This is a genomic window from Kitasatospora sp. CB02891, assembly GCF_002803145.1.
Classification (GTDB): Bacteria; Actinomycetota; Actinomycetes; order Streptomycetales; family Streptomycetaceae; genus Kitasatospora; species Kitasatospora griseola.
The window spans coordinates 1-57,671 of record NZ_NNBO01000009.1 but is presented as its reverse complement, the minus strand read 5'-3'; the positions used below and the strand labels follow the sequence as shown (position 1 = coordinate 57,671).

Sequence of the window (57,671 nt, the reverse complement as noted above, 5' to 3'; positions counted from 1 at the left end):
CAGCACCCCGTCCTCGCGGGCCATTCGCCCGAAGTCGAGGGGGACGGACGTCCCGTCCTCCTCCGCCAGCGCGGAGCGGATGTCGGTCGGGGTGAGCGGCCAGGAGAGGCCGCGCGGCAGCAGGCGATTGCGGGCGGGCATCCGGCGATCCTGACACGACGTCGGTCGGCCCCGCCCGGGGTTTTCGCCGCCCCTGGTCCGGGCCGTTCCGGTCCGCGTGTCGAAGGGCTCGGGTAGGTTGCCCGGCATGAGTGATCACGGATCCATCGTCTGGCCGCCCGCTCCGATCACGACCGCGCGGCTGGTGCTGCGCCCGTCCGAGGCCCGCGACCGGGACGCCTTCGTCGACCTGTTCGCCTCGCCGGAGGTCGGTGCCCACATCGGGGGCGCCCGGCCGCGGGAGGACCTGGAGCGCGCGGTGCCGGAGGTGCCCGGGCAGCGGCCCGGCGTGTTCGTGGCCGAGCTCGACGGAGCGATGATTGGCCTGGTCACCCTCGATCCGCGTGCCGCCGACCGCCCCGGCCACGTCCGCCCGGAGGGCGGCGAACGCGAACTCGGCTACCTGTTCCTCCCCCACGCCTGGGGCCGGGGGTACGCCACCGAGGCCTGCACGGCCGCCCTCGACTGGTTCGGCACCGCGCTCCCCGGCGAGCCCGTAGTGCTGTGCACCCAACTCGCCAACGGCGCCGCCCTGCGCCTCGCCGCCAAGCTGGGCTTCACCGAGGTCGAGCGCTTCGAGGAGTTCGGGGCCGCGCAGTGGTTCGGCGTCCGCCTCCCGGCCTGAACCCGCCCGGTCGGCCAGGCCTGCGCTCCCCTGACGGGCCGTGAGACCCGTCCGCCGTGCGGTAGGTTCCAGGGCATGACCGATCTCGGAACCGTCGCCTGGCCGCCCGCCCCGATCCGCACCGAGCGGCTCGTCCTCCGCGAGCCCGAGGCGCGCGACCGGGCGGCGGTCATCGAGCTGTTCACCTCGCCGGAGGTCTGCGCCTACCTCGGTGGGCCGCGTTCGCGCGAGGAGTTCGAGCAGGTGGTGCCCGAGACGCCGAGTCGGCGGCCGGGCTTCTTCGTGGTCGACCTGGACGGCGCGATGATCGGCAGTGTCACCCTCGACCGACGCGACCCGAACCGTCCCGGCCACGTCCGCCCGAAGGGCCTGGAGCCCGAGCTCAGCTACCTGCTGCTGCCGCACGCCTGGGGCCGGGGGTACGCCACCGAGGCCTGCACGGCCGCCCTCGACTGGTCCGCCGCCGCGCTGCCGGGCGAGCCGGTGGTGCTCTGCACCCAGTCCGCCAACACCGCTTCGCACCGCCTCGCGACGCGGCTGGGCTTCACCGAGGTCGAGCGCTTCGAGGAGTTCGGGGCCGAGCAGTGGTTCGGCGTCCGCCTCCCGGCCTGAACCCGGCCTCCCCGCAAGGCCGTTCCGTGCCCTTGCCCGCCATGACCCCGCACCGACGGCACACCTCCCGCGTCCTCCTGCTCGACGACCGCGACCGCCTGCTGCTGCTCTGCGGCCGCGACCCGCGCCGCGACGGCACCCGCTGGTGGTTCACCGTCGGCGGCGGCATCGAGGACGGCGAGGACGCACTGGCCGCCGCCGTACGGGAGTTGCGCGAGGAGACCACGCTGACGTTGACCGCCGACCGGCTCGGTCCGCTCGCCTGGACCCGGCGGACCCGGTTCGGCGTCGACGGCCGGCGCTTCGAGCAGTCCGAGGAGTACCGCCTCTGCCGGCTCACGGCCGCCGAGGCCGCCGCCGTCCGGATCGACACCGAGGAGGCCCGCTACGGCCACCACTGGTGGAGCATCGAGGAGTTAACCACCACCGGGCAGACCGTCCGACCTCGCCGGCTGGCCCAGCACCTGGCCGCACTGCTCCGCTCCGGCCCGGGCCGAGTCCCGCTCCACCTGGGCGACTTCGACGAGGACGCCGACCTGGCCGCCGGCTGACCGGGCGGGGCCCGCAGCGCCGGGCGGACCTCGGCGAGCATTGGGTCGAGGAACCGGTCGGGGTGCCGGAAGCTCGCTAAGTGGCGTGCGCCGGACATGAGTTCGGAGGACTTCGCCGGTGCGGTCGCGTCGTCGAAGAAGCGCCCGGCGGCGTCCGGCGGGCTGAGCACGTCGTTGCCGCCCTGGCACCCGAAGAGCGGGATCCGGAACCCGGTGACCGCTCCGCCACCCCGCCCGAGGGCCCGTCAGGCGGCGGACGTCCGGCGCGAGGTCGCCGTCCACCGGTCGACGAAGGCGCACACCAGCGCCGCGACCGCCAGGAAGGCGACCGTCGCGCGGAGCAGGCCGCTCTCCGGGTAGGTGTCGGCGACCGCGTGCAGGGCGAGGTACGCGGCGCCCAGACCGGCCGTCGCACCGAGCGCCGGCGGCAGCAGCGCCCGCCGGACCTGCTCCTGCCACAGGGCGGCGCCGACGATGAACAGCCCGCCCGCAGCGGCGACCTGCAGATGGGCGAACCCCGTCCCGTACCGCACCGCCAGGGCCGGCACCAGGAACAGCACCAGGCCTCGACGCAGCACCGCGGCGAGCGCCGCCGTGGCCGGGCCGACCGCCGCCCGCCCGGCCGGGCCCCGGCGCCCGCTGGCCGCCAGGACCGTCAGCCACAGCACCAGCTCGGGCCAACGCGTGCGCAGGTGAGCCGAGTTGTAGAGCAGCGCGGTGTCGTACACCACCATCACCAGTCCGCCCAGCGCCCCCAGTGAGACGGTGAAGTGCAGCAACCCGCCCAGGCCGGGCCGGAGTTCCGGCCCGCGGTCGCGGCGCGCGAGGGCGAGCACCAGCGGGGCGGTGACGGCCGCGGAAGCCGCGCGGATCAGCAGGTCCTGGACGGTCCACGGGTTGCGCAGCGCCCACTCCACCACGCCGAACACCACCGTGTACGAGAGCGCAGCAGCCCCCACCAGCGGCCCGGACCCGAGCGCCGCCCGGTACAGCGCGGGGCTGAGCCGCCGCAGCGCCGTCCCGTACGCGAACAGCACGAACGGCAACTCCAGGAACGCCTGCACCCGCAGCACGCTCGGCCCGAACACCCACGGCGCGGGCATCCACCCCGCCACCGCCCGCACCACCGGATCCCCCACCGGCTGCGCGAACCACCCGGGCGGCAGATACCGCGTCACGAACGACGCGTCCCCGCCGTGCACCCTCACCACATAGGCCGCGCAGACCAGTTGATTGACGTAAACGGCACCCACCGCCACCGCCAGCCCCACCTCGGGCCGCACCGCCCACCCGCCTCGCCCCACCGCCGCCCCGGCCGGCACCCGCCGTCCGAACCCCAGGCCGGCGGCCACCGAGAGGACCACGGCGAGATCGATCAGCAGCACGGTGACGGTCATCCGCGAGATCCTACTGAGGCCGTTCGCCCGCCATGCCGGACGCCTCGGTCGCCCCGGTTCGTCCGCCGGGGGCGCCGGGAATCCTCGCGGCGACAGCGCGGATCGACGCGGCCCCGACGGTTCAGCCGAGGTGCGGGTGGGCGTCGGCCAGGCAGTCGCCGATCTGCCGGCGCGTGCGCGGGTGGATGCCGTGGCGGCCGCGCCTCCGGGCGCCGACCAACTGGGCAAGCTCCGTACGGCTCGGCACTCCACGGCCTCAGCGGCCGCAGGCGTCCCCGCCGCTGTCGTCCACGAGCAGCAGCCTCACCGCGGTGGACGCCTCCACGAGGAACAGGGGCGCCAGCACGGAGGCGAGGACGACCGCGGCCACCGTGAGCCCCGGCCGCCGCTCGGCCTTCACCGCGAGCCGCACCGCCCCCACCGCGGCCGCGACGCTCGCCACCGGCGCGCCGAACGCCGCCGCCCAGACCCTGGCGGGCCGGGTGCCGAGCCGCCGGCAGAGCTGCCACGCCAGTTCGTCGTGCGTCCGGACGGCGTAGACCGTGAGCAGCGGCGCCAGCACGGCAAGCAGCGCGGCCCCGGCCAGCACCCGCCAACCGGCGCTCCCCCTGCTCGGCATCACCCTCACGTGCCCCCTTCCGGCCCCACGGACTGCCGGCAGCCCGTCCCCCCATGGACGCGACCGAAGGAGACGCCGGTTGCGGTGGCCGCCCGGCCGCTCAACCGCCTGCCGCCCCGTCCGGCCAGGAAGAAGAAACGGCCACTTCCCGATTCCGGAAGCAGACCCGGCTTTCATGCCCTCGCACCACGAAACGCGCGAGGTGTTCGTACTTCGTCCGGCCCGGCAAACGGACGACCGGGCACTCTCCACCGCCAATCCGGACAACGCCGCATGCGGCGCCCGGCCGCCCATGGCACGGCGTCGCCCGCCTCGCCGAACCGGGCGGCTCGATCCGCCCCGCCGCCGTCCTGCACCCGCGCCGACCTCTCTCACGGAAGGACGAGCCGTCGAACCTTCGTGCGGTCACGCTCCGTTGTCGTTCGGCGGTCAACCCCGGCACGGCAACCGTCGCACGCACGGGACGAATTGGCCGCGGCCGAAGCGGCGACAGGTAATCGCTTTCCATTCCCGGACAGATCCGGCCGCCCCTCCGAGGACCGGTGTTCGTTCGGAGACAAAGCGGGCTTGTTCGGTAACGAGAACCACTGATGTGGATGCATTCCCGGACAGCTTGCCGCACCGCCGCCGGACCCTCGGCACTCCCCCGAACTGTGGACTGGACCAGCACTCGCGGGCGCCCGACAGGGGGTCGCAGGGCGGTCGACCCCAGTTGGGGAGCGTGATCACGGAACGTGATCAAGGTTCGGGCGCGGGGAGTTCACAGTTCACTCACATGCCGCTTGGGAAATCGCCTCAACAACCATTGTGGGGTCGGATGCCGAGAGGTAGAGTCCCGGTTCGCCGAAGCACGGACGGGCACCTCTGGGCATTTATCTTGGAGCGGGCATGTCAAAGAACGGTGGCATCGACAGATCGGGTTCCGATCTGTTGGATGCGTTCGCGGATACCGTTCTCCGGTGGCCCGAGCGCGCCGCAATCGAGTCTCCCGAGCACACTCTCAGCTACCAGCAACTCGCGTTCTCTGCACAGCGGTTGGCCGCCCGACTGGGCGACCGGCCGGGCCCGGTCGCAGTGGCGGCCGGGCACCACCCGGACACCGTGGTGGCGCTGTTGGGCATCCTCGCGGCGGGCGGCGTGTACGTCCCGATCGACCCGGCCTTCCCGGTGGAGCGGCAGCGCCAGCTGGCCGAGACGGCCGGCTGCCGACTGCTGGTCGGTCCCGGGACAGCCGAACACGCCGAACAACTCGGCTTATCCTTCTTGGAGTTGCACGACTCGACCGAGCAGGCACCCGCCTGGAGGACGACCGCCGTCGCACCCGGGGACCCCGCCTATCTGCTGTTCACCTCGGGGTCCACGGGCCGACCGAAGCCGGTGTTGACACCGCGCGAGGCGATCACGGCCACGGTCGGGTCGCTGCGGGAACTGTTCGAAGTCGGGCCGGACGACCGGGTGTTGCAGTTCGCCTCGCTGAACTGGGACACCTGCTTCGAGGAGATCCTGCCCACGCTGACGGCCGGCGGCCGGCTGGTGTTCGATCCGGAGGCGCATTCGGCGTCGTTCCCCCGGCTGTTGCGGATGGTCGAGCGGCGCGGCATCACCGTGCTCGACCTGCCCACGGCGTTCTGGCACGAGCTGGTCCTGCACCTCACCGAGGACGGCGGACCGGCCGAACTGCCGGAGTGCGTCAGGCTAATGGTGATCGGCGGCGAGGCCGCCAATCCGGCCCGGCTGGCCGACTGGAGCCGGCTGACGGGCAGTTCGCGGATCCGCCTGCTGAACACCTACGGCTGCACCGAGACCACCCTGATCACGCACGCCGTGGACCTGCTCGGCCCGCGCACCCCGGAGCCGGGCCGCCACTGGGAGCCCACCGAACGCGCACCGATCGGACGCGCCCTTCCCCACGTCGCCGAACTCCTGACTTCCGACGGCGAGTTGCTGATCGGCGGACCTGCCATCGCGACCGGCTACCCCGGGCTGCCGGAGGCCACCGCCGAACGCTTCGTGCTCCGCGACGGGCACCGCTGGTTCCGGACGGGCGACCGGGCGGCCCGGGACGGGGACGGGGTGCTGACCCCGCTGGGCCGGCTGGACCACGAGGTGAAGATCCGCGGCATCCGGGTCGATCCGGCGGAGGTGGAGGCCGGAATCGGCGCCCACCCGGGCGTGGGCGCGACGGCCGTCACCGCCACCACGCTGGCCGGTCGGGCCGCCCTGGTCGCCTACGTCGTCCCGCGCACCGGCGGGCCCGACCCCGCGCTCGCCGCCGAACTCCTGCTCTACCTGCGGGAACGCCTGCCCGGCCACCTCGTCCCGAGCCGGATCACCGTGGTGCCGGACCTGGTCCGCACCGCCAGCGGCAAGGTCGACCGCGCCGCCTCGCACCGCCTGCACAGCACCGCCCCCCGCTGAGTCCCGCCCGCCACCGCCGCGGCACCCGTCCGGGCATCGAACCGGCCCCACATTTGACGCACCGTCAGTTCACGTACCGCCGAGGGCGCAGAACCCCGCGCGCCCGCACGCCGCACCGCAAAGCACCGTGCACCGAGCACTGCCGACCTGGCATCCGCCAGACCACGCGCACCCCGCACCGGTCGAAGGAGACCCCGATGAGCCTCGACATGCCCGTCACCGCACCCGCCGCAGCCGGCCCCGGTCGCACGCCCGACCCGGTGGAGGCGCTCGCGGCGGTGTTCCGCCGGATCCTGGAGCTGGACCACGTCCCGGCCGACGGCAACTTCTTCCTGCTGGGCGGCGATTCGCTGATCGCCACCCGGGTGCTCAGCGCCGTCGCCCGCGACCACGGCGTGGAGCTGACCTTCGAGGACTTCCTCGCCGACCCCACCCCGGCCGGCCTGGCCACCCGCATCGCCACCGGGAGCGTCACGGCGGACGCGCACAGAATCGTGGCCGGCCGATGACCGCCGCGACTCCCCCCGGCACCGCCTCGGCGCCGCGGTCGGTGATCGTGGTCGGCGCGGGCCTGGCCGGGTTGACCGCGGCCGTCGAACTCGCCGACCGCGGCGTGTGCGTGACGGTGCTCGAAGCCAGGAACCGGGTCGGCGGACGCACGCTCGGCATCGAGGTGGCGCCGGGACGGTGGATCGACGCGGGCGCGGCCTACCTCGGCGACCTGCACACCGAACTCCACGCCCTGCTCGCCGCCTGCGACTTGAAGACCGCGCCCACCACCATGGCGGGCGCCAGCCGGTTCGCCCTCACCGAGGACCGCTCGGACGGCGCGGCGACCCGCGACGGCCGGTTCCCGCCGCTGAGCGCCGTCGCGCTGGGCGACCTGTTCGAGCAGCTGGAGGAGTTGACGGCCGCGGTCCGTCCGGACGCGCCATGGCTCTCACCGGATGCGGAGCGGCTGGACGCCCTGACGGTGGCGGACTGGGCGGAGCAGCGACTCACCCACCCGGACGCCAAGTTGTTCTTCCCGCTGTTCCTGGGCGAGATGATGGCGGCCGATCCGGCCAGGATCTCGGTCCTGCACATGGCGTTCTACCTGCGGTCCGGCGGCGGCCTGCGCTATCTCAACGCCTTCGAGGGCGGCGCCCAGCAGGACCGGGTGGCGGGCGGCTCGCACCGGCTGTGCGAGCGGCTGACCCGACGGCTGTTGGACCGGGGCGGAGTGCTGCACACCGACGAGCCGGTGCTGTCGGTGGAGCAGACCGAGCGGGAGGCCGTCGTCCGTACGCCCGAGGGGAGTTACCGGGCGGACGCGGTGGTCGTGGCGGTGCCGCCGCTGCTCGCGGACGCGATCGGGTTCCGTCCGCCGCTGCCCACCCCGCGGGCGGCGTCGCGGACCGAGCGCGGCTGCGCAGTGAAGCTGAACCTGGTGTTCCCGGAGCCGGTGTGGCGGGCGCACGGCCTGTCGGGATGGTCGGTGAACGCGACCGGCCCGTTGCTGTCCACGGTGGACGACACTCCGCCGGAGGGCTCCCCGGGTGTGCTGACCGGGTTCGTCACCGGCGCGGAGGCCCATCGTTTCGCCGCGCTGCCGCCCGAGGAACAGCGCGCGACGGCGGTCGCGCAGGCGGCCCGGCTGTTCCCGATGCTGCCCGAGCCGATCGCCTTCCATGTCACCGACTGGGTCAACGAGCCCTGGAGCAAGGGCTGTTACGCGGCACTCTTCGGGCCCGGCGACTGGTCGGCGCTCGGCCCGACGCTGACCGAGCCGCACGGCCGGGTGCACTTCGCGGGTACCGAGACCAGCACCGAGTTCTTCGGCCTGCTGGAGGGCGCGATCCGTTCGGGTCGCCGCGTCACCGCCGACCTCCTCGGCGAGTAACAGCACCTGGCATCACGTCAGTTGCCAGTTCGAACCCTTTTTCCCCGACCCGGCAGCGCGCTTCGCACGCGGGCGCGCCCGGGCGTCGAGTCCTGCTTCGGAAGACCGGAGAGACCGGAGACCGCCATGAGCGATCAGACATCCATCGCGCCGCTTGCCGTCAGAGAGCGGTTCATGTCCGACCCGACCCTGGGTGCGGGCAACTTCCTCGACCGGGCGGTCGAGGCGAATCCGCACCGTGCGGTGCCGTTCGCGTTCAGCCACCGGCTGGACCACCGCGGGCAGGTGGCGCTGCGCGGGCACAGCCTGCTGGACCTGGTGGCGCTGCGCGACCGGTACGCGGCCTGGTACCACGCGAACGGTGTGCGGCCGGGCGAGCCGGTGGGCGTGGTGATCGCCGAGGGCCTGGAGCCGCTGCTGCACTTCTTCGCGCTGACCGCGCTGGGTGCGGTTCCGGCATTGGTGAACGACGCGATGCGGCACGACGTGATGGTGCGGTACCTGAGCCACGTCGGCGTGGTGGGGGTGGTCGCGGACGACACCACCCGGCTGGCGTCGGCGTACCGGAAGGACCCGCAACTGCGGCCCCGCTTCCTGTCGTTGACGGCCGAGGTACAGGCCTTCGACGCGGCGTCGGCGGCGCTGCCGGAGGGGTACCCGTACCAGCACGCGGCCGAGGACGTGGTGGCGCTGATCCACTCCTCGGGGACGACCGGCACGCCGAAGTCGACGATGTTGGCGCACCGGCAGTTCTGGGAGGGCAAGCAGCCGCGGATGGTGCGCTTCCCGGCGGAGTCGTACGACCGGCTGATGTCGCTGATGCCGCACACCCATGCGGGCGGTCTGAGCTACTTCATGACGGCGACGCTGCTGGGCCTGCCGACGGTGGTGATGTCGGACTGGCGGCGGGCCGTGGTGGAGCCGGTGATGGAGGCGTTCCGGCCGACCATGGTGGCGTCGTTCCCGCGCACCTTCGTGGAGTTGGCGACCGGTGACCTCCCGACCGCGGGCGCGGCCAAGGTGCACTCGTGGTTCAACACGGGCGACAGCGCGCACTACGGGCACATCCGCCGGCTGGTCCAACTGGGCGAGCGCCCGGCGGGGTTGATCCGTCCGTGGCTGCTGCCGCAGGAGCGGGCCGAGCAGGCCGCGCTGCCGGGTTCGCAGTTCGTCGACGGGCTGGGGTCGTCCGAGATGGGCATGGCGCTGTTCGGGCAGGTGACCTCGCCGGAGACGGAGCGGGACGACCGCTGCGTGGGCACGCCCTCGGAGGTGGTGGAGCGGGCGGCGGTGCTGGACGAGGACGGTGTCGAGGTCCCGGACGGCACGGTCGGTCTGCTGGCGGTGGCCGCGCCGTCGATCACGCCCGGGTACTGGAACAACGAGCGGCTGACGCAGTCGTTCCGGCAGGACGGGTACTGGCTGACCGGCGATGTGGCGTACCGGGACGGCGAGGGGCGGTTCTACCACCTGGACCGCACGGTCGACGTGATCGACACCTTGGACGGACCGGTGTACAGCCTGCCGCTGGAGGAGGTGCTGCTCGCCGACTGCGCCGCGCAGGTGCAGGACTGCTCGGTGGTGGGCGTGCCGCACCCGGACGGCGGGCAGCGGCCGATCGCGGTGGTCCGGTTGCAGGACGGGGCCAGCGCGGACGGGCTGCTGGAGGCGGCCAACGCCGAGCTGGCGAAGGCCGGTCTCGCGGAGCTGGCGGCGCTCCGAGTCGCGGACCGCGCCGAGGAGTTCCCGCTGGGCCCGACCGGCAAGGTGCTGAAGCGGGAGCTGCGCACCCGGCACGCCGGTCTGCTCTCCGCCACTGGTCCGGCGCGTCCCTGATGACTCGTCAGGTGCCTCAGCCGTACTCCTACGCGCGGCGGGAGTTGACGGAGCCGGACTGGCGGCGGCTGCCGGGCTGGCGGGAGGTGTCGGCCGCGCAGTGGCGGGACGCGCAGTGGCAGCGGGCGCACTGCGTGCAGAACGAGCGGCAGTTGCGGGAGCTGTTCGGCCCGCTGCTGACGGATCACTTCTATCGTGAACTGGCTGCCGATCAGGCCGAGTTCGCGACGATGTCGATCCTGCTTCCGCCGCACATGCTGAACACCATGGCGGCGGACGCCGCGCTGGAGCCGGCGGCGTTCACCGCGGCGTTCCTGGCGGATCCGGTGCGGCGGTACATGCTGCCGGTGCGTTCCGACCGGCATCCGCAGTGGCCCAGCCATCCGCTGGCGACGCGGGACTCGCTGCACGAGAGCGAGATGTGGGCGGTGGAGGGGCTGACGCACCGCTACCCGACCAAGGTGCTGGCCGAGTTGCTGTCCACCTGCCCCCAGTACTGCGGGCACTGCACCCGGATGGACCTGGTCGGCCGCTCCACGCCGCAGGTGACCAAGGCCCGGCTGGTGCTGCGCCCGGCCGACCGCGAGGAGCAGATGCTCGACTACCTGAAGCGCACCCCGTCGGTGCGGGACGTGGTGGTGTCGGGCGGCGACCTGGCGAACGTGCCGTGGCCGCGTCTGGAATCCTTCCTGATGCGGCTGTTGGAGCTCGGTTCGGTGCGCGACATCCGGCTGGCCAGCAAGTCGGTGGTCGGCCTGCCGCAGCACTGGCTGCAGCCGAAGGTGCTGGCCGGCGTCGAGCGGGTGGCCCGGCTGGCCGCCCGCCGCTCGGTCAACCTGGCGGTGCACACCCACGCCAACCACGCCGCCTCGGTGACGCCCCTGGTCGCCGAGGCGGCCCGGGGCCTGCTGGACGCGGGCGTGCGGGACGTGCGCAACCAGGGCGTGCTGATGCGCGGGGTGAACGCCACCCCGGCGGCGCTGCTCGACCTGTGCTTCGCCCTCCAGGGCGAGGCGAACATCCTGCCGTACTACTTCTACCTGTGCGACGTGATCCCGAACGCCGAGCACTGGCGGCTGCCGCTCTCCGAGGCGCAGCGCCTGCAGGAGGCGATCCTCGGCTACCTGCCGGGCTACGCGACGCCGCGGCTGGTCGCGGACGTGCCGCACGTCGGCAAGCGCTGGGTGCACCAGGCGGTCGACTACGACCGGGAACGCGGCATCTCGTACTGGACCAAGAACTACCGCACCACCGTTGAGCTCCCGTCGGCCGAAGAGCCGTGCGAGGACGCGCCGTTGAACCGCCGGTACCCGTACGTGGATCCGGTGGACACGCTGCCGGAAGCGGGCCGCGCCTGGTGGGCGGAGCAGCTCGAACGCGGTGGTGTCGCAGAACTTCCCGAACTATTGGGCCTGTTGGAGGGCAAGTGAGCGAGGCTTCGGCGCCGCTGCGCCGAATGTGCTGGATCTTCCCGGACCGGGAGTCGACCCGGTCGGGGGCGATGTGGAAGCACTACTTCTGGGACATGTTCGCCGAGGTGGCCGCCGGGATGGGGATGGAGTGGTCCCGGCACGCCCCGGAGGCGGTGACGGTGGACGGCACCGATCCGGCCCGGCCGCGGGTGTACGTGGACGACGAACCGGTCACGCCCGAGGACACCTTGTTCATCACCGCGCTGTACTCGCTGCCGTACCAGTCGATGGACGTGTTCAACCAGCTGGCGCTGTGCACGGTGCTGGAGCAGGCCGGGTTCTACCTGCCGTTCCCGGCGCAGGTGTCGCTGCTGGGCAACGACAAGTTGGCGACCATGCTGTTCCTGGCGGACTCGCCGGTGCCGCCGATCCCGTCGGTGCGGATCGGCTCGGGCCGGGACGTCTCCAAGCACCAGTACGAGGTGGCGCTGGGCGAGTTGACGTTCCCGGCGATCGTGAAGCCGGCCGGCTGGTGCGGCGGCGGCGGGATCTGCCTGGCCCGCTCCCCCGAGGACGTGCGCGGGCTGGCCAGCCTCGCTCAGGGCGGTGACACCACGCTGGTGGCGCAGCCGTACCTGGGCGACGGCACGGCCGACTACCGGGTGTACGTGATCGACGGGAAGCCGTACGCGGTGCTGCGGCGCACCCCGGAGGCGGGGTCGCCGGTGGCGAACGCGAGCCGCGGCGGGTCGATGGAGTTCTGCGAGATCCCGGCCGAACTCGTCGACGCCACTGCCTATTTCGCGAAGAAGCTGCCGATCCCGTTCTTCTGCGTGGACTTCCTGCACGACGGGGAGCGGTTCTGGTTCTCCGAGTTGGAGCCGGACGGGGTGATCGCCCCGGACTTCGACGACCCGGACCGCTCGGTCCAACGGGACGTCACCCGGGCCCGGTTCGCGGCCTACCGCGACGCGCACGCGGCCTTCCTCACGAACGGGGGCGCTGCCCGATGAGCTTCTCACTGACCGAGGCGCAGGCTGCCGACGGCCTGGCGGTGGCCCGGCACACCCTGGAACTGCTGCGCACCGTCCCGGAGTTCGGCGACCGGTACGCGGACGTCGCCGCGCCCGGCACGCTCGCGGAGCTGGCGGCGCTGCCGCCGCTGGCCAAGGACGACCTGAACACGGCCCTCGCCCACCTGGAGCCGTCCGCCGCGCAGGGCGCCACCTGGCTGTTCCAGAGCGGCGGTTCGACGGGCGCGCCGAAGGTCGGGTACGCGCCGACCGGGTTCTACATGGCGAAGGTGTTCGAGCACTGGCAGCCGCTGGACCGCGACGACGTCTTCGTCAACGCCTGGGGTGCGGGCCGGATGTGGGGCGCGCACTTCCTCGCGGCGGGCCTGGCCGACCTGTGCGGCTGCCGGGTGATCGCGCTGGGTTCGGTGACCCGCGAGGAGTACCCGGAGTGGCTGGCGTTCCTCGCCGACCGGAAGGTCACCGCGATCGGCGGCACCCCGAGCGTGCTGCGGCTGTGGTTCGCGCACGCCCGCGCGGCCGGGATCGAACTCCCGTCGCTGCGCAAGGTGTTGTGGCTGGGCGAGGCCTGGCAGCCGCAGCTGGAGGAGGACTTGGCGGTGGTCGCGCCGAAGGCCCGCCGGCACGGCATGTTCGGCTCCACCGAGACCTGGGTGGTCGGCTCCAACACCCCCGACTGCCCGGCCGACACCTTCCACCCGTTCCCGCACCAGTTGGTGCACGTCGGCGACGACGGCCTGCTCGACTTCACCTCCCTCGACCCGGCGATGCTCAACCCGGTGCTGCGCTACCGCACCGGCGACGCGGGCGAGTTGACGTCCTGCCCGTGCGGAAGGTCCGGACCGGCGATGCGGGTGCTGGGCCGCCGCGACAACGTGGTGCAGGTCCGCGGCCTCGGCCTGCACGTGGACGAGCTGCTCGCCCGGGTGGAACGCGAACCCGGCGTCACCCGCGCCCAGGTGGTGATCACCGAACAGGGCGGCCGGGCCCAGCAAGTGGACGTCCTGGTGCTCGGCGCCCTCCCCGACCCGGCGGCGCTGCGCCGTGAACTGCTCTCCGCCACCTTCACGTTGAGCACCGCCTTCGTGCACGACCCGGAGCACGTCCGGGTCCGGGTGGTGGACGCCCTGATCGGCAACGACCGCACCGGGAAGACCGCCGGCTTCGTCGTCCGGGAGGCGTCGTGAGACTCCGCGCACCCGAGCGCCTCGGCCGGGCCTTCAACCTGTTCTGGTTCGGCAAGTCGATCTCGAACGTCGGCGACCGGGTGACGGTGTTCGTCGTCCCCACCCTGATGATCTTCGTGCTGCACGCCTCCGCGTTCCAGGTCGGCATCGTCGCCATGGCCCAGTACCTGGGCATTCCGCTGCTCGGGCCGATCGCCGGCGTGCTGGTGGACCGCTGGGACAAGCGGCTCACCCTACTGGTCTGCGACCTGGTCCGGCTGCTGGCCGTCGGCATCATCCCGTTCGCGTACTGGCTGGACTTCCTCTCCACGCCGCTGCTGTTCTGCTGCGTCGCGGCGGTCTCCGGCGCGACGATCTTCTTCAACGTCGGCTACCTGGTGGCGGTGCCGGCCGTCGTCGAGCAGCAGCACCTGGTGCGCGCCTACTCGCGGCTGGAGGGCAGCGGCTCGGTCGCCGAAGTGGCGGGACCGTCCATCGCCGCCGGCCTGTACAGCGCGCTCGGCGCCGCCTCGCTGCTGGTCGACGCTGCCAGCTACCTGGTCTCCGCCGCCTGCTTCCGCTGGATGCGGCCCTGGGGCGAACGCACCGTCGCCCAGGGCTCGGTGTGGCAGCGCCTCACCCTCGGCTTCCGCCTGAACTGGCAGGACCCGGTGCTGCGCCGGGTGGTGCTGGCCGCCGTCACCCTCAACTCGGGCGGCCCGGTGTTCGTCACCGTGCTGCCGGTGTTCGCCTACCGCGGCCTCCACGTCACCGTCGGCGTGTTCGGCGCCGCGATGTCCGCGGGCGCGGTCGGCGCGCTGCTCGGCGCACTGGTCGCCCCGAAGATCAGCGGCCGCCTGGGCATCGGCCGGACCATGGCCTGGTCGCTGCTGCTGCACTGCCTGGTCGGCCTGGGCGTGCTGGCCGCGCCCGCACTGCCCGCCGGGCCGGTCATCGCCGTCACCATGGGCTGCTACGGCTTCTTCATGTCCTGCATCAACGTGTGCTCCGCACCCGCCCGGCAGTCCCGGATGTCCGCCCAGCACCAGGGCGTCATGCACGCCGCGTTCCGCACCGCCACCTGGGGCGTCATCCCGCTCGCCGCCCTGGCCGGCGGCCTCTCCGTCTCCCTGCTCACCGGCCCGCTCGGCGTCCTGGACGCGGCCCGCTGGACGATGGTCGGCGGCACCCTGCTGGCCGCCTGTTCCTTCCTGCCCGCCCTCGCCGTCCAGTCCCGGATGGACGCCGGCCTGCCGAAGGCCGCCGACAGCGTCACCGAACTCGCGGAGACCGCCTCATGACGGATCGCCAGGTCCTCCTCGTCACCGGCTGCTCGTCCGGCATCGGCCTGGCCACCGCCGCCGCCGCGAGCCGGGCCGGCTGGACGGTGATCGCCACCGTCCGTTCGCCCGACCGCGCCGACGCTCTGCGGGCCGCCGCGCCCGACGCCGTCGTCCGTCGACTGGACGTCACCGACGAGGAGTCCATCACCGCCTGCTTCGCCGACCTCCCCCGGCTCGACGCGGTGGTCAACAACGCCGGGATCTCCAACTTCGACCCGACGCTGGAGATGTCCACCTCGACGGCGCTGCGCGCCAACCTGGAGGTCAACTTCTTCGGCACGGTGGCCGTTTCGCGTGCCGCGATGCCGCTGCTGCGCGCCTCCGGGGGCCGGCTGCTGACCATCGGCAGCGTGCACGGCGTGATCGGCCAGCCCTTCAACGAGGCGTACTGCGCGGCCAAGTTCGCCGTCGAGGGCTTCATGGAGGCACTCGCCCCGGTGGCCGCCGCGCACGGCGTCCAGGTCTCGATGGTGGTGCCCGGCTACGTGCCCGACACTCGCTTCGGCCACTTCCCGGACGTCAACCGCCGTACCGTGCAAGCCGCTTCGGGCCCGTACGCGGACACCTTCGCCGCGTACGTCGACCGGCTCGGACAGAGCTGGGCGAACGCCGGGCAACCCGCCGCGGAGGTCGCCGACGCGGTGGTGCGGGCACTGGCCGAGGACCGGCCGCCGTTCCGCATCCCCACCAACGCGTGGGCCGCGGCCTACCTCGACGCCAAACTCGCCGACCGCGACGGCCGCACCGTCCAGCGCCTCGCCCACGACTGGATCGGCCTCACCCCCACTCCGTGACCTTGGAGCAACCGCCATGCCCGCCAAGCCACTTCAGTCCCTCGTCGACCACGCCCGGCGCAACTCCCCGTTCTACGCCGATCTCTACCGCGACGTGCCCGCCACCGTCACCTCGCTCACCGACCTGCCCGTCATCGACCAGATCGCGTTCTGGGCCGCCAACTCCTGGCCCGACAACCGGCTTCTGACCGGCCCGCTCACCGACGCCTGCGTCTACAAGTCCGGCGGCACCACCGGCAAGCCCAAGTTCTCCCCCTGGACCCGCGAGGAACACGTCGACTCCGTCACCGCGTTCGGCGCCGGCCTGGTCAACGCCGGCCTCAGGCCCGGCCAGAAGGTCGCCAACCTGTTCCGCGCCGGCGAGTTCTACAGCGGCTTCCTCTTCATCGAGTACGCCCTGCAGCACGCCCCGATCGACAACGTCCGCCTGCCGATCGCCACCGCACCCGACGAGTACGTCGCCGACGTCATCCACGGCTTCGGCGCGGACGTCCTGGCCGGCGAGCCCATGAAGCTCTCCGCCGTGGCCGAGACCCTGCTCAAGCAGGACCGGCCCGCCCCGCAGGTCGAACTGATCCTCTTCGGCGGCGACATCCTGTTCAACGACCTTCGCCCGCTGCTCCGTTCGGCCTTCCCGAACGCCGCCCTCTCCTCCATCGGCTACGCCTCCGTCGACGCCGGCCTGGTCGCCGGCCCCGTCCCCGCCGACGACGACCTCCGGGTCCACGAGGCCTTCCCGAACCGCACCGTCGTCGAGATCGTCGACGACGCGACCGGCGAACCCATCACCGAGCCCGGCGTCCCCGGCCGCGTCGTCGTCACCAACCTCTTCCGCACCCTGGTCCCGATCCTCCGCTACCCCGCCGGCGACCGCGCCGAATGGGTCGACCCCGAATGCCGCCGCTTCCGCCTCCTCGGCCGCTCCACCGAGGGCGCCCGGGTCGGCATCGTCTCCATGCCCACCGAACAGGTCCGCGACGTCCTCCTCGCCCACGACCCCGACCACCACATCACCGGCATGCAACTCGTCCAACGCCGCTGGGCGGGCCGCGACGGCCTCGTCATCCGCCTCGGCCACACCACCCCGCCCCCGCCCGCCCTCACCGAAACCCTCCTCCGCGCCGTCCTCGACGCCCGCCCCACCTACGAGGACGAAGCCGCCATCGGCGCCATCCACCCCCTGCAGATCGAGTGGGTCCCCCGCTCCGAACTCACCACCAACCCCCGCACCGGCAAGCTCCAACAGGTCATCGACGAACGCCCCGCACACTGACCCGCGGCGAACGCCGAAGAGGCCGGGCCCCACCCCCGTCGTTCGAGGGTGGGGCCCGGCCTTTGTCGGTGCCTACGTACCGTCAGGCGAAGGTGTTGGTCGCCCAGAGGGCGCCGCCGATGCCCTCGCCGCCGTCGACCTTGTAGATGACGAGGTTCCCGTCGTCCTGGAGCTTCAGGTAGGCGCCGCCGTTGCCGTTGCTTCCCGCCGCCCAGGCAGCGCTGCCGTCGGTGCGGTGGACCACCACGTTGCCGTCGTCCTGGACCTTCAGCGTGGCACCCGAGTTGCCGTCGGTGCCGCTGGCCCAGATGGCCACGTTGTCGCTGTTGCGGTGCAGCACGAGGTTGCCGTCGTACTGCATGATCAGGTAAGTCGTCCTCGCCTGGATCACCCGGCCCGAGGGGAGCCCCGTTCCGGTGCGCAGCGTGGTGGTGGTCCACACCGTGCTGGCGATGTCCTCGCTGTTGGTGTTCTTGTAGACCACCAGGCCGCCGTCGTTCCGGAGCTTCAGGTACGCACTGGCGAACTGCCAGGTTCCGGTGTTCCAGATCGCTCCGCCGCCGGCCTTGTTCAGCACGACGTTGCCGTCGGACTGGACGGTGACGGATGCGCCCCGGTTGCCCCAGGTCGCGGTGTTCCACGTCGGAACGCCGTCACTGCGGCGGTAGAGGACGAAGTTGCCGTCCTCCTGCATCTCCAGCACGTGGGTGTCGACCTGGGTCCAGCGGCCGGGTGCGAGCTGGGCCCCGGTGCCGAACTTGCGATCGGTCTTCATGGTGCCGGTGGCCCACAGCGCCCCGCCGACGTCCTCTCCGCCGTCGGCCTTGTAGAGGACGACGTTCCCGTCGTCCTGCACCTTCAGGTAGGCGTTGCCGTTGCCCCATGTACCGGTCGACCAGAGGACTCCGACCCCGTCGCTGCGGTAGACGACGAAGTTGCCGTCGGGCTGGACGTAGGCCCAGGCGCCCGGGTTGCCGACGGTGCCGGTGGACCACAGGATCCCGTTGTCGACCTGACGGTGCGTCACCACCAGGTTGCCGTCACTGCGCATGGTCAGCCGGAGGTCGGTTCCGGTGACGCTCTGCCCGGCGGTGAGCTTCGTGCCGGAGGCGGCGATGGTGCCGGACGTCAGGCTGACGGTCGTGTTCGGTCCCGTGACGGTGAAGCCGGGGTTGGAGGTGGTGCCGGTGCGCGTGCCGGTCCAGGTCTGGAGGACACCCTGTGAGGTGATGCCCCACAGCGAGGGCGCGCCGTTGCCGGTGAGGTCGCCGTCGGAGCCGATCCGCGGCCAGGCGGCGGCGGTGATGCCGGTGGCGGCCGTCTTGCCCGCCGAGATGCCGGTGGCGACGGGGTAGGTGATGGTGATGCCGTCGCTGTCGGTGCTGCTGATGGTGGTCACGGTGAAGGTGTGGGCGGTGACCTCACCCGTCGTGCGGTTGCGGGCCCACAGGCCCGGGCGGCTCTGGCCGGCCCAGTCTCCGGGGCTGATCAGGTCGCGGTCCTTCCAGCCCGTCGCGGCGAGCCGCACCGGGTCGCCGAAGCTGTTGTCGATCACCGAGGGGTAGTACCAGAGCGCGGCGTTGCCGGACGGGTCCGTCTCCGTGGTGACCAGGCCGGTGCGGTTCTTGTTGTGGTTCGCCGGGCTCCGGTCGGTCGACGCCGGGTCGCCGACGGCGGCGATCTGCAGGGCACCCGCCCAAGTGGCGGCGTAGCCGGTGCAGTCGGGGTTGGCGGCGGTCACGACGCAGGCCGGCTTGGCCAGTTCGACCTTCGTGTCGAACACGCCGGCGACACCGGTGTTGCCGGGGTTCTTGTAGACCCAGAGCTTCGGATCGCCGTCCTTGTGCACGATCAGGTCGTCGACGTCCGGACCGTTGCGGAGGCTGCCCCGGTGCGTGGTGCGGTAGTTGGCCCACGAGTCGCCACCGGGAGACTGCCCCGTCGTCGCCGCGACAACGAACTGCGGCCCGGCAGCCGGAGCAGCGTAGACACGCAGGTCGCCGGAGGGGCCGGCCGTGACCACGTCGGGCGTGCGGTTGACATCCGCATTGACGTCACCGAACACCGGGGCCGGTCCGGCGGCGTTCCAGGGCACGTAAAAGGTGTACTGGCCGACCGGCGAGACGTTCCCGGCGTTGTCCTGCGCCTGGACGTAGAGGACGTTGGTGCCCCAGCGCCCGGGCGTGACGGCGATCTTGCCCGCGGGCAGCGCGCTGCCGCACTTCCAGTCGTCACCGGCGCCGAACTGCGGGTCGAAGCTCCACCGCAGGCAGGTGACACCGGAGGTGTTCAAACCGCTGGGGTTGGGGTCGGTCGCGGTGAACGGGACGTACCCGCTCTGGCCGGCCCGCAGCGTGGTGACCTGGCCGTTGCCGGACGGCGGGAACTGAGTGGTCGGGTCCGCGACCGTGGCCGGGAAGGTCAGGGTGGGCGGGGTCAGGTCCACCTTGAAGTTGCACGTGGGCGTGGGACCGCCCCACGGAACGCCGTCGAGACCGTCGTTGGAGAACGCGCTCCAGCCGTAGGCGTGACCGTCCTTCAGCAGACCCCCGGGCAGCCACCACGAGGCAGTGCTGCCATTGCCGACGAAATCGGAAGACCCGTTGGCGACATCGGGCGAGCCGGACTGGCTGTAGTCCCAGATGTGGTTCCAGGTCTTCACCTGCGCCTGCGTCGGACTCGAGACGGTGGCCGTCAGCGCGACGGCCTGCGCCTGGGCGCTGCCCGCGCCGAGCCAGGCCCAGGTGGCCGGGTCACCGTTGCCGCAGGCCTGGTTGCTCTGCGCCGGGTTCACCGTCCGGGGGGCGGGATACGTACCCGGACTGGCCGGCGCATTGGGCGTCCGGTCGTACGTGATGCTCAGCACCGGCTGGCTGGTGACGCGCTTGAACCCGTAGGCGTCGTTCTCGTTGCCGTACAGGCCGAACGTGAGGTTGTCTGCGGTGGTTCCGGCTTGCTTGACCACGCCGCTGACGTTGTAGCTGAAGCCGACGTTGTTGTAGCAGCCGGTGTGGCCGGCCCCACCGACCCAGCGGCTCCCGTCGAGGCTGCCACCGATCTTGCCGGGCTGGTTGCTCCAGTTGGTCCCGTTGGAGATGCCGCCGGTCTGGAACAGGTCCAGCGGATAGGTCTTCGCGCAGTCGAAGTTGGCGGAGACGTACTCCTGCAGGTCGATCTGCGCGCTGTTGACGACCGCGCCACGCAGGGAAGTGGTGTCGAACTGGAAGAAGGATCGATAGGTGTCCGCGGGGATGCAGCTGTTGCCCTGCGGGTAGGTGCCGCACAGGCCCACACCGGGATAAGCAGTGTCGCCGCTACCGGAGCGCTTGTAGTTGCCCGACTCGGTGGGGTGGGCGGACTGCACCCAGGTCCAGGCCGACGCGTTGGTGTTCCACGGAATCCAGGCCGGGTCGATGTAGTAGGGCGCAGTGCCGTGCGCGAGCAGGTCCTGACTCGGCGTCAGGGTCAACCCGCTCGCATCGGCGACGACCGGCATGGTGGCGACGGCCGCACTCGCGCCCGGGCCGTCCGCGGTGCTCGCCGCCGTACCCTGGCCGGCGTTCGCAGCCGCCGCCCCTGCCTGCATCTTCGGCGCGGCAGCACCTGCCGCGCGACTGTCCCACATCCGCGGGGCGGGTGCCGTCCACCGGGGCTTCCCGTCGGCCGCCTTCGCACTCAGCGTGCCGTCCTTGTCGGCCGTCACCGTGACGCCGTCGGCCTCGGTCGAGAACCTCAAGCTCTTCAACGCCTGCCCGACGGCAGCCTGCTGGGTCTTGACGACCAGCACGGTCGACATCCCGCCGTACTTGCCGGCGGTGACCTTCAGGTCGACATCGGGAATGACATTCGGATACACAAGTCCGTCGCCGGCCGCGTCCACCTGAGGCGCGGGCAGGTCGAACGGCGCGCTCAGCGCGAGCTTCTTCCCGTCCGCACTGGTCATCGTCGCCAGCGGACCCTTGCCACCGGGAGACAGCACAACACCCCCGGCAGCGGACTTCGGCGCCCAACTGCCGTCCGCAGTACGCACCAACGACGCATCGAGCGCCGCCCAGCCGCCGTCCCGCTTCACCCGCTGCTGGTCCGGATGCGCGGTGAACGCGAAATGCCCGTCGGGCGTCGCCGACGTCTCACTGAACTCCGTGGTCAGCGAATCGACCACCACCCGCTGCCCGGTGGCCTTCGCCCTCACCAACGCCCGGTCCGCGTCGGTCTGCGGGCGCTGCTGCTCCCGCTCCTTCGCAATGGCCGCAATATCGTCGGACGACGGCAGCCCGACCCCCTCCGCCGCGAACGCGGCAGGAACAACCGGCCCCACCGTCAGGGCTACCGCCCCGGCGAGAGCCACGAAACGCGACGGGACAACGCCCCGGCGGCGTCTGGACACAGTGCCCTCCTCAAACTGAAAGAGCCTCACAACGCCTGCGCGTAGAGGTCGGCAGCACCGTCCTGCATCCGCCCGCTCGGACGCAAGCAATCCGAACGCCCACAGTCCGTTTTGATCCGGAGACAGACAGTATGCGAAGCATGTGAAATGCGTCACGCGGAGGTGGCCCTGGTGAACGTATTGACGGCACGCGGTGAGGAGTTGGTAGAGTCCCGCACCATTTCGGCGATCGTTCAGCGGGCCTGTTGGTCTCCGGACGGCGAAGCCGGGCCCCACCCTCGTCGTTCGAGAGGATGGGGCCCGGCCGTTGAGAGGCTGCTGTCAGCGTCGGTGACGGCTTCGCCTACGCCTTGATGGGCGCAAGCTGGAACTTCTCGTTGTTGTCACCCTTGCAGTCCCACAGAATGATTGACGTCCCGTTGTCCCAGACAGGTCCGGCTCCGCTGACATTGAGGCAACGGTTGCTGGCGGGGTTTCGGAGCTGTCCGTCAGCGGTCCATTCGAACTTCTCGTTGCCGGCATCGGCGATGCAGTCCCACAGGATGACCGGTGTGCCGTTGTCCCAGACAGGTCCGGCTCCACTGATGTTCACGCACCGGTTGCTGGTCTGGTTGTAGAGCCATCCCTCAGCGGTGAGCTGGAACCGCTCGTTCGGGTCACCCTTGCAGTCCCAGAGGATGATCGGCGTGAAGTTCGGCCAAGTCGGCCCGGCGCCCGAGACGTTGAGACAGCGGCCGCTGGCAGGGTTGCGAAGCTGACCGACAGGACGCGGGATCTGGTCGTCAGCCACCACCTGGAACTGCTGGGTGGCGGCTCCCGCGACACAGTCCCAGAGCGCGATCGGTGTGCCGTTGGCCCAGGTCGGACCTGCACCGGTGAGGTTCAGGCAACGCCCACTGGCGGGGTTGCGCAGCTGGCCGTCGCCAGTCCACTCGAACTTCTCGTTGCCTGCTCCGGCAACGCAGTCCCACAGCACGATGGCGGTTCCGTTGGCCCACGTGGGGCCCGTTCCGGAGACCTGGAGGCATCGGTTGCTGGCGGGGTTGCGCAGCTGGCCGTCGGAGGTGAGGCGGAACTTCTCGTTGTCCGCGCCGACGATGCAGTCCCAGGCGATGACCGCCGTGCCGTTGGCCCAGGTCGGACCTGCACCGGTGAGGTTGAGGCAACGCCCGCTGGCGGGGTTGAGGATCTCGTACGCCCGGCCGCTCTGTGAGGCGATCCAGGAGCCGAGGTCGTCGACCCGTACCTGGTAGGCGCCGGTGCGGGTCTCGGTGCTGTTGGCACCGCGGCAACCACCCTGCCAGGAGCGGGAGATGACGCCGGTGAGCGCGGGCTTGCCGTTCTCGGTGCGCCAGGTCGGCCCGCCTGCGTCGCCCTTGCACACGAGGCTGGCGGGGTTCTTGGCCGCAAGATCGAACCCACTGCCGCCGACAGCGCCGACGGTGAACGCAGCGGTGTGCAGCGTGCCCGGTGCCCATTGGGTGGCGGTGCGGCCGAAGCCGGCAGCCTGCAGGCTCTCGCCGGCCGTCGGGGCGGTCGTGCTCACGGCGATCGGAGCGAGGGGGGCCGGTCGCGAAAGGCGTGCCAGCACCACGTCGCGGTCGGCGTGCGGAACGATCTCGACGACGCTCGCGGTGTGTCCGCCGACCGTACCGAGGTCGGTGCGACCGATGATGGCGGTGGTGGGCGACTTCGGTGCGCCTGCGGTGACGTCGACCGGGTTGGCGGGGTTGTCGGAGAAGCAGCTCTTGGCAGCGAGGACCCAGAGCGGGTCGACGAGTGCGCCGGAGCAGGTACGCCCCTGGTCACCGATGGCCAACTGGGCGTTGAACGCGAGCGCCGGATCGTTCTGGGCGGTGGACGGTGCACCGGCCGGGCCGGTGATCCGCAGCTCCTGCAGAGTGGACTTGGAGCCCGCCTTGGCGGCTGCGCCGACATTGACGGCACTGCCGGCGGCAACGTCGACGCTCTGCGCCGCGCCGTCGGTGGTGAGGCCTGCCTTGACCGACCGTCCGGTGGTCTCCAGTCGAGTGGTGTCGGGAATGTTCAGCGCGAGGTAGCCGGTGGATCCGGGCGCGACGAAGCAGATGCGGTTCTGAGGCAGCGTGATACTGGCGGCGGTGACGGTGATCTGGTGGGGGGCATCGCACGGGACGGTGGTGATCCGCCCGTCTCCGCGGATGAGCGAGGCACCGGTCGTCGCGAGGACGTTCTGCGCGCCGGGGTAGGTCCCGTCCTCGATCGCTGCGTGCGCGGCGGCATTGGCCGACGAATCGAACGCAACGGTGCCGAGATCGAAGGCCGTGTTGGGGCCGGTGGCGGTGAATCCCGGGTCGGTGGTGGTGCCGGTGCGCGTGCCGGTCCAGGTCTGGAGGACGCCTTGCGAGGTGATGCCCCACAGCGAAGGTGCGCCGTTGCCGGTGAGGTCGCCGTCGGAGCCGATCCGCGGCCAGGCGGCGGCGGTGATGCCGGTGGCGGCCGTCTTGCCGGCCGAGATGCCGGTGGCGACGGGGTAGGTGATGGTGATGCCGTTGGTGTCGGTGCTGCTGACGGTGGTGACGGTGAAGGTGTGGGCGGTGACGTCGCCGGTGATCCGGTTGCGGGCCCACAGGCCCGGGCGGCTCTGGCCGGCCCAGTCTCCGGGGCTGATCAGGTCGCGGTCCTTCCAGCCTGTCGCGGCCAGCCGCACCGGGTTGGCGAAGCTGTTGTCGACCGCCGAGGGGTAGTACCAGAGCGCGGCGTTGCCGGACGGGTCCGTCTCCGTGGTGACCAGGCCGGTGCGGTTCTGGGCGTGGTTGGCGATACTTCGGTCGGTCGAGGCGGGGTCGCCGATCGCGGCGATCTGCAGGGTCCCGGACCAGGTGGCGGCGTAGCCGGTGCAGTCGGGGTTGGCGGCGGTCACGACGCAGGCCGGCTTGGCCAGTTCGACCTTCGTGTCGAACACGCCGTTGACGCCGGTGTTGCCGGGGTTCTTGTAGACCCAGAGCTTCGGATCGCCGTCCTTGTGTGCGATCAGGTCGTCGACGTCCGGACCGTTGCGGAGGCTGCCGCGGTGCGTGGTGCGGTAGTTGGCCCAGGAGTCGCCGCCCGGAGACTGTCCCGTCGTCGCGGCGACGCTGTTCTGCGGGCCGGTGGCGGGAGTGGTGTAGGCCCGCAGGTCGCCTGAGGGACCAGCTGTGATCACGTCGGGCGTCCGGCTCGGGTCGGCATTGACGTCGCCGTACACCGGGGCCGGCCCATTGGGGTTCCAGGGCACGTAGAAGGTGTACTGGCCGACCGGCGAGATGTTCCCGGCGTTGTCCTGCGCCTGGACGTAGAGGACGTTGGTGCCCCAGCGCCCCGGGGTGACGGGAATCTTGCCCGCGGGCATGGCGCTGCCGCACTTCCAGTCACCGTTGGAGCTGAACTGCGGGTCGAAGCTCCACCGCAGGCAGGTGACACCGGAGGTGTTCAGGCCGCTGGGGTTGGGGTCGGTCGCCGTGAACGGAACGTACCCGCTCTGGCCGGCCCGCAGCGTGGTGACCTGGCCGTTGCCGGACGACGGGAACTGCGTGCTCGGGTCCGCGACCGTGGCCGGGAAGGTCAGGGTGGGCGGGGTCAGGTCGACCTTGAAGTAACAGGTGGGCGTGGGACCTCCCCAACCGACACCGTCGAGACCGTCGGTGGAGAACATGCTCCAGCCGTAGGCATGACCGTCCTTGAGCGTTCCGCCGGCCAGCCACCACGAGGCAGTGCTGCCGTTGCCGACGAAATCGGAGTATCCGCTGGCGATATCGGGCACGCCGGGCAGGTTGTAGTCCCAGATGTGGTTCCAGGTCTTCACCTGCGCCTGCGTGGGACTCGAAACGGTGGCGGTCAGCGCGACGGCCTGGGCCTGGGCGCTGCCCGCGCCGAGCCAGGCCCAGGTGGTCGAGTCACCGTTGCCACAGGCCTGGTTGCTCTGCGCCGGGCTCACCGTCCGGGGCGCCGGGTACACACCAGGGTTCGCCGGCGGGTTGGGGGCCCGGTCGTAGGTGATGCTCAGCATCGGGGAGCTGACGCGCTTGAACCCGTACGCGTCGCTCTCGTTGCCGTAGAGGCCGAACGTGAGGTAGTCGTAGGTGGGCCCGTACTGTTGGAGCGCGCCGCTGACGTTGTAGTTGAAGCCGACGTTGTTGTAGCAGCCGGTGTGGCCGGACCCACCGATCCACCGGCTCCCGTCGAGGCTGCCGCCGACCTTGCCCGGCTGGTTGTTCCAGTTGGTCCCGTTGGAGATGCTGCCGGTCAAGAACAGGTCCAGCGGATAGGTCTTCGAGCAGTCGAAGTTGGCGGAGACGTACTCCTGCAGGTCGACCTGCGCGCTGTTGATGACCGTTCCGCGGAGCGGCCTGGTGTCGAACTGGAAGAAGGACCGGTAGACGTCGGCGGGGATGCAGCTGTTGCCCTGCGGGTAGGTGCCGCACACGCCCACGCCGGGGTACGAATTGTCGCTACTGCCGGAGCGCATGTAGTTGCCCGAGTCGGTGGCGTGCGCGGACTGCACCCACGTCCAGGCCGAGGCACCGGTGTTCCACGGAAGCCAGGCCGGGTCGATGTAGTAGGGCGCAGTGCCATGGGCGAGCAGGTCCTGACTCGGCGTCAGAGTGAGCCCACTCGCATCGGCGGCGACCGGCATGGTGGCGACAGCCGCGCTGGTGCCGGGGCCGTCCACACTGCTCACCGCTCGTCCGTCACCCGTACTCGAGGCGGCCTGCATGGTGACGGACCGGCTCTGTGCTGCCTGCGTGGCGCTGTCCCACATCCGCGGGGCGGGCGCCGTCCACCGGGGCTTCCCGTCGGCCGCCTTCGCGCTCAGCGTGCCGTCCTTGTCGGCCGTCACCGTGACGCCGTCGGCCTCGGTCGAGAACTTCAGGCTCTTCAACGCCTGCCCGACGGCGGCTTCCTGGGTCTTGACGACCAGCACGGTCGACATCCCGCCGTACTTGCCGGCGGTGACCTTCAGGTCGACATCCGGGATGACATTCGGGTACAACAACCCGGTTCCACTGTCGTCCAGTTGAGGCGTCGGCAGGTCGAACGGCGCGCTCAGCGCGAGCTTCTTCCCGTCCGCACTGGTCATCGTCGCCAGCGGACCCTTGCCACCCGGGGACAGCACGACACCCCCGGCAGCGGACTTCGGCGCCCAACTGCCGTCCGCAGTACGCACCAACGACGCATCGAGCGCCGCCCAGCCGCCGTCCCGCTTCACCCGCTGCTGGTCCGGATGCGCGGTGAACGCGAAATGCCCGTCGGGCGTCGCCGACGTCTCACTGAACTCGGTGGTCAGCGAATCGACCACCACCCGCTGCCCGGTGGCCTTCGCCTTCACCAACGCCCGATCGGCGTCCGTCTGCGGGCGCTGCTGCTCCCGCTCCTTCGCAATGGCCGCAATATCGTCGGACGACGGCAGCCCGACCCCCTCCGCCGCGAACGCGGCAGGAGCGACCGGCCCGATCGTCAGGGCTACCGCCCCGACGAGGGCCACAAGGCGCGGCGGGGCGGTGCCCCGGCGGCGTCTGGACACAGTGCTCTCCTCAAGCTGAAAGAGCCTCATAACGCTTGCGCGTAGAGGTCGGCAGCACGGTCTTGCATCCGAAGGTCCGTGCGCAAGCAACTTGAGAAGCCGCGGTCCGTTTTGATCCGGAGACAGACAGTATGCGAAGCGCCTGATATGCATCACGCCGAAGTGACCACAGCGAGCGTATTGACCGCACACAGTGAGGAGTTGGTAAATTTTCGCACCATTTTGGTGATCATTTGACAGGCCCTTGGGCCTGTCACACACACTGGGGGTACACGTGTCATCGGCACGTCGTCTCACACGCCGACGAACAGACAGTCCGTCACTACTGCGCAGACTGGCCACCGTTACCGCGGTCAGCGTCGTCGGATCTCTTCTCGCACCGGTCTCACTGGCGGTCGCCGCCGGACCGGACTACTCGCGCAAGTGGTCTCCGCCGAACACCCCGCTGCCCGCCACCAAGTCCGTGGACGGCCACGACGTTTCCGCGATCGCGGTGACGAAGCCCGCCCACCCCGTCCCGCCCACCTGGCAGCCCCCGAAGACCACCCACCCGCTGCCGAAGGGCCGCGCGGAGGTCCGCCTCGGCACCTCACCCGCCGCCAAGCAGCAGGCCCACTCCGCGAACCAGCGGCCGGCGGCCGGCTCCGACACCGCGGCCGCCGGCCTCCCGGTCAGCCTCGCGCCCATCGAGGGCTCGGCACTCGGCGGCCAGAAGATCCAGGTCGAGGTGATCGACCCGGCCACCAGCAGCGCCGCCGGCATTCCCGGCCCGGTCCTGACGCTCCGTCATGGCGAGTCGGAGGCGTCCGGCGCGCTGCGGGTGAACCTCGACGCCACTGCTCTGACCGAGAGCTACGGCGCCGACTGGGTCTCCCGCATGCGGCTCGTGACGATGCCCGCCTGCTCCTTGACGACACCTCAGGTCGCGGGCTGTCTGGCCCAGACCCCGGTCGAGTCGCAGGTCGACCTCACCGCGAAGAAGGTCAGCGGTGACGTCGTCCTGCCGGGCGGCGACGCTGCCGCTGCCAAGAGCCAGTCGCAGGGCGTTGCCGCGGCGGCTGCCCCGCAGGGGGTGGTGCTCGCGGCGGTCACCGGATCGGACAGCGGCGCAGGCAAGTACTCCGCGACCCCGCTGAACATCTCCCAGGCGTGGTCCGCGGGTTCCTCGTCCGGGTCCTTCAGCTACTCCTACCCCATCCAGGCGCCGCCGACCCTGGGCGGTGCCGCTCCGGCGGTCGCCCTGTCCTACGACTCGGCTGCGGTGGACGGCAAGACGTCGTCCACCAACTCGCAGGCTTCCTGGATCGGTGACGGCTGGGACTACAGCGCGGGCTTCGTCGAGCGGAGCTACCAGTCGTGTTCGAAGGCCGGGATCACCAACTCCGGCGACCAGTGCTGGGCCGGGGCCAACCTGACCCTGTCGCTGGCGGGGCACTCGGGCGAGCTGGTCCCCCACGACGCCTCCTGCCAGGCCGGCGCACCCGCCACGACGGAGCAGTCCGCCTGCACCTGGCGCCTCAAGGGTGACGACGGCAGCAAGGTCGAGTTCCTGACCGGCGCCAGCAACGGCACCTGGAACGGCTCGTACATCAAGGTCACCGACACCAGCGGCACGGCCTACTACTTCGGCCTGGCCCACCTGCCCGACGCCTCGGGCAACCCGTCCACCAAGGGCCCCGACTCCGGCTCGGCCTGGACCGTTCCGGTCTACTCCCCGAACGCCGGCGACCCCTGCTACGACTCCGCCAAGGGCAAGGCCTCCTGGTGCCAGATGGCCTGGCGGTGGAACCTCGACTACATCGTCGATCCGCACGGCAACCTGATCAACTACACGTACGCCCCCGAGACCAACTACTACAGCCGGGGCGGCGCCCAGAACAACGGAACCGGCACCAGCACCGCGTACACCCGGACCGGTGTGCTGCAGTCCATCGCCTACGGCCAGCTCCTGAGCGACCAGATCACGGCCAACGGCGCCTACAAGTCGGCCGCGAAGATCCTCTTCGCCTCCGGTGAGCGCTGCGTCACCTCGACCTCGGCCTGCGACACGGCCAACCGTACGTCGGCGAACGCCGCCAACTGGCCGGACGCCCCGCTCGACCAGCAGTGCGCCCAGACCGGCGCCTGCACCAACTACGGGCCGACGTTCTGGTCCTCCAAGTGGCTCAACTCCATCACCACCCAGGTCCGTTACAACGGCGCCTACCAGGACGTCGACCTGTACACCCTGGACCACCGCTTCGTGGACGTGGTGAACACCACCGAGAACACCAAGGTCCCGTGGCTGGGCTCGGTCAAGCGCACCGGCAAGGACACCCAGGCCTCCACCACCGAGGTTCCCCTGAACCCGGTGTCCTTCATCGAGGTGCTGCTGCAGAACCGGGTCGACGGAACCAACCTGGTCCCGTCCCGCCCGGCCTACAACCGGCCCCGCATCCAGCTGATCACCACCGAGACCGGCAGCACCATCGGCGTCGACTACTACCCTGCCGACTGCTCCCGCATCAACAACGTCATGCCGGGCTCGGCCGACACCGACACGCGCTCCTGCTACAACGTCAAGTGGCACAAGCCCAACGACAAGCCGGACGCCGACCCCGTCGACGACTGGTTCCAGCGCTACCCGGTCAAGACCGTCACGGTCAACCCGGGCACGCCGGGCTCCGCCACCATGACCACCGCGTACAGCTACGGCGCGGCGGCCTGGCACCGCAACGACTCGCCCTTCACCGACGACAAGGACCGCACCTGGGACCAGTTCCGCGGCTACGCCACGGTCACCACCCAGGCAGGCAGTGGCGCTGACGGCCCGAAGTCGCAGAGCACCGTCACCTACCACCAGGGCATGGACGGCGACATTACCTCAGCCGGAACGCCCCGCAGCATCACCGTGACCGGCCCGATGGGGACTTCGGCCACGGACTCCGACTGGCTGTCGGGGCAGGCCCTGGAGAACGACAGCTACAACCAGGCCGGCGGAACGGTCACCTCGTACTCCGCCGCGACCAGCAGCGAGCCTACGGTCACCGCCACCCACAACCAGACCGGGGTGCCGGCCCTGACGGCCCGGTACAGCGCCAAGACCAACGTGGCGACGGTCAAGTCCCTCAAGTCCGACGGGACTTGGTTCACCGCGACCCGCACCACGGTGGCCGACCCCACGCACAACAACCGGACCGTCTCCGTCCTCGACACCGCGGACGGCGCGACAGACACGTGCACCCGCACCTCCTACGGCAGCGGCCCCGACCTCCAGGTGACCGCCCTGGTCTCCGAGGTCGTCACCGTCTCCGGTGCCAACGCCTGCTCGGCCACGCCGGACTCCCAGAACACCCTGACCTGGTCCAGGGTGCGACACGACGGCAAGCCGCTCGGAGAGGCAGGCGCAAAGGCCGAAGTCACGGCCACGGAGAACCTGGACCGCTACGACGGATCCACCGCCGTCTTCGTCACCGACGCGACCACCACGTACGACGCGTACGGGCGGCCCCTGAGCGCCACCAACCCGCGGGTCACGGACAGTGCCCACCCGGCCGGAGCCACGGTGACCACCGCGTACTCCGCCCCGCAGGCGGGCGAGCTGCCGACCGGTACCACAGTCACCAGCCCGGCGCCGGCCGGTGCTGCCGACCAGAGCACGGGTCGGACGACCGTCACCACCTTGGACTCGGCCCGAGGTCTGACCCGCACCGAGACCGACGCCAACGGGCGCACTGCGACCGTCGGTTACGACGCGCTCGGCCGCACCACCGCGGTGTGGCTCCCCGGCCGCGGCACGTCCCTCACCCCCAACACGGCCTACGCATACGCCATCCCCGGCGTGGTCGCCAACAAGGTCGTACCGCCGAGCACCACCACGACCGCTCTGGTGGGAACCAGCACCACTGACGTCTACAGCACCGCGAAGTCCGTGCAAATCATGGACGGTGTCGGGCGGGTGATCCAGACTCAGTCGACTCCGGCACTGTCCGGATACACCGGACGCATCCTCGCCGAAACCGCCTACGACTCGCACGGCCGCATGACCCGAGCGAACGGCGCCTGGTACAACAGCGTCGCCGGACCGGGCACCGCACTCTACGAGGCGCAGACCACCAAGGAGATCCCTTCCCAGACCCACACCGTCTACGACGGCCTGTCCCGCCCGGTCAGCAGCGAGTTCATCGCATACGGCACCCTGCAGACCACTTCTTCGACGGCGTACCCCGGCGCTGACCGCGTCGACGTCACTCCGCCGACCGGGTCCACCCCGACCACGGCTGTGACGAACGCCCAGGGCAAGCAGGTTCAGCTGTGGCAGTACCGGACCGCCACTGCCACCGGCAACCCGGCGGACGCCGACATCACCAAGTACACCTACACGGCGACGGGCCAGCCCGCCACCCGCACGGACGCGGCCGGGAACACCTGGACCTACACCTACGACCTCCACGGCCGACAGATCTCCTCGACGGACCCCGACACCGGCACCAGCACCATCGGATACGACGCCGCCGGCCGGGTCGCATCCACCACCGATGCACGCGGACGCACCGTCACCACCACGTACGACCTGCTCGGGCGCGCCGTAGCCACGTTCGACGGCGCGGCCGCGGATCCGGCCAAGCAGTTGACGGCCCGTACCTACGACACCGTGCTCAAGGGCCAGCCCAGCACCACGACCCGTTACACGGGCGGAACTGCGGGCGCTGCCTACACCCGGGCCATCACCGCGTACGACACCGCCTACCGGCCGACCAGCGCCACCACCACGATCCCCGGATCGGAGTTCGGCGCCACCACCCCGTTCACCTACACCTACAAGCCGACCTACGACCAGGTCACCGGCCTGCTGCTCAACGACGTCCTCCCGGACGCAGGTGGTATCGCCGCAGAGCGTCTGCGCTACACCTACGAGGCCTTCGGCACCCTGCAGTCCTTCGCAGCGGACGGCGGCAAGACCTACGACCTTTCGAACGACTACGACGCCTACGGCCGGCCGATCCGAACCACGGTCAACCCGTACGGCACCCAGATCGTCCTCACCAACACCTACGACGAGCCGACCGGCCGTCAGCTGACCCAGCTGGTCGACAAGCAGACCGCCGCCACCGGCGCGGTCCAGCAGACCACCTACGCCTACGACCCCGCCGGACGGATCTCCGCGATCCGCACCATCCCCGACAACACGCCGTCGGCGACCGACCTGCAGTGCTTCGGCTACGACTACCTCAACCGGCTGACCACCGCCTGGACCGACACCGGTGCGCTCAACCTCCTGCCCAACCCGACGGTCGGCGGACGCGGCGCCTGCGCCAACTCCACGCCCACCAGCGGAGCCGTCGCCCCGGCGAAGAACACCGTCGGCGGCAGCGTCCCGTACTGGCAGGACTACACCTACGACCTGACCGGCAACCGCAAGAGCCTCACCCAGCACGACCCGAGCGGAGACAGCGCCAAGGACACCGTCACCACCCAGACCTTCACCCCCGACGGCACCGTCAACTCCGGCAACGGCAAGGGCGGTCCGCACGCACTGATGTCCTCCACCGCCGTCACCGGCGCCACCAGCGTGCTGAACACCAGCACGTACGACGCGGCAGGCAACACCGCGACCCAGTACGTCTACAGCGCCGGCATCACCAACTACACCTGGAACACCGAGGGCAAGCTCGACACCGACAAGCCCGCGGTCCAGATCCAGGGCATCGGCGGCAAGTGCCTCTTCATGCGCGGCAGCAGCAGCGCCGCCAACACCCCGGCGGAGCTCAGCACCTGCAACTCCAGCGGCGCGCAGAGGTTCGCCACCACCGGCAACCTGCTCAAGATCATGGGCAAGTGCCTGACCGCCATGGGCACCACCTCGGGCTCCGAGGTCCAGCTCCAGTCCTGCACCGGCAACGCCACGCAGACCTGGACGCCTCAGCCGAACGGCACCGTCCTCAACGTCGGCACCAACCTGTGCCTGGCCGTCCCCGGTGATGTCAGTACCAGCGGCACCGCCACCGTCGTGGCCACCTGCGGCACCACCACCGTTCCGGCCGGTCAGAAGTGGACCGTCCCCGACAACTCCACCACCTACGTCTACGACGCCGACGGCAACCAGCTCGTCCGGCACAACCCCGGCAAGACCACCGTCTTCCTCGGGGCGGACGAACTCACCTACGACACCGCTGCCAAGGCCACGACCACCACCCGCACGTACCAGATGCCGGGCGGCCTGACCCTGGTCCGGCAGGGCAGCACAGCGACCTACCAGGTCAGCGACCACCACGGCACCGGAAACCTCGCCCTCGACGGCACCACCCTGGTCGAAACCCGCCGCGCCACCGACCCGTTCGGCAACCCCCGCGGCGCCCAGCCCACCACCTGGGCCGGCAACCACGGTTTCGTCAACGGCACCAAGGACGACGCCACCGGCCTCACCAACCTCGGAGCCCGCCAGTACCAACCCACCACCGGCCGCTTCATCAGCCCGGACCCGCTCCTCGGAGCGAACGACCCGCAGCAGTGGAACGGCTACGCCTACAGCAACAACAGCCCCGTCAACGCCAGCGACCCCTCCGGCCTGATGGCCTGCCGCTCGGCCGACGAGTGCGACAACGGCACTCAGGTGGGCATGAACTATCCCTCGCTGGAGGGTCTCTCGACCACCGCTACAGCAACAAACGGTCACGACGCGGATGGCACTGGTCATCAGCGGCGCGGCACCAAGAGCAACGGTGAGTGCTGCCGGGTCCAGAAGGTCGTGGTCTACCCGGGGGTCGCAATCCCGGAGAACTGGGACAAGGGCGAGGAATTCATCGATGCGCTCTACAAGCGGATGGAGGGATTCTGCAAGGGCGACTACGGAAAGAAGAGCTGCCCCTACACCAATCCGGACTACCCGCCGATGGAGTACTCGCTGCAGTTCACCATCAGGGGGGCGTGTGCCGACATCGGCTGGAACAACTGCCCGTCGTATCTTCGGGACTGGCAGACTCTGTTCGCCATCGCAGCCGATGAGATCGGACCTGGCCACGACGGTGGCGGAAACCGACTTACAGCCGGAAAGAGCTCCCCGGAGAACATTCTCGCCAGTCGCGGCATCGGCAGTTCCAGTGCTAGAAGTCAGTGGCGTGCAAACCAGGAGTCATTTGGATCGTCGTGCCAGAATAGTTTCCCAGCTGGCACGCTCGTGCTCATGGCAGACGGCACGACCAAGCCGATCGAGCGCGTGACGCAAGACGACATGGTCATGTCCTCCGATCCGGAATCCGGCGTCACCGGCCCCGAGCCGGTTATCGCAACCATCTTCACGCCTGACGACACGCAGTTCACCACCCTCACTATCACCGAAAGTGCGTCTGGAGTCGTCTCCGAGTTCACCTCCACCGCCCACCACCCGTACTGGGACGCCACTACCGGCCAGTGGACTGACGCGAAGGACCTCACACCCGGCCACGAACTGCAAACCGTTCGAGGCGCCGCTACGGTCGCCTCCGTCTCTTCGTACAACACCTCCGCGCGAGCGGCATACAATCTGACGGTCGCCGAGTTCCATACGTACTATGTGGTAGCGACTGACACCTCGGTGCTGGTCCACAACGCCGGGCAGTCCCAGACGCCACCACCGATTATTCAGAACGCTATTGACATGTACCTCCGGGGCCAGCTCTCGCAGCGCGAGACCGGTCCAAAGAATAATCGAGTGCTCGACTTCTTTCGGGGCGATACCGGCCCGAGGCCCGCTCGAGCATTCTGGGGGGGCGCCAAGATATATGACGTCCCGAATGGAGGTAATGATTATCGACTCCTAGTCAAAAGTGACGGCACAATCGGATGGGTTGAACCCACAGGCGGCAGGGAAGGCGCCGGCCACAATTATGACGCAATCAAAACTTACAAGCCTGGGTGCTGACGGTGGTGAAAATGCCTCTCAACAGAGCTGAAATTTCCGCTCTATGCGATGCCGCAGGATTGATATTGCTCGATATCGCAGGTGTAACCGACGTCATCCCAGCCGATGCGGCATGGATGGCATCGGCCTGTGGATCAGACGATGGCCGATTCGACGAGGAGTTCGAGTTCCAGGATCCAGACCTCGTACGCAACGCAAATGAAGCCTGGTTTGCCATAGCACAGAGGCACAGACTCCTGGATCAGCGAAGAGAGTTTCTTCTGTCGCTGGCAGTTCTCGAGTCCGACAGATTCCCGGTTTCGCGCTGGGCGCTGGTGAAACTGAAAGACGAATGGGACATCATCGGCGCCGGAACGGCGAACGGACTCCTTGGGGGCCCCTATGGTCGACCAGGTTTCGTCATGGTGTCCAAAACGGGGTACACAGTAGTCGCTGGAACTACATGGCAAGATGGCATCAGCATCATTTCCTTGCCGAATCCCCATCGCGCATCGGCGATACGAAAGTTCATGACAAGAACCCCAGAGGGATCCGTCACCGACGAGGAGTATGAAAATATCCAGAACTGGCTATCTCGCCCACCGAATGACACGGGACGCGCGTTCGAAAAATGACCTCTCTGGAATCGCTGGTTCACAGTTCGACTCGCCGCGAACATACAACTCCGGCGTAAATGTATCGACACGCCGCGCAATCTAGACGGCCAGCACAAGGATTGCATGATGGCCTAGCAGGTTCAGCCACTGCAGCATAGAACGTCAAGTAAGCTCCGCCCAATGGAGTTTCGGCGGGGCTTACTTGACGTTTGACAACAAGCGTCGACAGAGCTGAGGATCACTCAGATCATGTTCATGAACGGACGGTCGGCTGCCGAAAGTTCGACGAAGGACAGTGCAGGCGCATGACACGGGACGGGATTCGGCACCGCTCGCCGCGCAGGATCCGGTCAGCGACCGGTTCGGCAACCATGAGCACCATCAACCCGGTGCAGAGGCCCAGGGTCGGCATACCCGAACGAACTTCTTATCGCTCCACTGGCCGTTCAGGAGCAGGTGGCCGGCGTCCAACAGTTCGGCGAGCAGCCACGCGCGGTTGCGTTCCTCATCGCTGAACAGACGCATCGCCGCCGAGTAGACGGCGTCGCCGACCCGGTCGGCCTTGGTCCGCAGGTCCGCCCCGTCGCCGTTCTCACCGACCTGAAGCCTTCCACAGGATTCGCGTGACGTCCGCCAGCAGCAGAGCGTCGCCGTTCCAGTCGGGGTCCGTCGCTCGCCGCGCCTTCTCCGCCTCGAACTCTGCGATCCTGCTGACGAGTTGGCTTTCAGGCATGGCTCCGGCCCACCCTTGTGCCAGTAGTGTGCCACGCCGAGGCTCCACCTGCAGGCGCACCGGAATGAACGCCGCAGTCCGGAGGCGCTGCCAGGGCGGTCAGCGGGAGGCGGTCACCAGGCCCGCCTCGTAGGCGAGGATCACCAGGTGGACGCGGTCGCGGGCGTCGAGTTTGGAGAGGAGGCGGGTGACGTAGGTCTTGACGGTGGTGATGCTGAGGTGGAGGTGGTCGGCGATCTCGGTGTTGGAGAGGCCGCTGGCGATCAGGGTGAGAACTTCCTGTTCGCGTTCGGTGATGGCGGCCAGGGTGCGGGGCGGGGCCGAACTGCCGGGCGTGGGGCGGGAGGTGAGGTCGGCGATCAGGCGGCGGGTGACGCGGGGGGCGAGCAGGGCGTCGCCGGTGGCGACCACGCGGATGGCGGCGAGGATCTCCTCGAGGCCCATGTCCTTGACGAGGAAGCCGGACGCGCCGGCGCGCAGCGCGCCGTAGACGTACTCCTCGTCGTCGAAGGTGGTGAGGACGAGGACGTGGGCCGAACAAGGGCCCGAGGTGATCCGGCGGGTGGCCTCGATGCCGTCCATGCCGGGCATGCGGATGTCCATGACGACGACGGAGGGCGTCAACTCCGCAGCCAGGCGGACTGCTTCGTCACCGGTGCCGGCCTCGCCGACGATCTCCAGGTCGGGGGCGTCCTTCACCACCATGGAGAGGGCGGCGCGGACGAGGGGCTGGTCGTCGACGAGGAGGATGCGGACGGTCATCGGGCACCTGCCGGGACGGGGAGGGTCGCGGCAACGCGGAAGCCGCCGGTGGGACGGGGGCCGGCGGTGAAGGAGCCGTGCAGGAGGGCGACGCGTTCTTTCATGCCGAGGAGGCCGAAGCCCGCTCCGCCAGGCTGGGTGGCGCGCAGGCCGCCGCCGTCGAGGACTTCGATGGACACGGAGTCCTCCTCGCGGGAGATGGTCACTTGGCAGGAGCGGGCGCCGGCGTGGCGGACCACGTTGGCGACCGACTCCTGGACGACCCGGTACGCGGCGAGGTCCAACTCCGGTGGCAGGCCCCGCCGTTCACCGCGCCAACACAGGTCGACGGCGACGCCCGCGGCGGTGGTGGAGGCGGCGAGGCGGTCGAGGTCGGCGAGGCCGGGGGTGGGGGTGAGCGGCGGCTGCCCCGAGGGGTCGTCCTCGGCGGCGCGCAGGGCGACCAGCATGCGGCGCAGGCCGGAGAGGGTCTCCCGGCTGGCGGTCTCGACCTGGCCGAGGGCGTCGCGGGCGGCCTCCGGCTGGGTGGTGAGGACCAGCCGGGCCGCGCCGGCCTGGAGGGCGACGATGCCGATGCTGTGGGCGACCATGTCGTGCAACTCGCGGGCGATCCGCAGGCGTTCACCGGCGACGGCGCGCGCGGCGGCGTTCTCGCTCAGTTCGGCCGCGTGCCGGCGGGACTCCCCCGCGGAGTTGCCGAGCAGCACGGCGACGGCGGCGGTCAGCAGGACCGCGAGCGCGGTGGAGGTGCCGATGACGAAGCCCACCAGCACCCGTCCGATCGGGTAGCCGAGCAGGACCAGGGCGGCCAGGCCGGAGGCGAGCACCACCTTGCGGCGGGGCAGGGTCGCCGCGATGTACCAGAGCGCCACGTCCGGCCCCAGCACCAGCGGGACGTCGATCGCGGTGGAGTGCATCGCCCACGCGCCGAACACCGTGCCCGCCAGCAGCAGCCCGAGGGCGGTCAGCGGCCCGCGGCGCAGCAGCGCGCAGCCGGCGAGGGTGGCCGCTGCGCCGAGGGCGAGCCAGATCTGGTTGCCGTCGGCCAGCAGCAGGCCGCGGTAGAAGTTGTCCGGGGACTCGCCCGGCAGCCGGACCAGCACCACGAAGGAGTACACGAGGCCCGCCGCCCAGGCGATCGCCGCCCAGCCGCCGGGCGTCACACGTCTGAGCAGGGAGGGCGAGTTCACGGGCATGGGGTGATCGTAGTCAGCCACGCCCGAACGAGGCGTCGGACCAGGGACGTACAACCCGGGAAGACACCGGCCGCGGGCAGTGTCGGCGGCAGGCCGACGCGGGACGACGGGCCGTCACGGAACGCTGGTTGTCGTGATCGAAGTCAACGAACTCACCAAGCGCTACGGCCGCACCGTCGCCGTCGACGGCCTGACCTTCACCGTCCGACCCGGCTGCGTCACCGGGTTCCTCGGCCCGAACGGGGCCGGCAAGAGCACCACGCTCCGCATGATCATCGGGCTGAACGAGCCGACCGGCGGCAGCGTCACCGTCCAGGGCCGCCGCTTCCGTGACCATCCGCGCGGCCTGCGGCACGTCGGCGCGCTGCTGGACGCCTCCGACGTGCACGGCGGCCGCAGTGCCGTCGCCCATCTCGGGGTGCTGGCCAGGACCAATGCGATTCCGCTGCGGCGGGTGGACGAGGTGCTGGAGGAGGTCGGGCTGGCGGGGGCGGCCCGGCGGCGGATCGGCGGTTACTCGCTGGGCATGAAGCAGCGGCTGGGGATCGCCGCCGCGCTGCTCGGCGACCCGCCGGTGCTGCTGTTCGACGAGCCGTTGAACGGGCTCGACCCGGAGGGGGTGCGCTGGGTGCGCGGCCTGTTCCGACGGTTGGCGGCCGAGGGGCGGACGGTGTTCGTCTCCAGCCACCTGATGAGCGAAATGGAGCACACCGCCGACCACTTGGTGGTGGTCGGCCGCGGCCGGCTGATCGCCGACGAGCCGCTGGCCTCGTTCGCCGCCCGCGGCCGGGGCAGCAGCGTCACCGTCCGCACGCCGGACGCGGACGCGCTGGCCACCGTGCTGACCGCCGCCGGGGCGCAGGTGCGGCCGGACGGCGAGGAGCGGCTGGTGGTGACCGGTCTGGACGCCGACGCGATCGGCGAGCTGGCGCACCGGCACGGTCATCGGCTGCGCGAACTGGCTACCAGCGCCGCCTCGTTGGAGACGGCGTTCATGGAACTCACCGCCGACAGCGTCGAATACCTCGCAGGAGAATCCCGATGACCGCGCTCATCTCCCTCGCCCCGCCCGCGCCGCTCACGGTCGACGAGCCGCGCGCCCGGTTCCGTGACCTGCTGCTGGGCGAGTGGTTCAAGCTCGTCTCGCTGCGGTCGATCCGCTGGGGGCTGATCCTGGGCATGCTCGGGCTGGTCTTCCTCAACGCCAACGCGGCGATCGCCGACGTGAACGACTGGGACCACTTCCTGCCCGCACAGCGGGAGTTCTTCGTGCCCGCCGGGTCGCTGGCGGCCTCGTTCACCAACAACGCCTGTATCGCCACCCTGTTGATCACGGGCAGCCTGGGCGCGGTGTCACTGGTCAGCGAGTACTCGACGGGCCAGATCCGGACCACCTTCGCAGCGGTGCCGGCCCGGCGGGCGCTGCTCTCCGCGAAGATCATCGTGCTCGCGGCGGTGATGACCGTCTTCGGCCTGGTGGCGACCGGGACGTCCTTCTTCGTCTCGCAGGCGATCCTCTCCGGCAAGCACGCCGGCATCTCGATCACCGAACCGGGCATCTGGCGCGCCCTGCTGGCCTCAGCCCTGCTGCCGCCGGTCTGCGCGCTGACCGGCCTCGGCCTCGCGGCGCTGATCCGGCACAGTGCGGCGACCATCGTCGGCACCACCGCCGTGCTGCTGCTGATCCCCAACTTCCTGAGCGAGAACCACCATTGGTCGGCCTGCCTGTACCACGCGACGCCGTTCCGCGCGTGGCAGGTCCTGCACGACCTGGTCGGCGCCCCGGTCAACCCGCACATCCCGTTCCCGGCCGAACCGGCCGGCGAGTGGGTGGTCTACCTCGCCTGGGCGCTGGGCGGCATCGTGGTCACCCTGTTCTTCGGCACCCGCCGCGACGTCTGAGCCGCGCGGCCCGAGCATCAGTCGCGCGCCGCGGCGTGTTCCCGAACGAGGGCGTCCAGGGTGCGCAGGTGCGGCACGTCGCGGGTGGCGACGGGCCGCACCGGGCCGTCGGTCAGCTCCAGCAGGACCCGACGGGCGGTGATGCGCAGCGCGCGGACCCGTGCCCACGGGTGAGGGGCGCCGTCGAGCGCCAGGCCCTCGGGGGTGACGGCGAACGGGCCGAACTCCAGCCGCTCCCCCGCCGCGAGAAGGGCGCGGGCCGCCGGTGCCCGGCGGGCGGCGAGCAGCGCGGCGAAGCGTGCCGCCCGTGCTCGGCCGCTCAGCGTCAGTACGGGCGCACCGCCCGGTCCGCGCAGTTCCAGGACGGGGATCTCCGTGACGGTCGAACTGCTGCCGCGCGAGCGGCCGTTGCGGACGGTGACGGTGTGTTCGTAGGGGGTGATGCCGTCCAGACCGTGAGCGGTGGGCGGCTCGCCGGTGCGGGCGATCACCAGGCCGTCCGCGTACCAGAACACCACCGGCATGCGGTGGGCCGTGCGCCGGTCCCGGCGCACCGCGAGCGCGGTGAGGACGACGCAGCCGAGCGCCACGGCGGCGCCGGCCGACCGGGCTGCCGGCCCGAAACGCTCCGTGCAGGCCAGGACGGTGCTCAGTACCGCGACCGGCAGCAGGAACAGGCCGATCGGCGAGAGCACCGACCGCAGCGGCATCCGGTGCACCGCGAGCAGCTCGCCGTAGCCCGCGCGATCGGCCAACTCCTTTACCGCTTCTGTGGGTTCCATTCCCGGAGAGGTACCCGTCGACGGCCCACCGGTACACGTCCTGCCGGGCGCCACGGGGCCGGGCCGGTCAGGCGCTGTGCGGCACTCCGGCCACCAGGACGCTCTGGCCGCGGAACTCGGCGACCACCGTGCCGGCCGTGGTGCGGACGGTGACGTCGTAGACGCCCTGCCGCCCGGACCGGATTCGCTCGGTCGCCTCGGCGACCAGTTCGTCGCCGATCTGCGCGGGGGCGAGGAAGGTGACCTGCGCGCCCTGGGCGAGGGCGACGGGGCCGTAGCTGTTGCAGGCGTAGGAGAACGCGGCGTCGGCGAGCAGGAACACGTACCCGCCGTGGCCGATGCCGTGGGCGTTGGCCATCTCCTCGGTGACCTTCATCCGGGCCACCGCGCGTCCGCCGGTCACCTCGTCGAGGGTGATGCCCGCGCCCTGACAGGCCCGGTCCCGTTCGAACAGTGCGTCGATCCTTGCAGTCCCCATCACGGCTCCCCCCAGTGAGCTGCCCGTTCTCGGGCGTCAGCATTAGACCGACCGAACTGATCGGCTGTCAATGCCCCTTGCCGCGACCGCCGGGGCCCGGGTACGGGCCCCGGCCGTCGCGCTGTGCCCGGTGGATCAGGCCTCCCAGCCCTCCTGCGCCCCGGCCGTCAGGTCGTCTCGGGTGACCGGTCCCTCGGCCGACTTCCGCTCGACGTAGCCGATCACCTTGCGCACCTCGGCCGCGGCCGGCGGCGCGCCGTCCGGTGTGCCGAGCAGCTCGCCCAGCAGGGCGGAGGTGCCCTCCGAGGTACCGCCGCCCAGTTCGACCAGGCGGTGGGCGGCCCGGACGTGGGCGGCGCCCGCGTCGGTGCTCGCGGTGAACTCCCGGTCGTAGACGGCCCGTCCGAGCCGCACGGTGCCGAGCAGCTGCTCGTGCTCGGCGGGGGTGCGGACGGCGGACGGGTCGGCGTCCGGCGCCAGCAGCCGCTGGACCTCGTCCAGCCGCCACGCCCCGTCGGTGACCCGGAGCTCACCGGCCCGCTGCTGCTCGGTGAAGGCGAGGTACTGGTCGCCCGACACCTCCCGGCCGGTGGTCTCGGACAGCGGGATGTCGACGGCGAACGGCACCACTCCCCGTTCCCTGACCGGGTTTCGGCTCCCGTCGAAGAGCGTCACCTCGACCTCGGCATGGCCGGCGTAACGCGCCATCGGGACCGCGAACTTGCCGTTGGAGATCACCTGGCCGGAGTCGCTGTGGCCGCCGCCGTCGCGCCACAGGTGCTGCGCGCCGCCGACGATCGCCGGGCTGTTGGTGACGTCACCGGTGATCTTGGCGCCGAGCTGGGCCTGGACGCCCGCGTTCTTCGCCGTCAGGTCGTTGCGGGTGGTGCCGGAGGTGACGCCGTTGGCCGGGCTGAGCTCGACCTTGTCGTCGACCGCCCGGTGTTCGAGCGAGACGACCTTCACGCCGACCTCGACGCCCTTTCCGCCGCCGAGCGTCACCCGGTTGGACGGGAGGGTCGCCGCGACGCCCATGCCCTGGGTGGCGGTGCCGAACAGCGCCGACAGGTGGCTGTGCGAGGTGACGGTCCCGACCACGGGTTCCATCTCCTTCCAGGCCGACTTGCCGAAGTACTCCGGGCCGCGCAGCCGCACCAGGTCCTGGACACCGCCGACGTCGCCGAGCCAGCGCAGCACGTCGGTGTCGCGCAGGCCGGTCTCCCAGACCCGCTCCGGCGGGACCTGGACGGTGACGGGCTCGGGCGGCCGGACCGTGCCGGTCGCCGCGGCGGCCCCGGTCGCGGGAACCGCCACGGTCTCGCCGGTCTCGACCAGGGCCTCGAACCCGATCGCCGCGGTGCGCCGCTGGTGCACCTGCCGGCCGAGGTGGGGCCGCCGGTCGATGGTGAACACCAGCTCCGCCTCACCGGCGTAGGCGCTGCCGGGCAGCTTGGCCTTGGTGGCGGACCCGGCCGAGGTGGCCCGGGTCTGCACGTCCGCCCGGTCGTGGCCCCGGCCGGCGGTGCCGGTCAGACCGGCCGTCACCGAGACGGCGGGCGCGCCGGGCACGGGGACGGCGGTCGTCACGCCGAGCGTGCCCTGGTGGCCGGTGCCGGTGGCGTCGGTGTGCGCGAAGCTGCGCTGCACGTCGGTGCCGGCGTTGAACTCGGTGGTGCCCGCGTCGCCGAGGTGCACCATCCGGTCGCGGAGCTGGGCGCCGACCCGGACGGTGGTCCGGCCGTGCCGCACCACGATCTCGTCGCCGGCCGTCATGGCCTTCAGCCGGGACTGCAGCCGGTCGGGGGTGAGTTCCGCGTCCAGCTTGCCGCGGATGCCCGCCCAGTCACGGCCGAACGGATTGCGCGTCAACTCCGGCTGCCCGGCCTGCTTCCGCTGCAGGGCGCGCAGCCCGCCGGGCTTCCAGCCCGACTCCACCTGGGCCAGCACCGACTCGCCGAGCGTCCGCCGAGGAGCCCCGCCGGTCGCCCCGGGCAGCGCGTGGATGTCGGTGACGATCGCCGAGGAGTCCAGGCGCCGTCCCTCCGCGAAGCCCTTCGGCAGCTTCTCCGTGGCCCGCTCGACCGGCCCGGACGCCGGGACGGCGTCACGCGTCGGGACGGCCACCCGGGCCACCGTCTCCACGTCCGCGCTGTGCACGCCGTCGGGCACGCCCAGCCGCTTGAACGCGACCTCGACGTGGTAGGGCGCCGCGACGTCGAAGAACACGGCCGGCTCGACGTGCTTGCCCCGGTTGGAGGCCGAGCCGACGGTCTCCGTCGCCCGGCCGTAGCCGCGGTCCACCCGGTACGCGTAGCCGCCGCTGACGTCCACGACCTCGGTCTTCACCTTGACCTGGCCGCCGCCGTTCAACCGGTCCCGGCTGTCTCGCAGGTTGCCGTTGCCGCTGGACGTGCGGGTGCCGGACTCGAACTCGTACTTGTCCGCGGCGGAGTGGTACGTGGACTCCCCCAGCTTCGCCGTGACGGTCACCTCGGCCGACCAGGTCTTGCCGGAGACGGTCTCGGTGATCTTCCCGCCGCGGGTGAGCTGCGAGAGCTGGGCCTTGAGCGCGACCCGGTCGAAGCCGGCGCCGATCCGCTGCTTCACCTCCTCCGACGGCTCGCCGTGCTTGGTCCGCACCGCGTTCTCCACCTCCGCGCGCACCTTGTCGGCGCCGCTCAGCGTGTGCACCACGTAGGAGGCGTTCAGCTCGTGACGGTCCGCCATCCGGCTCGGCGCCCGGTGCGGGGCCGGCTCGGTGCGGGCACTGGTCGGAGCGACGGGCACGGCGCCCTCGGGCCGCTTGAACCCGATCACGCCGTCCTCGGTGCGCGGCGCCTGCACCTTGACGGTCTCCCGGGCGTCCAGGCCCACCTCGACGCGGACCGGCACCGAGACGTCCGGACGTCCGCCGCCCGCCTCGCCGGGCCGGCCGACGTGCACGTCCACCATCAGCTCGGCCCCGTAAATCACCTGCGGGGCACTGTACTTGCCGCTGGCGTACACCCGGTCGGCCTGCCGGCCCTGCCCGCCGGCCCGCTGACGGTGCTGGCCGGAGCCGGTGACGCCGATCTCGGCGCCGGGCGTGCCCTTGGTGGCCTTGGCGACGGTGCCGCCGAGCTGGCCCTGCTCGATGACGGTCCGCGCGTCCAGGCTGCGGTTCACGCTGAACGCGCCGGTCTCGTTGACGGCGTTGAGTTCGGCCTTGCCGTCCTCCCGGCGGTAGGTCATCGCCTCGACCCGGGCGACGGCCGTGACGACCTGTCCGTCCTTGCCGGGGATCCTCACCTCCAGCGGCTCGCCGCGGGTCATCCCGGTCAGCCGGGCGGCCAGGTTCGGCTGGCTGAAGCCCCGCATCACCTGGTCGCGGACGGCGTTCCAGTCGTCGCCGAACCGCTCCCGGCCCTTGACGTCCAGCGCCGCCCGCAGGTCCGAGGTGCTCTCCAGGTCGCGGACGACCACGGTCTCGCCCAGTCCGCCGCGGTCGTCGCCACCGCGCCAGACGCTGTCCGGCGGGCTGACCACCTCGTGCAGCTGCGGCTCACCGTCCGGGTGGGACACCGGAGTTGACGCCTCTGCGGCGTTCCGCGACGGGGCGGTGTCCGCACGGTCGACCAGCAGCCGGACGTCCGCCGTCGTCGCGTCGTGCGCCGGGCCGGTGCCGTCCGTCGTGGCCGCGTCGTGGGCGACGGGCTTGCCGTTGAACGACAGCTCGAAGTGGACGGTGCCGTCGTACAGCACGCCGGGCACCTTGGACTTGCTGGTCAGCTGGGAGGTCCGGGCGTCGCCGGTGATCTCCACGTGGTCCCGACCGAGTCGCCCGGCGCCGCCGCCGCCGATCAGCCCGGTGCCCGGCTTCACCCCGGCCGAGAACCCGAGCTGGCCCGCGTGGCCGCCGCTCGACGACGTGCTGCGCACCTGCTGCACGGTGGTGCCGATGTTGAACTCGGTCTCCTTGGTGGTGCCGACCTGCCTCAACTCCCCCACCCGCGCGGTGATGTCGACGGTGCCGACGGGCTTGCCGCGCCGGTCGGTGAGCGTGACGGAGACCGGCTCACCGGCCGTCATGCTCTTCAGGTCCCGCTGGAGCCGGGCGAAGTCGACCTCGGCGAGCACCTTCTCGCGCAGCGCGGGCCAGTGACCGCCGAACTCCTGCCTGGCCGCCGCCTCCGCGTGGTCGAGCAGCCCCTCCACCGGCGGACGGTTCCGGTCCGTGCCGCGCGGCGCGAGGTCGAGCACGATCTCCTGGCCGCCGACCCGCCCGTCCCGCAGCCGCTGCGGAGGCACCCGCAGCTCGCCGCCCGATGTGACGTCGGGCCGCTCCGGGACGGCGACGGTCAGGTCGAGATCCACCCGGTCGGTGCGGTCGGCCGAACCGGTGTGCACCGGTTCGCCGTTGTGGCGCAGGTCGCCGAAGTCGAGCGTCAGCTCCATTGTCGACTTGTACACCTCGGCGGGCCCGCTGGTCTTCGACCGGGCCACCATGCCGCCCAGATCCAGGTTGACCTCGGCCTGGCCGCGGTCGTGGTAGTACGCGACGAGTTCCGCCGGATCTCCGATGCCACGCGCCTGCCGGGCCTGGACACCGACGTTGAACTGCCACTGCGCATCACGGTTGGTCCCGGTCGCCACCGCCCGGTCGGCGCCGTTCTCGAACTCGATCTTCTCGGTGCGCAGGTGCGTCGACCCGGTGACCTGGCCGCGCAGCTTGACGCTCCCACTCCAGCCGCCGCCCTCGAACGGCGCCGTCCACACCTCGCCCCGCGACAGCGCACCGAGCATCGGGCGCAGCGTCGCCGGACCGAAGTGCGCGTCCGCGAACGCCTGCGCCGCCGCCCGGTCCCCGGGCACCGCCCGCTCGATGACGTCGATGACCTTCTCCCGCACCGCCTTCTCGTTCCCGGTCAGCCCGACCACCAGGTCGGTGCCGGCGATCGGCTTCGGCGCGACGGCCTCCTGCGGCGTCGGCGTCGGCGCGGGTTCGGGCGTCGACACAGACTCGGACGTCGGTGCCGGGGTCGGCGTGGGCGTCTCGTCCACGGGCGGCGTGACCGGCGTGCGGTCGGCAGCCGGGACGTGCTCGGTCACTGACGTACTGTCGGCCTCCTGCGGCATCGGCGCGGGTTCGGGCGTCGACACAGACTCGGATGTCGGTGCCGGAGTCAGCGTGGGCGTCTCATCGACGGGCGGCGTGACCGGCGTGCGGTCGGCAGCCGGGACGTGCTCGGTCACTGACGTGCTGTCGGCCTCCTGCGGCATCGGCGCAGACTCGGACGTCGGCGCCGGGGCCGGCGTGGGCGTCTCGTCCACGGGCGGCGTGACCGGCGTGCGGTCGGCAGGCGGGACCTGCTCGGTCACTGACGTACTGTCGGTCTCCGCCACGTGCTCGCTCACGGATACGCGGTCGGTCTCCGGCGAATGCTCGGTCGGCGGGACGTTGCCGGTCGAAGCCTGGTCGGTCGGCGGAACGTGCTCGGTCACCGGGACGTCGCCGGTCGGCGGAACGTGCTCCGTCGCCGGGACGTTGCCGGTCGAAGCCTGGTCGGTCGGCGGAACGTGCTCGGTCACCGGGGTGCGCGGCAGTGACGGTGCGCTGCCGTCGTAGTGGTCGCCGGCGCGGTACACCGTCACCGGGCGTCCGTCCGCGGGGCCGAAGACGGCGTGGGTGTTGCCGTCGTGGTCGACCACCCGGAGCCGGAGGCCCAGCGCGTGGGCGGTGGCCGGCGGGAGCATCTCGCCGCCGGTCGACCGCCACTGGGTGTCCCAGCTCTGGACGGTGCGGAGCAGGGCAGCCTGCTCCTGCTGCGACGGCGGCGGTGCGTTGTCGGTGAGGTGCTGGCCGACGATCTCCTTCAACTCGTCGACGGGCATGCCCCGGAACGCCTCGTGGATGTCGGCGGGGAGGTAGGCCAGCAGGTCGCCCGCGGGCAGGTCCGGACGACCGAGCAGGTTGCCGCGGTAGTTGGACACCACCTCGGTCGGCCAGTCCTCCGGGCGCAGCGCCCGGAAGTGGTCCGCGACCGCGGCCTGCAGCTGGTGCGGTCCCGCGAGATCCGGCGAACCCACCGCGACCGAGCGGAGCAGGCAGTAGCCGTCCCCGGCCACCGGCACCCGCTCCCCCGGCGGCGGGAACTCCGCCTCCGGCCCACGCACCGGCCCCGCCGCGCGCACGGGCTCGGGCGTGCGCGCGCCCTCCTCGGGGGAGGTCGAACGCACTGGGCTCTCCTGGCCCGTCCCGATACGGGGTTCGGTGACAGCCTCCGACCTGACCGGGGCCGGGGCCGGGGCCGGGGCCGGGGCCGGGGTGCGCGGGCCCAACTCGGCCGGGGCCGAGGCCGATCGGGGCCGGTTCGGCCCGCCGACCACCTGACTGTTGCCGCCGCCGGGAATGCTCGGCGGCGGGGTGTTGGTCGTGGTCGGCCCCGGCGTGTCCGATCCGTCGCCACTGGACGAGGTCCGGTCGGTCGGCTGCGGAGCGGTCGGCTGCGGTGCGGCAGCCTTCGGCGTCTGCTCGGGGTCGGCGTGGTCGAGGGTGGCGTGCTCGGCACCGAAGCCGTCGTCGATGTCCATCGGCTCGGACGTGTCGTGCGACGGCTCGCCGCGGGTGAACGTGCTGTAGCGCTCCATGAATTGCGGGTCGTGCGGCCCGGAGATGTTGGTCTCGTGCCGGTCGGCGACGGAGGCCCACACCGTCCACGAGGGGTCGAAGCTGTAGGGCATCTCGCCGGGCCGCGCGGGCACCACCCGACGGTCCGTCAGGTCGGCCCACCGCAGCACGCCGTCCCGGTCGTGGACCAGCGCGACGGCGTGTCCGGCACCGGTCGGTCCGGCGCCGAGCACGGTGGCGAAGCTGCCCTTGCCGCCGGCCTGCACCTTCGCCATCAACTCGCCCACCGCGCCCGGTCCTTCACCGAACAGCGCAGGCCCGTCGTGCCGCTTCCACAGCACGTTGCCGGGGATCGGCTCGACCGTCCCGTGCAGGGTCTGCCCCGAGACCCGGGGCCGCCCGAAGTGGGTGTCCCGGTACGCCTCGACGTTCTCCAGGCAGGCCTTCATGTCGTTGCCGGGCCGGAAGCCCTCGGCGGGCCGCACGGGCGACTGGTGCGGATTGACGTGCCCCAGCAGGGTGTTGCTCATCTGCGGGTGCAACTTGGTTCCCTCGCCGAGGTAGTTGACCAGCCGCTGCGTCAACTCGTGCTGTGGGCCCACCGCCTGGTAGCCGCGGCCCTGCATCACGGCGTCGGAGTTCTCGTACGCGGGGGTGCGCTGCCGCTTGGTCGGCGGCCCGTCCGGCTCGGACTCCCGACGCAGCGTCACCTCCTCGTCGTCCCGGCCGCGCTTGCGGTCGTTGCGGGGCTGCTCAAGCGGCGTCTCGACGTCCATCGGATCGACGTCCCGATCGACACGGTGCTCGACCGGCGGCGTCTCGATGTCAATCAGGTCGACGTCCATCGGATCGACGTCCCGGTCGGCGACGTGCTCAACGTCCGGTCCGCGTCGGCTGGTTGACGACGACGTGTCGGCCGGCGGCTCGGCGCCCCGCTCGGCGGCGTACTTCGCCTGCAGGGCGTCGATCTCCGCCCGCAGCGCCTCGCGGTCCACCGGCTTCGTGGGCCGCTCGTCACGGAAGCGGTGACCGGACTCGTCGATCAGGTCGATCGCCTTGTCCGGCAGGAGGCGGTCCGAGATGTACCGGCCTGCCAACTGCTCGGCGGCCGGCGGGCGCGGAGTGGCGCCGTGCTGCCCGGTGGCCGGCGCGCCGAGGCGTTCGCCGGTCGGCGGGGGCGGCGGCGGGGCGGCCGGGCTGCCGAACCCGCGGGTGCCGGTGGCCGCGCCGTGCCCGCCGGCCGCGGGCGGCGGCGGGGGCGGCGGAGGCGGGGTGGGGCCGGTCAGGTCGAGGTCGTTCAGGCGGCGGCGCACGGCGTCCGGCCCGGGTTCGCTCTCGCTGTCGGACTCGCTGTCGTCGCGGCGGCGCTTGCGCTCGGGCCGCGCGGTGTCGGCCGTCCCGTCGTGCATCTGCACGTCCCCGTCCGGGGTGTGGCTGCCGGACTGGCTCGCGTCGGCCATCACCACGTCGTGGTCGGACGCCGGCTGCGGGACGTGGTCGGGTCGGTACAGGCCCTCCACGCCGAGCCGGTTCAGCTGGTCGTCCGTCAGCTTGGCGGTGTCGGCGCGGTTGGCGAAGTCGCCGGACGAGGAGACCGGCAGCTTGCCGGCGTGCGGGGACGGGATGCCGAGATCGTCGACGATCATCTGCGCGCTGTCACTGAGCTTCCCGGCCGTCCGCAGCTGCTCCAGGTCGTTCTGGGTCTTGGGAGCCATGATGTCGCGCAGCTCGGGCGGCACCAGGCCGTTCGCCTCCAGACCGCGGACGGCCTGCAACAGGTCGGCGGTGTGCGGCGCGTACAGCACCTCCGGCGGCAACTGCTCGTGGGCGACGGCGGTCAGCAGGTCGGGCTCGCGGATGACGTGCGGGTCCAGGAAGTTCTGGACCCACTTGTTCACCGTCTCGTCGCCGAAGCGCAGGTTGGAGCCGCTGTTGGACAGGCTGGCGGACATCTCCTCGATCAGCGCCGGCACGTCCTCGACGTGCGCCGTCAGCGCCCGGTCGAACGTGCCGGCGGGGTGGTTCTCCCCCGCGCCGGCGCGCGCGGAGACGCCGCCGTACTGCCGGGCGACCAGTTCCCGGTCGGCCGTGGCCCAGGCCACCCGGGCCGCCGCGCCCTCGCCGAGCTGCGCGTTGTCCCGCATCTCCTTCGCGTGCACCTGGTCCACCCGGTCGCGCACCGTCTCGGTGGTGGCGATGTTCCGCTCCGTGGCGGCCAGGTCGGCCTCCGCCTTCTTCAGCTCCTTTCGTGCGCTCTCGACCTTCGCCGCGGCCTTCCCCGCCGCCGTCTCGTGCTTCTTCGCCTCCTGCTGCTTCTGCGTGTCGCTGGGGTCGGCCGCGGCGGCCCGCGCGGACTTGTCGGCCGTGTCCCTGGCCTTGGTGTGGGCCTTCTCGGCGGTCTCGAAGGCCTTCTCGGCCTTGGCCGCCTTGGCCTGACGGGCCGGAAGGTCCTTCCCCGCCGCCGTCACGTCCTTCTGCCCCTGGTCCGTCCCGGGCGTCGAATCCTTGCCCGGGACGGCAAGGTCGGACAGGCGCTCGGCGACCTCGTGCTTCCGCACCTCGGCCCGGTCGGCCGCGAGCTGCTCGGCGACCTCGCGGTAGCGGTTGGGAGCGATCGCGTCCGGGGTGGCCCGCAGGTCACCCGCCAGGGCGCGCAGCGCGTCCGGGCTCTTCCCCGCCCGCTCGACGTGACCGGCGAGATCCGCCAGGTCTCCGGCCAGCCGCTCCCGTTGGGCGGGCGTCGACAGCCCGCCCGGCCGGTCGGCGGCGGCGTGCAGCACGGCCGCCGCGTCGTCCAGCTTCTGCGGCCCCGTGATGCCGTTGACCAGCGCCAGGTCGTCAACCGCCTGCTGCTTGACCTTCTCGTGGACCGCGCCCATCGCGTCGTGCACCGCCCCGAGTTGCTCGGGCGTCGGGCTGTCCGGGTGCACGCCCGCCACCGCGTCGTTCAGCCTGCCGAGCTCCCGGCCGGCCGGCCCGTTCAGGCCGGACCTGCCGAGTTCACGCTCCAGGTTCTTCGCCGCCGCGTCGGCACTGCGGTGGTCGGTGATGCCCGCTGTCGCAAACACACCCGGCAGCCGCTCGTTGCCGTACGTCGCCCGCAGATCGACGGTGCCCGGCGTGGCGGTCAGGTCGCGGCGCGTCAACTCCGCTTCGCCCGGGCCGCCTTGACGGATCCGGGCCTCGGCCTTGCGCCCGTACGAGTCGAGGATGCGGTGCCGGTCCGGCGCCATCGCGGAGACGAAGTCGCCGAACGCGTCCGATGCCGCACGGTGGCTGCTCTCGTCCAGCGCGCGCGCCTTGAACACCGCCGCCGTCACGTACTTGTGCACCATGTAGTCGGCGATCACGTGGTTGCGGTTGACCTTCGCCGCCGTCAGGTCGGTGTCGCCTTCCTTCGGCTGCTTCTTCTTGGTCGAGTTCGGGTCGGGCTTGCCGTCGGCCACCCGTGCCGAGACCTTCTCGGCGTGCGGCTGATCCCGCATCACCCCGTGGTCGGAGTAGCCGAACGCCTTGCGGTAGGTCTCGTCGAACCTCTTCCACGCGACCTGGTCGCCCGGCGCCGGCACCCCGCCCTCGTGGGTACTGCTCACCGTCGGCGGGGCCTTCTTCTGCACCTCCGCCAGCGCGTGCGCCAGGTCCTTCTCCCGCTGTTCGCGGTCGGTCTTCAACTCCGCCTGGCGGGTCTCCAGGTCCTTGATCCGGTCCAGGTGCACCTTCTCGCCGTCGCTGCCCGCGGGCGGCTTGCGCGGCACGGCCTGCGCGAGCAGCGCGTCGTTGCGCTGTTCCTCGGCCTTGATCCGCTCGATGCTGCCCGGCAGGACCCGGGTCTCGGCCTCGTGCCGCGCCCTGGCCAGCACGGCCAGCTCATTGCCGCCGACCGTGTCCTTGAGCCGCTCGTGCTCGAAGATCGCCATCCGGTCGCGCTGCTCCTGCAGGTGCGCCTTCGCGCCCTCCAGGCTCTTCTTCCGGTCGTGGAGCTCGGGCGCGTGGTTGCCGTTGTCCAACTCGCGCTGAACGTTCCGGAGTTGCTCGTCGATCCGGGTGGCCGACCGCTCCAGCCGGTCGTTGTTGCGCGACAGCACGTCCACGTGCTGGCGCTTCTCGTTCCGGTACTGGCCGAACATCACGGCGGTGTCGGGGTCCAGCAACGGCTCCCGCGCGTACATCTCCAAGTCCCTGCGGACCTGCTGGAACTCGGGCGAGTCGCTGAGGAACCTGTCGAGGGTCTCGAAGGTCTTCTTGCTGTCGATCTTGTGGTCGTAGCCGGCGTCCGGCGCGGCCTGCTGCGCCTGCTGCCTGCGCCCACCCTGACCACCGGGGCGCGGCGGCGGGGGCGGCAGCTGCTCACCGGCCGGGGCCTTCCGCTCTGCCGCCGACGGTTGGTGCTCCGTCGGCGCGGGCTGATGCCCGGTCGCCGGAGGCTGGTGCTCGCCGGTCGGGGTGGCGGTTCCGTCCACGTGCTCCATGAACTCGCGGAAGCCCTCGTAGGTGGCGTTCTGCGCGGTGGTCTCGTTCACCGGGTTCGCGGTGCCGTCGTGGAGCGCGGACGGGTTCTCGCCGTAGAGCTTCTTCAGCAGCGGGTACAGGTCGGGCTCGTGCTGCTTCACCCACTCCGGGCCGTTGTTGCGCCGGTCACCGGTGTACGGGTCGTGGCCCTCGTTCGTTCCCAGGTAGGCGTTGGTGGCCTGGGCGAAGTACTCGTGCTCGTCCCGCGAGGAGTAGTTGCCGGACGTCTTGCCGTCGGGCCACTGCACGGGGTCCTTGCCGTTCTTCGGGTCCGCAGCCTCCTCGGCGGCCTTCGTCTTCCGGTCGAAGGCGTCCGTGATCGCCTGCTTGTCGTTGGGGCTCAGCCCGTACTCGTGCACGGTGTGGCTGAACTCGTGCGTGGTGGTGGAGTATCCGTGCTCGTAGTGACCGCCCTCGCCGATCGAGGTGTGCTCGCCGAGCAGGTTCTCCTCGGTGACGGCGGAGTGCTTGCCGCCCGAGCCGCGCATGTCGTCGTAGCCGCGACCGCCGCCCGCCTCGGTGTCGTTGCTGGCCCCGCGCAGCTCGTGCAGCCCCGGGACGTCGGGCATCCGGACGTCCTTCGGGACGATCACCACGTCCGCACCGTTCTTCATCAACTGCGCGGCAGTGTCCGGGTCCTGGAGCATCCGGGCGACCTGCTCCTGCGCCTCCTTCCGGGCGGACGCGGCCTGCTCGGCCCGCGGGTCCACGTGCACGATCAGCTCGGAGGCCACCTTGGCGAAGTCCTTCGCCGGCAGCGCGGACTTCAGCGAGTCGACGAACTCCGGGTCGCGGGCCAGCCAGCGCCGGTGCTCCGGCTTCAGGTTGGCCAGCTCCTGAGCGCGCTGCTCCCGCGTCATGCCCGGCATGTCCTGCCGCAGCCGATCGGCATCGGCCGGCCGGACCCGGGACACGTTCCGCTGCGTGCCGCCGAGTTGGTCGACGGCGTCCCGCACGTTCGTCGCCCGGCCCAGCCGGTCGAGCTCCGCCTGCCGCTCCTGCCGCTGACGGTCCAACAGCTGGTCGTGCGCCTGCTCCGCGGCCGGACGACCTGTCTCGGGAGTACGGCCCGCGCCGGGGCGGATCGTGCCACCGGCCGCTGCGGCCGGGTTCGGGGTGGCGGCGGCCGGCTTGGCCCCGCCCTGCTGCGGAACGGTCGCGGACGGCGCGGCGTGGGCCGCGGCCCCGGACCCGCCGTGCCCGCCGGCACCGCCGACCGGGCCGGGCGTGAACCCGCCCGCCATCGGCGCACCTGCCACCGGACTCTGCGTGGTGCTCGCGGCCGGCGAGGTCTCGCCCGGGCCGTCCGGAACGATCTGCCCGGGCACCTGCTCCGGCCCCGCCGGACGGGCCGTGGCCGGCCCGGCGGACAGTCGGGTCCCGCCGTCCAGGTGGGTGCCGCCGCCGGCCCCGGCGCCACTGAGCACGCCCGACAGGTTGGGCATCGCGGACGCGCCGCTCGGCCGCGGCTCCCGCGGATCGTTCTGCGGCGTCGGCTCGTAGGCCGCCGAAGTGTCGTGCGCGGCAGCCGCGTTGACGCTCTCCTGGCGCGGGATCGACTGCTGCACCGGGGCCGGTTCCGTGGTGCGCGAGGGCGCAACGCTCTCCTGCCGCGGCACCGACTCGTGCGCCGGCGGCGCGGTGTGCGTGGGCACCGACTCGTGGGCGGGCGCGGCACTCTCCTGCCGGGGCATCGTCTCGTGCACCTGCGCGACCGGCACCGACTCCTGCACCGGGGCGACGCTCTCCTGCCGCGGCACCGACTCGTGCACGGGCGCAGCGGCGTACGTCCGCGGGGTCTCCTGCGACTGCGGCGTCGGCACCGACTCGTGCGCCTGCGGCGCGGTGTGCGTCGGGACGGACTCGTGCGACGGAACGGACTCGTGCGTCGGCGCGACGCCCTCCTGCCGCGGCACCGAGTCGTGGGTCTGCGGCGCAGTGTGCGTCGGCACCGAGTCGTGGACCTGCGCGACGGGCTGCGGCTCGGAACGCGGCGTCACCGACTCGTGGGCGGGCGCGACACTCTCCTGACGCGGCGTCGACTCGTGCACGGGCGAAACCGGCTGCGACTCGACCCGCGGCGCGACGTTCTCGTGCACGGGAGCCACGGACTCCTGACGCGGCGCAGTGTGCGTCGGCACCGACTCGTGGACCTGCGCGGCAGGCTGCTGCGACTCGGTACGCGGCGCGACGTTCTCATGTGCAGGAGCCACCGACTCCTGACGCGGCACCGACCGCGGCGTCGACTCGTGCGCGGGCGCAGCAGGCTGCTGCGACTCGGCCCGGGGCGCCATCGCCTCCTGGACGTGCGTACGCGCCTGCTCACGCGGAGCCGCAGCCGGAGCCGGAGCCGGGGCGGAGTCGTGGCCCGGCGTCGGCGCGACGTTGCGCTCGGCCGACGAGGAACCGGCGGACGGGGCGTCGCCGCCGCGTCCCGCACCGAACGGGGTCAGCCCGTTCACCTTCGACGCGCCCGCACCCGCACCCGCGCCCGCGCCGGAACTCGTCTCGTGCGACGCAGCCGCAGCCGCGCCCGCACCCGAACTCCCGCTGGACGAACCCGAGTCCGCCGTGTGCGAGGCCCCGGACACGCCGGACGCGCCGGAGCCGCCGGACGGCCCGTGGTAGGCCGAGGCGCCCGTGGAGGTGTCGGACTTGTTGAAGCTGGGCGTGCCACCGTGCTCGCCCGCACCGGAACCGGCTCCCGCCCCGGGCAACTTCGGCGCTTCCGCAGCCTTTGGCGTGGCGAGGTGCCCCTTGACCTTGGACGCGCCGGCGTGCAGGCCCGCGCCCGCGCCGCCGGAGAGGCCGGAGCCGAGCAGGGAGTTGCCGTCGACCTTGCCGGTGGTGATCAGCTGGGTGGAGACGTCCGCGCCGACGCCGACCGCCGCGCCGGTGGCCATCTTGCCGCCGGTGGTCTTGAGTGCGGCCTCGACGCCGAGCTTCTCGCCGGCCTTGCCGATGCCCTTGCCGATCAGGTGGCCGGATGCGCCGCCGACGGCACCGCCGGCCGCGCTCATCCCCACTTCCTTCATGTCGATGCTCTTGCGGTGGCCCTCGGCGAGCTCGATGCCCTGGGCCAGCAGGTTGATCGCGGCCATCTGGACGGCCTGCTTGACCGCCATCTCGATCATTTCCTTCAGCAGCAGCTTCAGGGTGGCCGCGACCGTGGCCTTGCTCGCCGCGATGAACACGGGCACTTCCAGCATCGAGGCGCCCGCGGTGAACGGCGCCTCGGCCTCGGCGGTCGCGATCTCGAAGGCCAGGATGCCGAGTTGGGCGATGATCTGGATCTTCGCCGTCTCCGCGGAGTTGGCGACCTGCTCCAGCATGTCGCCCATGCCGTTCAGCGCGTTGATCGCGCCGGGCAGGTAGCCGGGGTCCTGCTCGGTGCTCTTGCCGACCGAGTACTTCTCCCAGTACTTGCCCAACGCCTCGGCGGCGACGCCCTGTTGGCCCTCCAGGGCGCGCTTCACCGTGGCGTCGGCGCTCTGCGCGGCGTCCTTCAGGCTGTCCGCGGCCTTGCGGCAGTGGTCGGCCATGTCGCGGAGCTGGTCCTCATCGGCTTCCGGCCAACGGCAGCCCGCGAGCAGCAGGAGCACCCACTGGAGGGGCTCCGGGAGTTCGACAGCCATGGGTCAGTGCCTTCCGCTCTGGGAGATCCGCGGGGTGATCCGCATCGGGACCGGGTTGGACAGCTGCGGCGAGGCCGGCATCGGCGCGGTGCCGGGGTCCACGCCGTTCAGCTCGGTGATGACGCCCTCGTCGGCGCCCTGGTAGCCGTCGGCCATCGACTTCAGGCCGTCGGCGATGGCCTTGAGGGCGGCGGGCAGGCCCTTGATGACGTCCAGGGTGTCCTTGCTGTACTTCAGGTAGCCCTTGTCGCCCTCGGCGAACTGCTTGCCCGACTCGTCGTTGCCCCACGGGTTCTGGGACTCCAGCGCGGGCAGGTACGAGCTCAGCGCGCTGTACAGCGAGCCGACCTGTTCGGAGACGGCGAGCATCGGCGACACCGCCGCCTGGTACTGCGCGGGGTCGACCTGGAAACCCTGGCCCGCGTTCCCGGACGCGTCCCGATTGGTGGCAGCGGGCCGGGCACTGATCCGGTTGCCCGCCACGGCCTCCGTCCGGTGCGCGGCCGTCGGCGCGGTCGCCTGCTCGGCGGGCGCGGCGACCGACTGCCGGTGCAACGGCTCCGCAGCGGACGCCGGTTCGCCCCGACGGAGCCCCCGGTCCACGATCCGCGGGGCCTGCCCTCCGTCGAAGGGCTCCACGGGCGTGACCGCCGCATCCCGCTGGAACGCCTCCGGCGCGATCCGCGCCGACTCCGCCCGGTCGAACGGCTGCACCGGCGTTGCCGGTTCGGCTCGGTCGAACGGCCGGAGCGGGGTGGCCGCCTCGGCCTCCTGGAACGGCTCGGGGACGACCGTGCCCACCCGGAACCGGACGGGCGCCTCGGCTTCTGCTGCGGTGTACCAGGCCTGCTCGTCGTTGCTCATGGTGCTCCTTCGTCAGTTCGGTTCGACGGCGGGCGCGGTCAGTCCGCGGCGGGAGCGCCGGGCGCGGTGGCCAGGCGGGACAGCGCGGCACGCAGGAACGGGCTGGGCACCTGGAAGCCGCCCTCCTCGCGCAGCGGGGCACGCTGCGGCTTCTCCTCCGCCGAACCGGACGCAGCACCGGACGCAGCACCGGACGCAGCGCCAGGGGCGGACGCGGCAACCGGCGCCTCCGCAGTGCCGGCAGCGGCCGATGCGTCCCCGTGCCCACGCCGGGCGGCCGCGCTGCGCGAGCGCTCCAGGTAGGCGTCGTCCCCGCCGGCCGCTGACGTCCCCGCCGAAGCAGCGGACGTTTCCTGACGCATCGTCAGGTCGGCTGCCGGGCTGCCGCCCGTGGCGGTCGCATCCGCCGCCGCAGCACCGGAAGCACCGGCATCACCGCCACCCGTCCCGAGCAGGATCCCGGCCAGCTGGCTGAGTGCTTCCTGCTCGCTGGCCGGGCCGGCGGGCGCGACCTGGGCGACGGCGGGCTCGGGCGAGGCGAAGGTGCCGTCGGAGCGGGCGTCGTCCAGCCAGCGGCGGCGGGCGCGCTGCCAGTGGCGGTCGCGCGGGTCGACGTCGCCGGCCCGGCCGAGGATGCCGCTGTCGTGCATCAACTCCTCGTCCTCCTCGCCCTCGGCG

30 protein-coding genes and 1 pseudogene (1 of these 31 running past the window's edge) are annotated in these 57,671 nt (G+C 71.5%); 17 read left to right on the top strand and 14 right to left on the bottom strand.

Annotated elements, in window-relative coordinates; genetic code table 11:
* A protein-coding gene (locus CG736_RS20620) for a hypothetical protein (protein WP_100587678.1) crosses the window boundary here: on the bottom strand, nt 1–141 show its start. The gene continues 267 nt to the left of window position 1, outside the view; only the first 141 of its 408 coding nucleotides appear in the window; it begins with the start codon at nt 139–141; its stop codon lies off the left edge, out of view.
* 106 nt (nt 142–247) lie between these two features.
* On the opposite strand from CG736_RS20620, the gene CG736_RS20615 reads away from it, so the two are divergent.
* The 3 genes from CG736_RS20615 (at nt 248) to CG736_RS20605 (ending at nt 1,947) form a co-directional block, all read left to right on the top strand.
* Nucleotides 248–784 (top strand): GNAT family N-acetyltransferase, encoded by a 537-nt coding sequence (locus CG736_RS20615; RefSeq protein ID WP_100587677.1) that lies wholly within the window; start codon nt 248–250, stop codon nt 782–784.
* A gap of 75 nt (nt 785–859) precedes the next feature.
* On the top strand, nt 860–1,396 hold the full coding sequence (locus CG736_RS20610) for a GNAT family N-acetyltransferase (protein WP_100587676.1): 537 nt from the start codon (nt 860–862) through the stop codon (nt 1,394–1,396).
* A gap of 41 nt (nt 1,397–1,437) precedes the next feature.
* Nucleotides 1,438–1,947, top strand: coding sequence for an NUDIX hydrolase (locus CG736_RS20605; protein WP_100587675.1), 510 nt, complete (start codon nt 1,438–1,440; stop codon nt 1,945–1,947).
* A 245-nt stretch (nt 1,948–2,192) separates the two neighbouring features.
* Here the strand turns inward: CG736_RS20605 and CG736_RS20600 are convergent, their stop codons facing one another.
* The 3 genes from CG736_RS20600 to CG736_RS20595 form a co-directional block, all read right to left on the bottom strand.
* Nucleotides 2,193–3,344 (bottom strand): hypothetical protein, encoded by a 1,152-nt coding sequence (locus CG736_RS20600; protein WP_100587674.1) that lies wholly within the window; start codon nt 3,342–3,344, stop codon nt 2,193–2,195.
* Between the two features lie 121 nt (nt 3,345–3,465).
* Nucleotides 3,466–3,591: a hypothetical protein gene (locus CG736_RS38410; protein ID WP_255419018.1), complete on the bottom strand. Its 126-nt coding sequence runs from the start codon at nt 3,589–3,591 to the stop codon at nt 3,466–3,468.
* A 9-nt stretch (nt 3,592–3,600) separates the two neighbouring features.
* Complete coding sequence (locus tag CG736_RS20595; protein WP_157815668.1) at nt 3,601–3,963, bottom strand: hypothetical protein; 363 nt, start codon at nt 3,961–3,963, stop codon at nt 3,601–3,603.
* Between the two features lie 888 nt (nt 3,964–4,851).
* Here CG736_RS20595 and CG736_RS20590 point away from each other — a divergent pair.
* The 10 genes from CG736_RS20590 (at nt 4,852) to CG736_RS20545 (ending at nt 17,121) form a co-directional block, all read left to right on the top strand.
* Nucleotides 4,852–6,381: an AMP-binding protein gene (locus CG736_RS20590; RefSeq protein WP_100587672.1), complete on the top strand. Its 1,530-nt coding sequence runs from the start codon at nt 4,852–4,854 to the stop codon at nt 6,379–6,381.
* A gap of 197 nt (nt 6,382–6,578) precedes the next feature.
* Nucleotides 6,579–6,890 (top strand): phosphopantetheine-binding protein, encoded by a 312-nt coding sequence (locus CG736_RS20585; protein ID WP_198520563.1) that lies wholly within the window; start codon nt 6,579–6,581, stop codon nt 6,888–6,890.
* Nucleotides 6,887–8,263: an FAD-dependent oxidoreductase gene (locus CG736_RS20580; protein ID WP_232734089.1), complete on the top strand. Its 1,377-nt coding sequence runs from the start codon at nt 6,887–6,889 to the stop codon at nt 8,261–8,263. The genes CG736_RS20585 and CG736_RS20580 overlap by 4 nt, the downstream gene beginning before the upstream one ends.
* 126 nt (nt 8,264–8,389) lie before the next feature.
* Nucleotides 8,390–10,099: a class I adenylate-forming enzyme family protein gene (locus CG736_RS20575; RefSeq protein WP_100587671.1), complete on the top strand. Its 1,710-nt coding sequence runs from the start codon at nt 8,390–8,392 to the stop codon at nt 10,097–10,099.
* Nucleotides 10,099–11,529, top strand: coding sequence for a KamA family radical SAM protein (locus CG736_RS20570; RefSeq protein WP_100587670.1), 1,431 nt, complete (start codon nt 10,099–10,101; stop codon nt 11,527–11,529). Before CG736_RS20575 ends, CG736_RS20570 begins: the two co-directional genes overlap by 1 nt.
* Nucleotides 11,526–12,524 (top strand): RimK family alpha-L-glutamate ligase, encoded by a 999-nt coding sequence (locus tag CG736_RS20565; protein WP_157815667.1) that lies wholly within the window; start codon nt 11,526–11,528, stop codon nt 12,522–12,524. The genes CG736_RS20570 and CG736_RS20565 overlap by 4 nt, the downstream gene beginning before the upstream one ends.
* Nucleotides 12,521–13,732 (top strand): phenylacetate--CoA ligase family protein, encoded by a 1,212-nt coding sequence (locus CG736_RS20560; protein WP_100587668.1) that lies wholly within the window; start codon nt 12,521–12,523, stop codon nt 13,730–13,732. The genes CG736_RS20565 and CG736_RS20560 overlap by 4 nt, the downstream gene beginning before the upstream one ends.
* Nucleotides 13,729–15,012 carry an MFS transporter gene (locus tag CG736_RS20555; RefSeq protein ID WP_100587667.1) on the top strand — a complete coding sequence of 428 codons (1,284 nt, stop codon included), beginning with the start codon at nt 13,729–13,731 and terminating at the stop codon, nt 15,010–15,012. Before CG736_RS20560 ends, CG736_RS20555 begins: the two co-directional genes overlap by 4 nt.
* The gene (locus CG736_RS20550; RefSeq protein WP_100587666.1) at nt 15,009–15,848 is read left to right on the top strand and encodes an SDR family NAD(P)-dependent oxidoreductase; all 840 of its coding nucleotides are present in this window, start codon (nt 15,009–15,011) and stop codon (nt 15,846–15,848) included. The genes CG736_RS20555 and CG736_RS20550 overlap by 4 nt, the downstream gene beginning before the upstream one ends.
* A 16-nt stretch (nt 15,849–15,864) precedes the next feature.
* Nucleotides 15,865–17,121, top strand: coding sequence for a phenylacetate--CoA ligase family protein (locus CG736_RS20545; protein ID WP_100587665.1), 1,257 nt, complete (start codon nt 15,865–15,867; stop codon nt 17,119–17,121).
* 82 nt (nt 17,122–17,203) lie between these two features.
* Here CG736_RS20545 and CG736_RS20540 read toward each other — a convergent pair whose 3' ends face one another.
* On the bottom strand, nt 17,204–21,469 hold the full coding sequence (locus CG736_RS20540; RefSeq protein WP_157815666.1) for a hypothetical protein: 4,266 nt from the start codon (nt 21,467–21,469) through the stop codon (nt 17,204–17,206).
* Between the two features lie 382 nt (nt 21,470–21,851).
* Nucleotides 21,852–27,242, bottom strand: a complete 5,391-nt coding sequence (locus CG736_RS38650; RefSeq protein ID WP_157815665.1) for a ricin-type beta-trefoil lectin domain protein — start codon at nt 27,240–27,242, stop codon at nt 21,852–21,854.
* A 271-nt stretch (nt 27,243–27,513) separates the two neighbouring features.
* On the opposite strand from CG736_RS38650, the gene CG736_RS20530 reads away from it, so the two are divergent.
* Both CG736_RS20530 and CG736_RS36365 read left to right on the top strand, forming a co-directional pair.
* The gene (locus CG736_RS20530) at nt 27,514–34,929 is read left to right on the top strand and encodes an RHS repeat-associated core domain-containing protein (protein ID WP_100587662.1); all 7,416 of its coding nucleotides are present in this window, start codon (nt 27,514–27,516) and stop codon (nt 34,927–34,929) included.
* A complete protein-coding gene (locus tag CG736_RS36365) occupies nt 34,923–35,543 on the top strand; it encodes a hypothetical protein (RefSeq protein WP_157815664.1) in 621 nt (206 codons plus the stop codon). The genes CG736_RS20530 and CG736_RS36365 overlap by 7 nt, the downstream gene beginning before the upstream one ends.
* Nucleotides 35,544–35,906: 363 nt before the next feature.
* Here the strand turns inward: CG736_RS36365 and CG736_RS36360 are convergent, their stop codons facing one another.
* From CG736_RS36360 to CG736_RS20520, 3 genes are all read right to left on the bottom strand, one after another.
* On the bottom strand, nt 35,907–36,293 hold the full coding sequence (locus tag CG736_RS36360) for a hypothetical protein (RefSeq protein WP_157815663.1): 387 nt from the start codon (nt 36,291–36,293) through the stop codon (nt 35,907–35,909).
* A gap of 64 nt (nt 36,294–36,357) precedes the next feature.
* Nucleotides 36,358–37,020 carry a response regulator transcription factor gene (locus CG736_RS20525; protein ID WP_100587661.1) on the bottom strand — a complete coding sequence of 221 codons (663 nt, stop codon included), beginning with the start codon at nt 37,018–37,020 and terminating at the stop codon, nt 36,358–36,360.
* Nucleotides 37,017–38,216, bottom strand: coding sequence for a sensor histidine kinase (locus tag CG736_RS20520; RefSeq protein ID WP_100587660.1), 1,200 nt, complete (start codon nt 38,214–38,216; stop codon nt 37,017–37,019). Before CG736_RS20520 ends, CG736_RS20525 begins: the two co-directional genes overlap by 4 nt.
* A gap of 133 nt (nt 38,217–38,349) precedes the next feature.
* On the opposite strand from CG736_RS20520, the gene CG736_RS20515 reads away from it, so the two are divergent.
* Nucleotides 38,350–39,261, top strand: coding sequence for an ABC transporter ATP-binding protein (locus tag CG736_RS20515; RefSeq protein WP_198520562.1), 912 nt, complete (start codon nt 38,350–38,352; stop codon nt 39,259–39,261).
* Nucleotides 39,258–40,118 (top strand): ABC transporter permease, encoded by an 861-nt coding sequence (locus tag CG736_RS20510; protein WP_100587659.1) that lies wholly within the window; start codon nt 39,258–39,260, stop codon nt 40,116–40,118. Before CG736_RS20515 ends, CG736_RS20510 begins: the two co-directional genes overlap by 4 nt.
* A gap of 17 nt (nt 40,119–40,135) precedes the next feature.
* Here CG736_RS20510 and CG736_RS20505 read toward each other — a convergent pair whose 3' ends face one another.
* The 5 genes and pseudogenes from CG736_RS20505 to CG736_RS36355 all read right to left on the bottom strand — a co-directional run.
* Nucleotides 40,136–40,873 carry a hypothetical protein gene (locus CG736_RS20505; RefSeq protein WP_100587658.1) on the bottom strand — a complete coding sequence of 246 codons (738 nt, stop codon included), beginning with the start codon at nt 40,871–40,873 and terminating at the stop codon, nt 40,136–40,138.
* 94 nt (nt 40,874–40,967) lie between these two features.
* Nucleotides 40,968–41,378 carry a hydroxyphenylacetyl-CoA thioesterase PaaI gene (paaI, locus tag CG736_RS20500; RefSeq protein WP_100587657.1) on the bottom strand — a complete coding sequence of 137 codons (411 nt, stop codon included), beginning with the start codon at nt 41,376–41,378 and terminating at the stop codon, nt 40,968–40,970.
* 135 nt (nt 41,379–41,513) lie between these two features.
* Nucleotides 41,514–56,129: a toxin glutamine deamidase domain-containing protein gene (locus CG736_RS20495; protein ID WP_100587656.1), complete on the bottom strand. Its 14,616-nt coding sequence runs from the start codon at nt 56,127–56,129 to the stop codon at nt 41,514–41,516.
* Between the two features lie 3 nt (nt 56,130–56,132).
* Nucleotides 56,133–56,993, bottom strand: coding sequence for a hypothetical protein (locus CG736_RS20490; protein WP_100587655.1), 861 nt, complete (start codon nt 56,991–56,993; stop codon nt 56,133–56,135).
* 38 nt (nt 56,994–57,031) lie between these two features.
* Nucleotides 57,032–57,671, bottom strand: a pseudogene (locus CG736_RS36355) (hypothetical protein); the annotation flags it as partial.

What these genes read in the sequence shown, in the direction of transcription:
- CG736_RS20615 (WP_100587677.1), top strand. Translation starts at nt 248, where the DNA reads ATGAGTGATCACGGATCCATCGTCTGGCCGCCCGCTCCGATCACGACC.
- CG736_RS20610 (WP_100587676.1), top strand. Translation starts at nt 860, where the DNA reads ATGACCGATCTCGGAACCGTCGCCTGGCCGCCCGCCCCGATCCGCACC.
- CG736_RS20605 (WP_100587675.1), top strand. Translation starts at nt 1,438, where the DNA reads ATGACCCCGCACCGACGGCACACCTCCCGCGTCCTCCTGCTCGACGAC.
- CG736_RS20600 (WP_100587674.1), bottom strand. Translation starts at nt 3,344, where the DNA reads ATGACCGTCACCGTGCTGCTGATCGATCTCGCCGTGGTCCTCTCGGTG.
- CG736_RS20595 (WP_157815668.1), bottom strand. Translation starts at nt 3,963, where the DNA reads ATGCCGAGCAGGGGGAGCGCCGGTTGGCGGGTGCTGGCCGGGGCCGCG.
- CG736_RS20590 (WP_100587672.1), top strand. Translation starts at nt 4,852, where the DNA reads ATGTCAAAGAACGGTGGCATCGACAGATCGGGTTCCGATCTGTTGGAT.
- CG736_RS20585 (WP_198520563.1), top strand. Translation starts at nt 6,579, where the DNA reads ATGAGCCTCGACATGCCCGTCACCGCACCCGCCGCAGCCGGCCCCGGT.
- CG736_RS20580 (WP_232734089.1), top strand. Translation starts at nt 6,887, where the DNA reads ATGACCGCCGCGACTCCCCCCGGCACCGCCTCGGCGCCGCGGTCGGTG.
- CG736_RS20575 (WP_100587671.1), top strand. Translation starts at nt 8,390, where the DNA reads ATGAGCGATCAGACATCCATCGCGCCGCTTGCCGTCAGAGAGCGGTTC.
- CG736_RS20570 (WP_100587670.1), top strand. Translation starts at nt 10,099, where the DNA reads ATGACTCGTCAGGTGCCTCAGCCGTACTCCTACGCGCGGCGGGAGTTG.
- CG736_RS20560 (WP_100587668.1), top strand. Translation starts at nt 12,521, where the DNA reads ATGAGCTTCTCACTGACCGAGGCGCAGGCTGCCGACGGCCTGGCGGTG.
- CG736_RS20550 (WP_100587666.1), top strand. Translation starts at nt 15,009, where the DNA reads ATGACGGATCGCCAGGTCCTCCTCGTCACCGGCTGCTCGTCCGGCATC.
- CG736_RS20545 (WP_100587665.1), top strand. Translation starts at nt 15,865, where the DNA reads ATGCCCGCCAAGCCACTTCAGTCCCTCGTCGACCACGCCCGGCGCAAC.
- CG736_RS20525 (WP_100587661.1), bottom strand. Translation starts at nt 37,020, where the DNA reads ATGACCGTCCGCATCCTCCTCGTCGACGACCAGCCCCTCGTCCGCGCC.
- CG736_RS20520 (WP_100587660.1), bottom strand. Translation starts at nt 38,216, where the DNA reads ATGCCCGTGAACTCGCCCTCCCTGCTCAGACGTGTGACGCCCGGCGGC.
- CG736_RS20510 (WP_100587659.1), top strand. Translation starts at nt 39,258, where the DNA reads ATGACCGCGCTCATCTCCCTCGCCCCGCCCGCGCCGCTCACGGTCGAC.
- paaI (WP_100587657.1), bottom strand. Translation starts at nt 41,378, where the DNA reads ATGGGGACTGCAAGGATCGACGCACTGTTCGAACGGGACCGGGCCTGT.
- CG736_RS20495 (WP_100587656.1), bottom strand. Translation starts at nt 56,129, where the DNA reads ATGGCTGTCGAACTCCCGGAGCCCCTCCAGTGGGTGCTCCTGCTGCTC.
- CG736_RS20490 (WP_100587655.1), bottom strand. Translation starts at nt 56,993, where the DNA reads ATGAGCAACGACGAGCAGGCCTGGTACACCGCAGCAGAAGCCGAGGCG.